General features: G+C 36.2%; 46 protein-coding genes (2 of these 46 only partly in view). 28 read left to right on the top strand and 18 right to left on the bottom strand.

What is annotated here, in order from left to right:
* From QOX35_RS07960 to QOX35_RS08000, 9 genes are all read left to right on the top strand, one after another.
* Positions 1–1,311 carry the 3' portion of a DUF3943 domain-containing protein gene (locus QOX35_RS07960; protein WP_135104035.1) on the top strand. It extends 168 nt beyond the left edge of the window, so the window shows 1,311 of its 1,479 coding nt (coding positions 169–1,479); its start codon lies beyond the left edge, outside the window; its stop codon occupies positions 1,309–1,311.
* Between the two features lie 4 nt (positions 1,312–1,315).
* Positions 1,316–1,735, top strand: coding sequence for a GNAT family N-acetyltransferase (locus QOX35_RS07965; RefSeq protein WP_283686487.1), 420 nt, complete (start codon positions 1,316–1,318; stop codon positions 1,733–1,735).
* Positions 1,736–2,118: 383 nt separating this feature from the next.
* The gene (locus tag QOX35_RS07970; RefSeq protein WP_283686488.1) at positions 2,119–3,627 is read left to right on the top strand and encodes a hypothetical protein; all 1,509 of its coding nucleotides are present in this window, start codon (positions 2,119–2,121) and stop codon (positions 3,625–3,627) included.
* Between the two features lie 176 nt (positions 3,628–3,803).
* Positions 3,804–5,423: an OmpP1/FadL family transporter gene (locus QOX35_RS07975; protein ID WP_283686489.1), complete on the top strand. Its 1,620-nt coding sequence runs from the start codon at positions 3,804–3,806 to the stop codon at positions 5,421–5,423.
* A gap of 237 nt (positions 5,424–5,660) precedes the next feature.
* On the top strand, positions 5,661–6,128 hold the full coding sequence (locus tag QOX35_RS07980; RefSeq protein ID WP_283686490.1) for an SMI1/KNR4 family protein: 468 nt from the start codon (positions 5,661–5,663) through the stop codon (positions 6,126–6,128).
* A gap of 890 nt (positions 6,129–7,018) precedes the next feature.
* The gene (locus QOX35_RS07985) at positions 7,019–7,903 is read left to right on the top strand and encodes a helix-turn-helix domain-containing protein (protein WP_283686491.1); all 885 of its coding nucleotides are present in this window, start codon (positions 7,019–7,021) and stop codon (positions 7,901–7,903) included.
* Positions 7,904–8,281: 378 nt separating this feature from the next.
* On the top strand, positions 8,282–9,568 hold the full coding sequence (locus QOX35_RS07990) for a DUF6080 domain-containing protein (RefSeq protein WP_283686492.1): 1,287 nt from the start codon (positions 8,282–8,284) through the stop codon (positions 9,566–9,568).
* Positions 9,569–9,575: 7 nt separating this feature from the next.
* Positions 9,576–10,460, top strand: a complete 885-nt coding sequence (locus tag QOX35_RS07995; protein WP_283686493.1) for a decaprenyl-phosphate phosphoribosyltransferase — start codon at positions 9,576–9,578, stop codon at positions 10,458–10,460.
* On the top strand, positions 10,460–11,065 hold the full coding sequence (locus QOX35_RS08000) for an HAD family hydrolase (protein ID WP_283686494.1): 606 nt from the start codon (positions 10,460–10,462) through the stop codon (positions 11,063–11,065). Before QOX35_RS07995 ends, QOX35_RS08000 begins: the two co-directional genes overlap by 1 nt.
* Positions 11,066–11,120: 55 nt before the next feature.
* Here QOX35_RS08000 and QOX35_RS08005 read toward each other — a convergent pair whose 3' ends face one another.
* Genes QOX35_RS08005 through QOX35_RS08015 form a run of 3 tightly spaced genes read right to left on the bottom strand, consistent with a single transcriptional unit; the run spans position 11,121 to position 13,295 of the window.
* The gene (locus tag QOX35_RS08005; RefSeq protein WP_135104043.1) at positions 11,121–11,969 is read right to left on the bottom strand and encodes a M48 family metallopeptidase; all 849 of its coding nucleotides are present in this window, start codon (positions 11,967–11,969) and stop codon (positions 11,121–11,123) included.
* 40 nt (positions 11,970–12,009) lie between these two features.
* Positions 12,010–12,420, bottom strand: coding sequence for a large-conductance mechanosensitive channel protein MscL (gene mscL / locus QOX35_RS08010; protein ID WP_283686495.1), 411 nt, complete (start codon positions 12,418–12,420; stop codon positions 12,010–12,012).
* 50 nt (positions 12,421–12,470) lie between these two features.
* Entirely contained in the window at positions 12,471–13,295 is an 825-nt protein-coding gene (locus QOX35_RS08015; protein WP_283686496.1) for a hypothetical protein, read from the bottom strand.
* A gap of 33 nt (positions 13,296–13,328) precedes the next feature.
* Here QOX35_RS08015 and gldG point away from each other — a divergent pair, with 33 nt between their 5' ends.
* From gldG to dapA, 5 genes are all read left to right on the top strand, one after another.
* Positions 13,329–15,725: a gliding motility-associated ABC transporter substrate-binding protein GldG gene (gldG, locus tag QOX35_RS08020; protein ID WP_283686497.1), complete on the top strand. Its 2,397-nt coding sequence runs from the start codon at positions 13,329–13,331 to the stop codon at positions 15,723–15,725.
* Positions 15,726–15,844: 119 nt separating this feature from the next.
* Positions 15,845–17,842, top strand: a complete 1,998-nt coding sequence (gene ligA / locus QOX35_RS08025) for an NAD-dependent DNA ligase LigA (protein ID WP_283686498.1) — start codon at positions 15,845–15,847, stop codon at positions 17,840–17,842.
* Positions 17,843–17,877: 35 nt separating this feature from the next.
* On the top strand, positions 17,878–19,020 hold the full coding sequence (galK, locus tag QOX35_RS08030) for a galactokinase (RefSeq protein ID WP_135104048.1): 1,143 nt from the start codon (positions 17,878–17,880) through the stop codon (positions 19,018–19,020).
* Between the two features lie 90 nt (positions 19,021–19,110).
* A complete protein-coding gene (locus QOX35_RS08035) occupies positions 19,111–19,623 on the top strand; it encodes a DUF6913 domain-containing protein (protein WP_374043259.1) in 513 nt (170 codons plus the stop codon).
* Positions 19,624–19,696: 73 nt separating this feature from the next.
* Positions 19,697–20,590, top strand: a complete 894-nt coding sequence (gene dapA / locus QOX35_RS08040; protein WP_283686500.1) for a 4-hydroxy-tetrahydrodipicolinate synthase — start codon at positions 19,697–19,699, stop codon at positions 20,588–20,590.
* 1 nt (position 20,591) lies between these two features.
* On the opposite strand, the gene QOX35_RS08045 is transcribed toward dapA, so the two are convergent.
* Positions 20,592–21,356 carry a DeoR/GlpR family DNA-binding transcription regulator gene (locus QOX35_RS08045; protein WP_006842690.1) on the bottom strand — a complete coding sequence of 255 codons (765 nt, stop codon included), beginning with the start codon at positions 21,354–21,356 and terminating at the stop codon, positions 20,592–20,594.
* A 241-nt stretch (positions 21,357–21,597) separates the two neighbouring features.
* Between QOX35_RS08045 and QOX35_RS08050 the strand changes: the two genes are divergently transcribed.
* From QOX35_RS08050 to QOX35_RS08105, 12 genes are all read left to right on the top strand, one after another.
* Positions 21,598–23,193 (top strand): glycerol-3-phosphate dehydrogenase/oxidase, encoded by a 1,596-nt coding sequence (locus tag QOX35_RS08050; protein ID WP_283686501.1) that lies wholly within the window; start codon positions 21,598–21,600, stop codon positions 23,191–23,193.
* A 45-nt stretch (positions 23,194–23,238) separates the two neighbouring features.
* Positions 23,239–24,729, top strand: a complete 1,491-nt coding sequence (glpK, locus tag QOX35_RS08055; protein ID WP_283686502.1) for a glycerol kinase GlpK — start codon at positions 23,239–23,241, stop codon at positions 24,727–24,729.
* Positions 24,730–24,747: 18 nt separating this feature from the next.
* Entirely contained in the window at positions 24,748–25,443 is a 696-nt protein-coding gene (locus tag QOX35_RS08060) for an MIP/aquaporin family protein (protein ID WP_283686503.1), read from the top strand.
* A gap of 55 nt (positions 25,444–25,498) precedes the next feature.
* The gene (locus QOX35_RS08065; protein ID WP_135104054.1) at positions 25,499–26,452 is read left to right on the top strand and encodes an HAD family hydrolase; all 954 of its coding nucleotides are present in this window, start codon (positions 25,499–25,501) and stop codon (positions 26,450–26,452) included.
* A 2-nt stretch (positions 26,453–26,454) separates the two neighbouring features.
* Positions 26,455–27,627 carry an OprO/OprP family phosphate-selective porin gene (locus QOX35_RS08070; protein ID WP_283686504.1) on the top strand — a complete coding sequence of 391 codons (1,173 nt, stop codon included), beginning with the start codon at positions 26,455–26,457 and terminating at the stop codon, positions 27,625–27,627.
* A 146-nt stretch (positions 27,628–27,773) separates the two neighbouring features.
* Positions 27,774–29,390: an anaerobic glycerol-3-phosphate dehydrogenase subunit A gene (gene glpA / locus QOX35_RS08075; RefSeq protein ID WP_283686505.1), complete on the top strand. Its 1,617-nt coding sequence runs from the start codon at positions 27,774–27,776 to the stop codon at positions 29,388–29,390.
* A gap of 7 nt (positions 29,391–29,397) precedes the next feature.
* Positions 29,398–30,675 (top strand): glycerol-3-phosphate dehydrogenase subunit GlpB, encoded by a 1,278-nt coding sequence (gene glpB, locus QOX35_RS08080; RefSeq protein ID WP_283686506.1) that lies wholly within the window; start codon positions 29,398–29,400, stop codon positions 30,673–30,675.
* Positions 30,656–31,870 (top strand): anaerobic glycerol-3-phosphate dehydrogenase subunit GlpC, encoded by a 1,215-nt coding sequence (gene glpC / locus QOX35_RS08085; RefSeq protein WP_283686507.1) that lies wholly within the window; start codon positions 30,656–30,658, stop codon positions 31,868–31,870. Before glpB ends, glpC begins: the two co-directional genes overlap by 20 nt.
* Before the next feature lie 384 nt (positions 31,871–32,254).
* Entirely contained in the window at positions 32,255–32,428 is a 174-nt protein-coding gene (locus tag QOX35_RS08090) for a hypothetical protein (protein WP_167755419.1), read from the top strand.
* 378 nt (positions 32,429–32,806) lie between these two features.
* Positions 32,807–33,376, top strand: a complete 570-nt coding sequence (locus QOX35_RS08095) for a helix-turn-helix domain-containing protein (RefSeq protein ID WP_283686508.1) — start codon at positions 32,807–32,809, stop codon at positions 33,374–33,376.
* An 80-nt stretch (positions 33,377–33,456) separates the two neighbouring features.
* Positions 33,457–35,670: a heavy metal translocating P-type ATPase gene (locus QOX35_RS08100; protein ID WP_283686509.1), complete on the top strand. Its 2,214-nt coding sequence runs from the start codon at positions 33,457–33,459 to the stop codon at positions 35,668–35,670.
* Positions 35,671–35,690: 20 nt separating this feature from the next.
* Complete coding sequence (locus QOX35_RS08105) at positions 35,691–35,909, top strand: heavy-metal-associated domain-containing protein (protein ID WP_283686510.1); 219 nt, start codon at positions 35,691–35,693, stop codon at positions 35,907–35,909.
* 173 nt (positions 35,910–36,082) lie between these two features.
* Here the strand turns inward: QOX35_RS08105 and QOX35_RS08110 are convergent, their stop codons facing one another.
* The 3 genes from QOX35_RS08110 to dpp5 all read right to left on the bottom strand — a co-directional run bounded on the left by QOX35_RS08110 (position 36,083) and on the right by dpp5 (position 40,613).
* Positions 36,083–36,463: a DUF3244 domain-containing protein gene (locus QOX35_RS08110; RefSeq protein ID WP_283686511.1), complete on the bottom strand. Its 381-nt coding sequence runs from the start codon at positions 36,461–36,463 to the stop codon at positions 36,083–36,085.
* Between the two features lie 167 nt (positions 36,464–36,630).
* Positions 36,631–38,337 carry a tetratricopeptide repeat protein gene (locus QOX35_RS08115; protein ID WP_283686512.1) on the bottom strand — a complete coding sequence of 569 codons (1,707 nt, stop codon included), beginning with the start codon at positions 38,335–38,337 and terminating at the stop codon, positions 36,631–36,633.
* A gap of 197 nt (positions 38,338–38,534) precedes the next feature.
* Positions 38,535–40,613 carry a dipeptidyl-peptidase Dpp5 gene (gene dpp5, locus QOX35_RS08120; RefSeq protein ID WP_283686513.1) on the bottom strand — a complete coding sequence of 693 codons (2,079 nt, stop codon included), beginning with the start codon at positions 40,611–40,613 and terminating at the stop codon, positions 38,535–38,537.
* A 402-nt stretch (positions 40,614–41,015) separates the two neighbouring features.
* Between dpp5 and QOX35_RS08125 the strand changes: the two genes are divergently transcribed.
* Complete coding sequence (locus tag QOX35_RS08125; RefSeq protein ID WP_283686514.1) at positions 41,016–42,047, top strand: M57 family metalloprotease; 1,032 nt, start codon at positions 41,016–41,018, stop codon at positions 42,045–42,047.
* A 164-nt stretch (positions 42,048–42,211) separates the two neighbouring features.
* Here the strand turns inward: QOX35_RS08125 and QOX35_RS08130 are convergent, their stop codons facing one another.
* From QOX35_RS08130 to QOX35_RS08180, 11 genes are all read right to left on the bottom strand, one after another.
* The gene (locus tag QOX35_RS08130; RefSeq protein ID WP_283686515.1) at positions 42,212–43,504 is read right to left on the bottom strand and encodes a 3-keto-disaccharide hydrolase; all 1,293 of its coding nucleotides are present in this window, start codon (positions 43,502–43,504) and stop codon (positions 42,212–42,214) included.
* Between the two features lie 193 nt (positions 43,505–43,697).
* The gene (murQ, locus tag QOX35_RS08135; protein WP_135104066.1) at positions 43,698–44,519 is read right to left on the bottom strand and encodes an N-acetylmuramic acid 6-phosphate etherase; all 822 of its coding nucleotides are present in this window, start codon (positions 44,517–44,519) and stop codon (positions 43,698–43,700) included.
* Between the two features lie 6 nt (positions 44,520–44,525).
* Entirely contained in the window at positions 44,526–45,383 is an 858-nt protein-coding gene (locus tag QOX35_RS08140) for a BadF/BadG/BcrA/BcrD ATPase family protein (protein ID WP_135104067.1), read from the bottom strand.
* Entirely contained in the window at positions 45,380–46,549 is a 1,170-nt protein-coding gene (locus QOX35_RS08145) for an acyltransferase family protein (RefSeq protein WP_135104068.1), read from the bottom strand. The genes QOX35_RS08140 and QOX35_RS08145 overlap by 4 nt, the downstream gene beginning before the upstream one ends.
* Positions 46,550–46,677: 128 nt before the next feature.
* Positions 46,678–47,913: an exo-beta-N-acetylmuramidase NamZ family protein gene (locus tag QOX35_RS08150; RefSeq protein WP_283686516.1), complete on the bottom strand. Its 1,236-nt coding sequence runs from the start codon at positions 47,911–47,913 to the stop codon at positions 46,678–46,680.
* Between the two features lie 22 nt (positions 47,914–47,935).
* Positions 47,936–49,786 (bottom strand): MFS transporter, encoded by a 1,851-nt coding sequence (locus QOX35_RS08155; RefSeq protein ID WP_135104070.1) that lies wholly within the window; start codon positions 49,784–49,786, stop codon positions 47,936–47,938.
* Positions 49,787–49,811: 25 nt separating this feature from the next.
* A complete protein-coding gene (locus QOX35_RS08160) occupies positions 49,812–51,107 on the bottom strand; it encodes a SpoIID/LytB domain-containing protein (RefSeq protein ID WP_283686517.1) in 1,296 nt (431 codons plus the stop codon).
* Positions 51,092–52,045: a DUF4922 domain-containing protein gene (locus QOX35_RS08165; RefSeq protein WP_283686518.1), complete on the bottom strand. Its 954-nt coding sequence runs from the start codon at positions 52,043–52,045 to the stop codon at positions 51,092–51,094. Before QOX35_RS08165 ends, QOX35_RS08160 begins: the two co-directional genes overlap by 16 nt.
* An 85-nt stretch (positions 52,046–52,130) precedes the next feature.
* Positions 52,131–53,591: a glycosyltransferase family 2 protein gene (locus QOX35_RS08170; protein WP_283686519.1), complete on the bottom strand. Its 1,461-nt coding sequence runs from the start codon at positions 53,589–53,591 to the stop codon at positions 52,131–52,133.
* Positions 53,592–53,598: 7 nt separating this feature from the next.
* A complete protein-coding gene (locus QOX35_RS08175) occupies positions 53,599–55,077 on the bottom strand; it encodes a sodium:solute symporter (protein WP_283686520.1) in 1,479 nt (492 codons plus the stop codon).
* Between the two features lie 12 nt (positions 55,078–55,089).
* Positions 55,090–56,253, bottom strand: coding sequence for an exo-beta-N-acetylmuramidase NamZ family protein (locus QOX35_RS08180; RefSeq protein ID WP_283686521.1), 1,164 nt, complete (start codon positions 56,251–56,253; stop codon positions 55,090–55,092).
* Between the two features lie 557 nt (positions 56,254–56,810).
* Between QOX35_RS08180 and QOX35_RS08185 the strand changes: the two genes are divergently transcribed.
* Positions 56,811–57,671: the start of an outer membrane protein assembly factor BamB family protein gene (locus QOX35_RS08185; protein ID WP_283686522.1), read on the top strand. The gene runs 996 nt beyond the window's last position; only the first 861 of its 1,857 coding nucleotides appear in the window; the start codon lies at positions 56,811–56,813; the stop codon falls past the right edge of the window.

Genomic DNA, 57,671 nt, shown 5'->3' on the forward strand with positions numbered 1-57,671 from the left:
CTGAATATGGCTATCTGGGGATTTGATCGGTTTGTAATGAAGGAAGATTTTGCATATATAAATATGCATACTATAAAAAAAAATCTAAAGGGTGGTTTTGTTTGGGATAATGATCAGATGGGAACAAATATGTTTCTGCACCCTTATCATGGTAATCTATATTACAACTCGGCTCGTTCCAGAGGCTTTAATTATTGGGAGTCGGGGCTTTTTGCTCTCGGTGGTAGTGCCATGTGGGAATTGTTTATGGAAAATGAGTATCCATCAATAAATGATATAATAGCAACGCCTATTGGTGGTCTATCGCTTGGAGAGGTGCTTTATCGGACGTCCGATCTAGTGTTGGATGATCGCCGCGAAGGAAGCCATCGCTTTGGACGCGAATTAGCAGCCTTTGTAATAGCTCCAACCAGAGGGCTGACAAGAATACTGAATGGAGATGCTTGGCGTAGACGTTCTACTACTGGCAAACAGTTTGGAGTGCCCGATGTAAGTGTAGAGGTATCTGCCGGAGTTAGAGTTTTGGAGCTGAAAGGTGAGATTCTCGACAAGGGGGTAGGGGCTGCAATGGATGTAAACATCGAATATGGTGATCGATTTTCAGATGAGAATGAAAAACCCTATGATTATTTCACCTTTAAGAGTAATCTCAATATACACAGTTCGCAGCCAATGCTTAGCCAACTAAATATTATTGGTCGACTGTATGTAACAGAATTGGTAGATACAAAAAATGATTTTCTAAGTTTAGGATTCTATCAACATTTCGATTATTATGATTCGGATACAATATCAGATGTTTCGGGTAAAATTCCATACAAGTTTTGTACTCCTGCATCATTCGGGGCGGGGTTCATCTATCAAAGTAAACGTATACAGAATGTAGGATTTAATGCATTTATGCATACAAATCTGGTGTTGCTTGGTGGAGCACTTAGCGATCATTATGTGGTAGATATGCGTAATTATAACCTTGCCAGTGGTTTCAGTACAAAGTTAGGTTTTAATCTGACGTATAAGGATTGGATCAGTATGTCGGGTAATTATGAGGTCTATCGTATGTTTACTTGGAAGGGGTATCCCAAAGATATAGATTGGGATAATATTGATGTCCATGAGTTTAATTATCAGGGGGATCGATCGCAAGCAATTCTACATGCGATCAGTCTTCGTACAGATATAAAATTAAGAAGCCATTTGTTCTTAACGGGTATATATTACAACTATATGCGCGACACAAATTATAGATATTTTGATGATGTATTTTCTAAAACATCAGAAGGTCGATTAATGCTAACATATAAATTTTAATAAAATGATTATTTCCGAAGCCCCATATGAAGATGTTTTGGGCTTGCGCAGGCAAGTGATGTATCCGGATAAAGATATTGAGTTCGTAAAATTGCCTGACGATGACAGAGGTTTGCATATTGGTGTATACGAAAATGATGACTTAGTGTCTGTTATGTCTATATTTCTGCATGGTAGAGATGTTCAGTTCCGAAAACTAGCAACTCGCAGCGAAATGCAAGGTAAAGGATATGCTACAGCTCTAATGGAGTGGCTTATATCTTATGCAAACGATTTAAAGCTAGATCGTCTATGGTGTAATGCTCGCAGTGGTGCAACTGATTTTTATAAAAAATTTGGATATAGTGAAACCGATGAATTTTTCTCTAAAAATGGCTATGATTATATTGTAATGGAGAGAAAATTCAATCATGAATTCGCTTAATGTGGCTTTTTATAAAAATACGCTTTTTCTTTTACCACACCACGTCCTCTATAATTCGAAGAATAAACGTAGCTAAAAGTAGCTTCTAAACCAAGAAGCATCTTTTTTATTGGTATAAACGAGGTTAAGTGAAGAAATAACCTAAGGATAACTATTTTTAACACAATAGGGAGCAACATAGGTTTGTTTCTTCGCATCTTTAGTATATATAATATTGAATTGAAAAATAAAAGTCGTACATTTGTTTTATATACCATAAGATCTTACTGTAAGTTTTAAACCTTTTGACGATTGTTTAGTCTAAGATATATACATAAAAGTATATTGTACAGTAAGTGAATACAAAACTAAATTAGTAAATAATAATTATAGGAGAGCAGATTATGAAAGCTAAAAAAATGTTTCTAATGATTCTCGTGTCAGCTATACCGTTCTTGGCTTTTGCTCAGGAATGGGATGACATATATGCTACTTCTAAATCGAAAGAATCGAAACAGAAAGAAGTAAAAGTAAAGACTACTGCTCCCCAAAAGCAAGTAGACCAAACTCAGGTTTTGGTAGTGAAAGACAATGGGGATATAACATTAGAGCGAACAGGGAATGTGAATATCGATGTAGATGCTTATAACCGTAGAGGTAATGTAAGCGTATACGATTCCGAGCAAACACAGATGCCTGACGACTCTATTGTAAACGCAGATGGATATAATGATTATGAATATACCGATCGTATAGTAAGATTCCACGATCCCGCTAATAGTGTTAAAATTTCTAGTGATAACGAGATTAATGTATATGTTGTAAATGACACATATAGCAACTATTATCGTAATCGAGGTTGGAATTTTAACGTAAACTTCGGCTGGGGCTGGGGAGGATATGGATATTATCCTTGGTACGATTCATGGTATTCCCCTTCTTATGCATGGGGATGGTATGATCCTTGGTACTATGGCTCTTGGGGCTGGGGTTGGAGCAGACCTTGGTATGGAGGCTCTTGGGGTTGGGGATGGAATAGTCCTTGGTATGGTGGCTGGTATTCCGGCTGGTACGGCGGCGGAGGCTGGTATGGCGGTGGACATTATCATCGTTCAAACTATTCGTATTCGGGACGTCCACGATATAGCTCAAGCGGCAGATACTCGGCTTACAATAATTCAGGACGCTATAATTCCGGATATAATAACTCCGGCAGATATTCTTCATATAGTGGAGGACGTGGTTCTTCTTCTAGTGTAAGTACTCGACCATCATATAGTTCGGGTAGAGGATCAAGTAACGTAAGTACTCGTCCATCATATAGTACTGGTAGAGGGTCGTCAAGTGGTGTGAGCACCCGTCCGGCTACTCGTCCAAGCTACAATAGCGGAACATCTACAGGTAGAGGATCGTCAAGCGGTATTAGTACACGACCTACTACTCGTCCAAGTTACAATAGCGGAACATCTTCGGGAAGAGGTTCTTCATCCGATGTAAGTACTCGTCCGAGCACACGCCCAAGTTATGACAGCGGTTCATCAAATAGTAGCCGTCCAAGTTACAATAGTGGTTCGTCCAACAGTACACGCCCAAGTTATAATAGTGGATCGTCCGGTAGTTTCTCAAGACCAAGCTATAACAGTAGTAGCCCATCAAGGAGCTCTTCTAGTAGCAGCCGTCCAAGTTACAACAGTGGCAGTTCTTCTAGTAGCTCTTCTAGTAGCCGTCCAAGCTATAATAGCAGCAGTTCATCTTCTTCAAGTTCACGCCCAAGTTATAGTAGTAGTTCTTCTAGTAGCTCTTCTTCAAGAAGCTCAGGATCTTACAGCTCCGGTAGTTCTTCTTCGGGACGTTCTTCCGGTGGAGGATCATACAGTGGCGGCGGTGGTAGAAGTAGTAGCGGACGCAGATAATACGATCGTATCATAATAAAAATATAAAAGCTGTTTCAACAAACGTGGTTATTGGAACAGCTTTTTATGGAAAATATAAGAAAATAGAACATTTAATATACTCTGAAATGTGTATGTTTCGTTTCGAAAGAGTTTAAACATGCAAATTTCATCTGTTAGATAAAAAATATTGAAATATGAAAAAATTATCATTATTAATGCTTGCTGTTGCCTTTTCGGTAGGAATGGTTTATGCTCAAAATGAAATGGATGCATACAGATTTTCCAAGAACGATTTAACCGGTACGGCAAGATCTGTGGCTATGGGGGGTGCATTTGGTGCACTGGGAGGTGATATCTCCGGTATCGCAATAAATCCTGCCGGTATAGGAGTTTATCAAAAGTCTGAAATTGTGACTACAATGAATTTTCAGAATACAAAGTCACAAGGTCAGTTGAATATAGGTAAGCAAAATGAAAATAAATTTACTTTTGCTTTTGATAATTTAGCCTTTGTGGGAACTTTTCCTTTATATGATGATGTAGTTCCTTTTCTTAATTTTGGATTTTCTTATAACCGTTTAAAAAGCTTTGACAGGAAATATGCCGTAATGGGCGATAATACTCGATCTCTTACGGGTTATATGGCTGGTAGAGCGAATTTTAATGAAGTTCCAGCTTCACGCCTATCTCTAAAAGATAATGACTTTTGGGGAGTGTGGGACAGTCAGGATTGGTTGACGGTATTAGGCTACAATTCTTTTTTGATAAATGAAGGTTCTAACGGCGGTAGCTATAGTCCGGCAATATCAAACAACGTTTCTAATGATTTGTTTGTGGAAGAGAAAGGTTATATTAGTTCATATGATTTCAATATCGGAACTTCTTTCTCTGATATTGTGAGCGTTGGTGCTACAATTTCTATGACAGATATAAACTATCGTCTCTATTCTCAATATACAGAGTATATGCCTGATGGAAATGGCGCATTGGCAGATAATCGCAGATTTGATTTGTATAATTGGAATAGAACGGATGGAACAGGTTGGCAAGTAAAAGCGGGAGTGATAATAAAACCGGTTCAAGAATTCCGTATAGGTATTGCTTACCACTCGCCAACATGGTATAAAATGACAGATCATTTTGCTGCCGATTTGAGTCATAATTTATCAGGAGTATCGAGCTCTAGTCTTGATCCCGATTATGTAGCAGGAACAGTAAAAAGCTACGATGGGCGGGAAGATGCTGTCTTTGATTATAAATTACGTACACCCGATAAATGGACATTTAGTATGGCGGGAGTTATAGGGACAAAGGCTATCATAAGTGCAGACTATGAATTGACAAACTATAAGAATAATATGAAGCTGTTTAATCGTAACAGTAAAGCATTTACCCCGGATCCGAATGAATATATTAAAAACGATTTCAAAATGGCATCAGCCTTACGTGTTGGTATTGAATATCGTTTTACCAGCAAATTTTCAGGTCGTGTAGGTTATTCATGGGTGCAAAGTCCTTTTGACTCAAAAATAAAGAATAATGGAAATGAGGTTACTACAGATCCTCGTCCTGTTACACAATATGCATTCGATGCCGATACTCACTATATCACTTATGGATTAGGATATCAATTTATTCCTGAAAGAAGAGGTAAATCCGATTGGTCGAATGGTTATTTTTACACAGATGTTGCCTTTGTAATGAAATCTCAGAAGGCAGATTTGTATTCTTTTGCAGGAGCAGATAAAGCTTCTTTGAAGACAAACTCATTCCAAGGACTATTGACTTTAGGGTATAAGTTTAGTATGAATTAGATCATTCTTGAAAACAAAATAAAATGGAAAAGGTATGCTTTGAGCATGCCTTTTCTGTTTTATAGCAGAATGTTTCTGATCTCGAAAGTTTTATTTTGCTACTGACAAGTAAGGTCGTATTTGATTTTGAATTGTATCTTTGTAAATATATTTACGTCGAATTATTAGTTTAATTGACCATTTGTTAACTTTTAAGCTAAATGTATTCTGTATCTCAAACCATTAAAATTAGTATAGATGACCCCCGCATATCATAAGTTCCTTGAGTTATTCAGAGCTAATGAATATAAAATAAAACACGGAAAGAAGGGTGTAGTAAAGCAAGAGTGGATTGACTACACGGAGCAAGAATTAGGATTTCCTTTACCTGACTCTTATAAGTGGTGGTCGCAGGAGTTTGAGTACTTCAAAGTAGAAGATGAATATGTTAAATATGTGTCTCCTCCCGAAAACTATAATATTGCAGATGTAGATAGCCTTTTATATTTATATAAGTCTCAGATAATAAGTAATGCTACATCTCAGAATGAATTGACTATTTTGGAAGAAGGAGAGGGGGATGCTTTGTATTATTTCTTAATTGAGCCCGGGCTAAAAGGCAATGAGTATAGAGTCTTTTGTCGTGATTATATGAATGAAGATGATGATTTTTATGCGGATGATTTTTTTAAGTTTTTGGAAATGAAAATACATCAAATGAAATAATACACAGGCTGAATATAAGAGTAAATTACAATCAAAGAGATATATGATGCTATAAGGTAAAAGTTATAGCATTTTTTTACTCCTTAAAAAGTCATATTTTAATGTTTTAAGAAAGGGGGTAATCTCTTTATCTGTAGAATCTTATGCGTTTTGTGCTGTGCCAAAAAGTTGTATCCTATTGTTATTGAAGCGAGTCTTTGCTAACTATGCATTATAATTATAAAATAATCAGAATCTTGAAATAGAATAATATATCCATTCTTACACTGATGATAATCTAGCAAGGCATATAAATATTGATAATAATTTTTAGTGAAACATTTGTCTATATGACAAAGCCTTGTTATAAGGTAGTTATAAAGTTCCCGAAAATGAGGATTGCTTTGGTTGTCCTCTCACCGTCCTGAGATTGCCCGTCTCAGGACGGTTTTTTATGAGTTATTTAATCGATTGGTATCATTCAAAAGATTAACAAAACAAATAGAAACACTACGATGATATTCGTGTAAACGAGATTTTCTAAATATATATCCAGGTTCTGCTGGGAGTTTATCTTCAAAAAAAATAACTATTTATCAAAATAATGAGTTTAAAGATTAGTAGACTTATAGTTTAATACAACTGAGAGTAATTATATCTTTCTTCTTATATTAATGCTCTGTTATTGAATATTTTATTAAAACGATCAATGAATGAAGAAAAAGGATCGAAAATAACAGAAAATCTCTATCTGTAAAAGAAGTGAAGAGTAAAGGTTTAAATAATTATAAATATTATACTAAAAGTCCATTTATTTTCGCTATTAAGAAATTAAATTCTATATTTGCACCGTGAAATATTAAGAGCAATATTTCATGATAAATAACACATAACAAAACTAAACAAAAGTCATGCTAGAAAAGGAAAGTAACGAGCTTGGATATTCGTTAGAGAACGAATTTAAATTATATAAGAATGCTCACTCTTTACCAGTTCCTCATTCAGCATTTTGTGCGACTTTTGGTATAGTTGGTGTTTGTTATGAAGGAGCTATTACTATCGAAGTCCATCAGCGTCAGGAAGAGCATCGTTTTGTAGAAGGAGAGATGATCGTTTTATTGCCAAATCAGACTATATCGGTAAAAGATAAAAGCGACAACTTTAAAATTGATTATTTTTTACTTTCCCAAACAATAACAGATGATATTCTAGGTGGTATTTCACGCTTTTCGCCACTATTCTTCATATATATGAGGCAAAAGCACTTTTACAAACTGACTAAGAATGAGATGTCTCGGTATTCTGAATACTATAATCTTGTTAATGAAAGATTTCTTACGTCAGACTGTATGTTTCAGAGGGAATATATAGTAAGTTTAATAAGACTTTTTTATTTGGATGTTTATTATAGTTTTAAGAATAGCTTATTGTCTGCGAATGCTACTCCTTGTTCAAGGAAAGAGAACTTGGCATATCAATTTTTTCTTTTAATACTAAAGCATTACCACGAAAATAAAGAAATGTCTTTTTATGCGAAGCAATTGGGTATAACACCCAAGTATCTTTCTAAGGTGATAAAGGATGTAAGTGGTCGATCTGCCAAAGACTGGATTGTAGAATATACTTTGTTGGAAATAAAATCGTTGTTAAATAATACAGCGTTAAATATTCAGGAAATAACATTGGATACACATTTTTCGAGTCAAGCTTCTTTAGGTAGATTTTTCAAAAAGCATACAGGGCAGTCTCCGTCGGAATATAGGGCGAGGCTCGACGCTCAGATAGGTATGTTTTAGAATATTGATCAGAGGTAAATAAATGCTTCGTAAAGGATAGAAAAATAAATAAAAATATATTGTGTAGTTTTGTAAAGTTTGTGTTAAGGTTGGGGTCCTGCAAGTCGTGAGATTAGCAGGATTCTTTTTGAAGCAACTTCATCACGAAACTCCATTATTTTATAAACAAAACAAGATACTATACTTCTTATTCCAACAAAGATCAGATTTTAATAATAAATTTTTGACACAGTTTGTACAGTCTAATTCTTTAATTTTCAATTATTATCTGTGTGATTTAAAAATAATTAATGTAATTTTGGCTTTTATTTTTTGAGTTTGCCTATCAAACTTAATAAAGATCGGTGTATCCCAGACTAACACTTACTTACATAAAATATGAATAAAAGTATTCGTTTTAAAATTACTGATTTTAAATTTTTATCGAAAGCCCTTTTGCCCCAGAAAAAAGAAGAGAAGTTGCTATTCTTTATACTGCTATTAATTTATTTATCCTATTCGATATATATAGCATTAAGTACATCTGTGATAGATAATATGTCGTATGAAACAGATATTTATTTTTCTTATGATAACCCCTTAATCTTAAAGTTGGGACGAACACAGATAAGCGGGCATCCTCTCCTGATGTTATTTTATTACCCTTTTGTTCTTATTGGCAACGGACTTGCATATTTAGTTACATTCAAAGCTAAAACTCTCCTTTTTGTTTTATTATCCTCCTCGATGATCAGTATGTCCTCTGTTTATATTTTTCGATATCTGAGAGAGATCATTGAAATAAAAAGGTCTGTAGCTTATTTGATAACATTATTTTTCGCATTTTTTTCTACAAACCTACTCTTGAGCTTTACACCTGAAAGCTTTACGCTATCTGCTATATTTTTGGCATTTAATGTTTATTATAATTCATCTTATATAAAGAAACAAAAATCACCCCCATTTCTTTCAAATATAGTTTTAGCAGATTTTATTTTAGGGGGAATTACACTTACTAATGTTGCAAAAGGTATTGTCCCTGTGTTATTTTTTAAAGAAAAGAAAATAAGTATATTAAAGAAGGTCGTTTTGCTGGGAGTAATATTTCTTGCAATATTATCTATTGTTCAGGTTATTAGTATAGTTTTTCTTTCGAAGAATTTTTTTGAGTCGATTTTCATACACAGAGAATCTTTTACCAATAGCGCTTTGGGAGGCTCCTCTTTATTCCAGATGGTTTTTACTCATTTTTTTGGCTCTCCAATCTTCTTTCCTCCAATGATGAATTATACAGCTTACAATTCAACGATGCAGTATATAATCGAAGGAAATTATTTTTATTGGTGGCAATATACCTTCGTTGCTTTAATACTGGCAACCGTTGTAGCTTCTCTGGTAAAGAATTATAAGAGCCCTTTTGTGCAAATGATTTTCTTGCTATTCCTTATCGATATTATTATACACTGTGTAATGAAATTTGGTATCAATCAGCCTTTTATCTACGGTGCACACTGGGTGTATTGTATTCCTTTATTAATCGGATGGCTATATAATAAGTTGAAAGAAAAACAAGCAAAGGCCTTTGTCGTATTCTTGATATGCATGTTTGTCGGTTTGATTATAAACAATCTGTATCATCTCACGGATTTTATTAATATGGCACAATCTTTATATCCAACAGAATAAACAAATAATGAATAAAGTAAAACACTATTTACAATTGATGCGAATACATCAGTGGGTAAAGAATTTTTTCATCTTTTTACCTCTATTCTTTTCTTTTAAAATGGATCATATTCCATTGTTGATTGCCGATTTATGGGCTTTTGTCGGCTTTTGTTTAATAGCTAGTTCTATATACATTATCAACGACTGGAACGATATTGCAACAGACCGGTTTCATCCCGAAAAACGAAATAGACCTTTGGCTTCGGGAGCTATAAATAAAAAAGAGGCATTGTTGATGATTCTTAGTTTAGTGGCAGTCGGTGTGTCTGTGTATATATTTGTTTTAGGAAACTATATTGCATTCGCATTATTGGTGTCTTATTTTATTCTAAACATATTTTACTCGCTAATTTTAAAACATATACCGGTTATTGATATTAGTATTGTGGCTATAGGATTTGTTATCCGTATATTTATAGGTGGGGTTGTTACAGATACGCCTCTTTCTCGATGGATTGTCGTTATGACTTTCTTGTTGGCTATATTCTTGGCTTTGGGTAAACGTCGTGATGATGTAGTAATTTATGAGGAAACAGGTGATAAAGTACGTAAAAATGTGGATGGCTATAATATTCCATTTCTGAATGTGGCGATTGTGGTTGTAGCGGCGGTAATGATGGTTGCTTATATTATGTACACTATTTCGCCGGAAGTAACAGAACGTAATGGAGATAATCTTTATCTGACCTCCTTTTTTGTGTTTGTAGGGTTGTTCCGATATTTACAAATCATATTTGTGGAAGATAGGAGTGGTAATCCAACATTGATATTCCTCAAAGATAATTTTATCCGTATCATTATAATCTTATGGATTATATCTTTCTTTGTTATAACAAAATTCTTTAGGTAATGATAGATGTAAATTCATCGAAGGTAATAGCTGTTTTCGACTTTGACGGAACCATAACGACCGTAGATACCTTATTCGATTTTATTCGCTTTTATTATGGATTTCCAAGGTTGATTTGGGGGTTGTTTGCTCTCTCTCCTGTTCTGATCTTATTTAAACTAGGGTTTATCCAAAATGATAAGGCAAAGGAACGGCTGTTTTCTTATTTCTTTAAAGGAAAGACATTATCGGAGTTTAATACTCTTTGCAAAGAATACAAGAATCGAATAAATCAGACGTTAAGATCACAAGCGATCGATAAGATCAGATTTCATCAACAGGAAGGGCATATAGTGCTCATTAATAGCGCATCTATTTGCAACTGGATTTTGCCTTGGGCTCAATCAGTCGATATTGAGAACGTTATCGGTACGGAGATTGAAGTTAAAGAAGGCGTAATAACAGGGAAGTTCAAAGGTGAAAATTGCTACGGAGTAGAGAAGGTCAAACGTTTCCTGGAACTTTATCCTTATAGAGATACTTATCAGTTATATGTATACGGCGACAGTAGCGGGGATAAACCGTTGTTAGACATTGCAGATTTTCCGTTTTATAAGGAATTCTAAAATAAAAGAGACTATCTTACACGAGATAGCCTCTTCTGTTTTATGTTTTATTCAATTAGAACTTCCATTTGTTAGATGTTTTTGACGAATTTGTATTCGTTGCTCCTGTTCCACCTTTATAGTATTTCATAGCTTCAGGCAAATCTTTTTCTATCTGTTGGATGCGTGTGTTGTCTGAAGGGTGAGTACTCATAAATTCAGGAGTGCTACTTCCTTGCTGCGACATGCGAGTCCAAAATGCAGCAGCCTGACTCGGGTTGTATCCTGCCATTGCCATAAATATCAGACCAAGTTTATCAGCTTCTAATTCTTGTTTGCGTGAATAAGGTAATAAAATTCCATATTGAGAACCGAGCCCAATTGCTGCGGCAGCGGCTTGTTGTACTCCGGTTGATGTCCCGCCAAGTGCTGTACCTATTGCAGCTGTACCATATTCAGTCATCATTTGTTGGCTCATACGTTCATTTGCGTGTTTTGCAACAGCATGTGCGACTTCATGTCCTAAGACAACAGCCAGACCAGTTTCGTCCTGAGTGTAAGGCAGTATTCCTTCATATACGACAATTTTCCCGCCGGGCATGCAAAAAGCATTTACATCAGCACTCTTCACGAGGTTGAATTCCCATGCATACGATGCTAATTCATCTGCATAACCATTGTTTTTCAGATAAGTTTCAACAGCATTCGCTATATTTCTACCAACTTTCTGTACCAATGCCGTATTCTTCTTATCGGTTGATATTGGCGCAGATTTTATAAATTGTTGATATTGCTGTAAACTCAACGAAAGAACCTCTTGGTTCGAAACCAGATTCAATTGTTTACGTCCGGTTACAGGTACGCTGCCACAACTGGAGAACAATAGTGACATCGCTATAAATAAAATAGGGAAATACTTTACCATAATGCTTGTTTGTTAAGTTCAATTTATAAAAGGTATATATTTAATTTTTATTTTGTTCCTTCAATAAATCTCTGATTTCTGTTAGTAACGTTTCCTCTTTAGTTGGAGCCGGAGGGGCAGCAGGGGCTTCTTCTTTTTTCTTTTGTAGCATATTGATACCCTTGATAGCAAAAAATATAGCACTGGCTATGATAACAAAATCAAAAACGGTTTGTACAAAAGAGCCATAATTGATTGTTACAGCTGCTGCGTCACCTACTGCTTCTTTTAGTGTTACCTTCAGGTCCGAAAAATTGACACCGCCAAGCACAACTCCGATTGGAGGCATGATAATATCGCTTACAAGCGATGATACAATCTTGCCGAATGCTCCACCTACAATGACACCGACAGCCATATCAACTACGTTGCCACGCATCATAAACTCCTTTAATTCTTTTAATACCGACATAATTATTTTATTAAATTGATAAATTGTAATATATTTTTATAAACACGAATTTAAAACTTTTTGTTTAGAAATATTTTTACGCTTACCGGTTTGCTGCCATTTTGTATGTTTATGCTATCGATGCAAATTCTATCGGGCAAATCCATTAATAAAGGGATTGTTGCGTAATCGAATGCTATCGAGTCATTTGCTGCCTTCTCTTTGTTTTCTAGTATATAGCCGATTAGTTGTATTGAGCTGTTATAAGGAACATAATTAAGAGCCAACGTTTTGTCCTGCACTTTTGTGAAAATACAGACAGGTGTGCTATTTCGAATTTTGGTTATAAGCTCGATATTATTTTCGTCCGAGAAGAACGTGTTTTCCGAGTCAGAATCAATAAATATTTCAATAGGTCTGAGATGGTTGCTGATGGCAAGCATTCCCTTGTAAAAAGAGCAAACGAGAAATTTATCATCCGGCAGAGTAAAATACCATACGATTGCATCTTTATATTCTCTTTTGTGAGGAGGAAAGTCCGATGCTATCTGATTTCTTATATAATCTGCTATCTCCGATTCTTTCTCTTGTTTTATTTTTGTTATTAAAATACTACTATTGTCTTTATACTTTGAAATAATCGTAGGAAAAGATAAATTTTCTCCGAGTACACCCGTTAAGCTGCGAAGTGAAGGATCATACTGGTATAGCATATCCAGATTATACTCTCTATTGATATTTATTACAGCCACTGCCTGAGGAGATATATATTCATAAATATCAACAGAGAAAGATTGTTTGTTCTTTTCAAGTTTGTTATATAATCGCCACCCTCCGATAAGGACTGCAATTATCAGAACAAATAAAATAACTATCTTTATCTCTCGTTTAGCCATTGTGTAATTAAACATCAATTTATACAAAGATATATGAAAGCTTTAGTATTTAAAGAACTTAAGTCTGTTTTTTGCTCTTCTTTCGGAGCGTTCTTTTCTTTAGCTTTTCTTCTCATTATAGGAAGTTTACTGTGGTTCTTCTCCGGAAAATACAATCTGGTGGATACCGGTTACGCTGATCTGAGCGGCTTTTTCGCTTTGTCTCCCATACTACTTTTGGTATTGATTCCGGCTCTTACCATGCGCTCTTTTTCAGAAGAACGAAAGGGAAAAACTTTAGATATTCTAATGACGAGACCTGTTAGTATCTTCCATATCTATCTAAGTAAATATCTGGCTGCACTTATCTTCGTATCTATTACCTTACTGCCTACATGTATTTATGTTTATTCTTTATCACAACTAGCCAATCCGGTAGGAAATATTGACCTTAATGCTATTTTTGCCTCGTATTTTTCTTTGCTATTATTGGTTATCGTTTTTGTATCTATCAGTCTATTTGGGTCGGCTTTGTCTAAGAATCAGGTTGTAGCACTTATAGCTTCAGTAATTTTAAGTGTTTTTGTTTACTATGGCTTCGATTTGCTCTCCGGCTTATTTCTTACCGGAAAAACACAGGCTGCCGTGTCATCTCTGAGACTGCTTCATCATTACGAATTGATGCAAAAGGGGGTTATACGATTTAAGGACTTGCTTGTTGTTGTTAATTATTTGGTTTTGTTTGTAATTCTTGCTCTTGTAGTATTAAGTGGGAGCAAATTAAGAGTTTTAGTAAGGGGGGGAGTTTTGTTTGTTATCTTTAATGTTGGATTGTACTTTATACCTAATTATAGAATTGATTTTACATCCGATAAACGTTATACACTAAGTGATTATACAATAAACCTCTTGAAGGGTACGAAAAATGAGATTCCTCTTAATATAAATATATATTTGAGTGGAGATCTCAACTATGGATTCCAGCGTTTGCAGGATGCAACCGTTAATCTATTAAATGATTATAACCGATATGTGAATAGCAGTCTCGAAATAAGACAAACGAATATATATCAGTCCGAAAGTTCTGCCTCCGAGATATATGAGGCGATGGCACAAAGAGGTATGCCTGGTATTATTCTTAACGAGATCGATAGAGAAGGGAAAGCCAGCAAAAAAATAATATATCCATACGCTCAGATATCAAACGGAAAAGATACTCTGGTTGTTCCTTTGCTCAAAAATATTGCAGGGTACACTGCGGAAGAAAACATAAATGCATCTATTGAGAGTCTGGAGTTTGAATTTACAGACGCTATTCGCTTGCTAAGTCAGGAAGCATCTAAGTCTATTGCCTTTATTGAAGGTCATAATGAGATTTCACGTACGTATGTATATGATGCCGAGGAAGTATTATCTAAATACTACACAGTGAATAGGGGGCAGATTGGTAACGAAATTAATATATTGGACAACTTTGACGCTGTGATTATTGCCGGGCCTTTATCAAAATATAGCGAAACGGATAAGTATATCCTCGATCAGTATATAATGTCCGGAGGTAAGGTATTGTGGCTTATCGATGGAGCTTTTTACTCTCATCAGGATCTCGCTCAATTAGGTCATTCTGCAAGTATGAAAAATGATGTCAATCTCGATGATATGCTTTTTTCATACGGTATACGCATAAATTCAAACCTTATTCAGGATAGCCAGTGTGTTTCTACATATTTAATGAGTGATGCAGGAGGGCAGTCGGCTTCGGTTGTGCCAAGTTATTTTCAGCCACTGTTGATCCCGTCTCAGGATTTTCCCATTACAAAGAATATAAGGGACGTAAAAGCCGGGTTTGCCAGTTCTATCGATATTGTAAACAATTCTACTAATGTGACAAAGCATATATTATTGACTACTTCAGCTAGCACGCATTTAGTAAAAGTGCCTGATGCGATTGATTTTGATATTGCAAAAATACAAAATAATAAAGACTATTTCGATCAGCAATTTGTTCCTGTGGCGGTAAGTCTCGAAGGTGTATTTACTTCTGTGTTCCAAAATAGGATGATGCCTGATAGCATTAAAGCTGATAGTCATAAAACTAAGAATATAAGTGAAAGAACAAAGATGATCGTTGTTTCATCTTCCGATATCATAACAAATGAGATTCAGGGGCATGGACAAAGCTCACAAGTATTACCTATGGGTTATGATAGAGTTTCGCAACAGCAATTTGGCAACCGTGATTTTATTGTGAATGCCGTAAATTGGCTGACAGGAGATGATGGACTGATGCAGTTGAGGACAAAGCAACAAAAGCTATATATCCTGAACAAAAAAGAGGCTTATGAGAACAGAAATCAATATGCTATACTAAATATTGCTTTTCCTGTATTTTTTATTGCTTTGGTCATGGGTTCGATTTCTCTGTATAGAAAAAGAAAATATGAGAAGTAACTTGATATTCCGTTAGCTGAAGATAAGTCAATGTGTAAATAGATTTCTGAAAAATATCTAATTTTGCACATTTTCAACCTATTTCTTTTTATATTTGTATTTACGATTTTAACGAAATAATGGATCATATAAAGCACCAAATTGATACTCTTCGGGAAGAGTTGAACAAACATAATTACGACTATTACGTACTTTCAGCACCAACTATTTCAGATTTTGAATTTGATAAGAAATTAAAAGAATTGACCGATTTGGAAACTCAATATCCTGAGTATTTCGATCCTAATTCTCCGAGTCAACGTGTTGGCAGCGATATTAATAAATCATTCAAACAAGTCCCTCATAAATATCCCATGTTATCGTTGGGAAATACATATACAGAGGCAGAAATTACAGATTTTTACAATCGGGTAAAGAAAGGGTTGAATGATGATTTCGAAATTGTATGTGAATTAAAGTACGATGGAACATCTATTTCTCTTACATATATCAACGGTCAGTTAACTCAGGCCGTTACACGTGGCGATGGTGTGCAGGGTGATGATGTGACAGCTAATGTGCGTACTATTCGTAGTATTCCTTTGCGATTGCATGGAACAGATTATCCTGCCGAGTTTGAAATCAGAGGAGAGATTCTGATGCCGTGGTCTGTGTTTGATCAAATAAATAAGGAAAGAGCCGAACAGGAAGAAGCCCTTTTTGCTAATCCGCGTAATGCCGGATCAGGAACACTTAAGCAGCAAGACCCTAAAATAGTGGCTTCACGTAAGCTTGACTCTTATCTCTACTATTTGTTAGGAGAAGAATTGCCTACTGACGGACATTACGAAAATCTGATGAAAGCGAAGGAATGGGGCTTTAAAATTTCGGATGCAACCAAGAAGTGTAAGACTTTAGACGAAATATTCGCATATATACACTATTGGGATAAGGAGCGTAAAAACCTGCCTGTAGCTACAGATGGAATAGTCCTTAAAGTAAATTCGCTGACACAGCAAAAGAATCTAGGCTTTACCTCTAAGTTTCCTCGTTGGGCTATTGCCTTCAAGTTTCAGGCAGAGCAGGCTGTTACAACGCTAGAGTCTGTCTCATATCAGGTGGGGCGAACAGGAGCTGTTACACCTGTGGCCAACCTTAGACCGGTAAAGCTGTCAGGAACTACCGTTAAGCGAGCGTCACTTTATAACGAAGATTATATTAACTCTCTTGATTTACATATCAATGATCAGGTTTATGTAGAAAAAGGAGGAGAAATAATACCTAAGATCACCGGGGTAGATGTTGCCCAAAGAAATATATTTGATGCTAAAGTCGAGTTTATAAAAGATTGTCCCGAATGTGGTACACCTCTTGTCAAAGATGAAGGAGAGGCTATATATTATTGCCCCAACGACGTGTCATGCCCACCTCAGATAAAAGGGCGTATCGAACACTTTCTGACCCGAAAAGCGATGAATATTGCCGGAGGAACAGAGACTGTAGAACATCTCTACAATGCCGGATATATTCGAAATATTGCAGACCTATATACACTAAAGTGGCAGGATGTCTCTCGTCTTGAGCGTTGGGCTGAGAAGAGTGCCAAGAATCTAATAGATAGCATTCATGCATCGGTATCCGTACCTTACGAAAGAGTGCTTTTTGCTTTGGGTATCCGTTATGTCGGCGAAACCGTAGCGAAAAAACTAGCATTGGCTTTTCCTGATATCGACTTGTTACAAGCCGCTACAATAGAAGACTTGACACAGGTTGATGAAATTGGTGATCGGATAGCTCAAAGCATCGTTAAATATTTTAGTAATCCTAACAATCTTGAAGTCATAAATAAACTTCGTACATTTGGATTGCAATTTGAGCTTAGTGAATCTATTATTGCCCAGAGAACAGAAAAACTGAAAGACTTGTCAATCGTAATTAGCGGGACTTTCGAAAAATATTCCCGCGATGAATACAAGAGTATGATAGAACAGAATGGAGGTAAGAACAGCGGTTCTATATCTTCAAAAACTAATTATGTCTTAGCCGGTGACAATATGGGGCCTGCTAAACTCGAGAAAGCGAAAAGTCTGGGTATTCCTATTATTAATGAAGATGATTTTCTCAAAATGTTGGAATAATTTTTTGTATAAACCCTAAATAATTAAAATCGACCATGGAGCTAAATTTATTAAAAGAAAAATTTAAATCGCTATTCGGAACTGAAGGTACAATGTATACATCGCCGGGGCGTATCAATCTTATTGGTGAACATACAGATTACAATGGCGGATTTGTGTTGCCGGGAGCAATCGACAAAGCCATGTATTGTGTGATCAAGCCCAATGGAACACCCGACCGTATTAAAGCATACGCTATGGATTTGTCTGAAATGGATGAGTTCGGACTAGACGATATTCCGATCAAACAATGGGGGAAATATATCTTCGGCGTATGTCACGAAATAATGAAGCTAGGAAAACAAGTTCAAGGTTTTGACTGCGTGTTTGCCGGTGATGTGCCTCTCGGAGCAGGAATGTCTTCGTCAGCAGCTTTGGAAAGTTGTTTCGGATTTGCGATCAATGATATGTATAATCTTGGCTTAGACCGTTTTCAACTAGCCAAAATAGGACAAGCTACAGAGCACAATTATGTAGGAGTCAAATGTGGTATTATGGATCAGTTCGCGTCTTGCTTTGGTAAGGCCGGATCATTAATTCGCCTAGATTGTCGCTCTCTTGAATATAAATATATTCCGTTCAATCCGGAAGGATATCGCTTGGTATTGTTAAATACTTGCGTAGAACATGAGTTGGCTTCCTCAGCTTATAACAAACGTCGCGAATCGTGCGAAAATGCGGCATCATACATTCGTAAGTATCATCCTGAAGTGCAGTTATTGCGTGATGCTACAATCGACATGTTGAAAGAAGTGGCTAACGAAGTTAGTGCCGAAGATTACATGCGTGCCGAATTCGTTATCGAAGAAATTCAACGTATGAGCGAAGCGTGTGATGCTTTGGAAAGAGGCGATTACGAAACCGTTGGTAAGAAAATGTACGAAACGCATATCGGACTTAGCCGTAAGTATGAAGTTAGCTGCGAAGAACTTGACTTCCTGAATGATATCGCACGTCAGTGTGGCGTAACCGGATCTCGTGTAATGGGAGGCGGCTTTGGTGGTTGCACTATCAATCTTGTGAAAAATGAGCTTCATGATGATTTCATCAAACGTGCTACCGAAAGCTATGAGCAAAAGTTCAGAATCAAGCCGAAGGTATACGATGTGGTGATCAGTGATGGTGCCAGAAAATTATAAAAAGTAATAGAAGCAGAATTTATTTTTCCCGGTTGAAAACGAAATATACGACTGCTGGTTTATTATGATATCTAACACAACAAAATTATTATGTTTGATTTTTTAGTAAAATGGAAAATAAATTCTGCTTTCCGAGATAATAAAAGAAAACATGCTTTCCGAAATTTAGAGAGCATGAAAAGTGTACTTATTCTGTTCTCATATAACGATTGGCCGGCTATAGATGCTATATCAAAAGATTTAGCAGCAAATGGTAAAAAAGTTATTTTGTGGACGTATCAATCTACAAAGAAGGCTCCGGGGAATATAATATTTCCGGCGAATGTGAGAATTATTCATCCTCAGGAAATGTCTTTCCTTCAGATACTTGCTCCATCAGTCCTGAATGAGTTCAAAGCGTTGGAATATGATACGCTTATTGACTTGACTACGACTGAGAGTAAGGTTTATGAATATCTGCTGTCCAATAATTCTTCTGAGTTCAGTATTGGTATTGCAAAGCCGGATCAGCCTTACTATGACTTTCTGGTGCTCAAAACTGATGAAATGAATCTACAGGAAACTTATCAGCAAATAAAAAATTACCTGAGCAAAGTGCTATAGGGTGTAAATTAATTCTTAATTTTGCACAAACTGAAAAGAGATATACACTTTTCTAAAGATAAAGATTGACTTTATGTCCAGGATAAATCTGAGAGGAATGGGAGTTGCTTTAATTACTCCTTTTAAAGAAGATGAGAGTGTCGATTATGATGCCCTGCTTCGGCTTGTTGATTATCAGTTGCAAAATGGAACTGATTATCTGGTTGTACTTGGTACAACAGCAGAAACCCCAACATTGACTGAAGGAGAAAAAAAACAGATTGTCGAATTGGTGGTAAATAAAGTCAACGGTCAAATTCCTGTTATTATAGGAGAAGGTGGAAATAATACGCGTGCCATTGTCGATAAGTTAAAGAAAAATGATTACGTCGGCATAGACGGTATTCTTTCGGTAGTTCCTTACTATAACAAACCATCACAGGAAGGTATATATCAGCATTATAAAGCTATCTCGGAAGCATCTTCCCTCCCTATTATAGCTTATAATGTTCCGGGGCGGACAGGTGTTAATATGACGGCTGATACAACGTTGCGTATTGCTAATGAGTTCAGAAATATTGTTGCGGTAAAAGAAGCCTCCGGAAATATGACTCAGATGGATGATATCATAAAGCGTAAGCCCGAACATTTTGATGTGATATCAGGTGATGATGGGGTTACTTTTCCTTTGATAACCCTCGGCGCTGTTGGTGTCATATCAGTGATTGGCAATGCATTCCCTCGCGAATTTAGTCGTATGACTCGTTTGGCACTTGAAGGTGATTATGCCAGTGCTTTGACTATCCATCATAGTTTCAACGAGCTATTCAACCTTCTTTTCGTGGATGGAAATCCTGCAGGAGTAAAATGTATGCTCAATATGATGGGTTATATTCAAAATAAGCTTCGTCTGCCTTTAGTTCCTACACGTATAACTACCTATGAGCAAATAAGAAACGTATTGCTCGAACTCAATATTAAATGTTAGTTTAGACAAGGGTTACTTCTATTTCTCTTTCTCTCATCATCTCAATTATATGGGCCGGTGCGTTTTTGTCTGTAATGATGTGATGTATTTTATTTAAATCACATATTTTACAAAACCCTCTTCTGCCAAATTTTGACGAGTCTGTAAGTACAATAATTTTTTGTGCGGCATCTATCATTTGCTGATTGATTCTAGCTTCGCTCATGTCGCTGGTTGTCAGTCCGTAATCGAGATCAATTCCGTCTACCCCCAAGAATAGCTTGTTGCAGGAGAGGCTTTCCAGTATGTTTTCAGCATAGTGTCCAATCACTGATACCGAGTTTTTTCTCATAATGCCTCCCAATTGAATGATCTCAATATTCGGGTTATAGCATAAGCTTAATGAAACTTTTACCGAAGATGTGATTACTGTAATACCTTCGCTGGCATTTATTTCGTTTGCGAAAGCGAGTAGGGTTGTTCCCGATGCTATTATAATTTTATCGTTTGGCTCCAATAATTTACTTGCTGCTTTTGCTATCGATGATTTTTCATCCATATTCAGCTTTTCTTTCACATCTATATGTTTGTCTGATATAATTGAACTGAGGCTACTGGCACTTCCATGATTACGATATAACATCTTTTTGCTTTCGAGAAACTTTAAATCTTTTCGTATCGTAACTTCCGAAACTCCCAGTTTTTCACTTAAGTCCAGAACTTTTACATATCCGTCTTCTTTAAGTTGCTCTAGTATATATTTATGTCGCTTCGCTATATTTCCCATATTATTTGCTAATTAGTTATTAGAAATTGCTGCAAAGGTATAAATATTTCTATTGTTTATGTAATATGCTTTGCATCTTTATTGTTAAGTTTTTTATTTTGTTATATGTATTTAATTTCGTAATCATATTTTTTTATTTCGAATTAACTGTAAATAACTCCGAATTATGATAAAAAAGTTTCGAATTTATTTGTTTATTTCAAACTCTTAATTAATTTTGTGTGTATATAGATGTGATACAATGAAACGAGATGATTATATAAAACAAATAGCAGATAAATCTCTAATATGGGATTTTGTTGTTGTCGGAGGCGGAGCAACCGGGCTTGGTGCTGCAGTTGATGCTGCTTCACGAGGGTTCAAGGTTGTGTTGTTGGAGCAGGCTGATTTTACAAAAGCCACTTCCAGTCGCAGTACAAAACTTGTGCATGGTGGTGTGCGTTATTTGGCACAAGGAGATGTGAGTTTGGTTGTTGAGGCTCTTCGCGAAAGAGGTCTGATGAAAAAGAATGCTCCACATCTTGTGAAAGATCAACGTTTTATCATCGGAAATTATAAGTGGTGGGAAAAGCCATTTTATACAATTGGCCTTACTGTTTATGACCTGCTGGCTGGGAAGAGAGGTTTGGGGCGTTCTTTGCCTATGACAAAGAAGGCTGTAGAATGTGAGATACCTCAAATAAATAAGACTCGATTAAGAGGAGGTGTTGTTTATCATGATGGTCAGTTTGATGACTCTCGTATGGGGATTAACTTGATGCAGACTGCAACTGAACAAGGTGCAGTTGTTATTAATTATGCTAAAGTGACCAATTTGATAAAGGATGATTCTGGCAAAATATCAGGAGTAAATGTTTATGATGAAATAGGTAAGCAGCCATATTCGCTAAAAGCAAAAGTTGTGGTGAATGCTACCGGAATATTTGTGGATGGCTTAATGAAGATGGATGCTCCGGAAAAAGACAATATAGTTCGTCCGAGTCAGGGTGTCCATCTTGTTGTAGATAAATCATTTTTAGGAGGAGATACAGCAATAATGATCCCAAAAACGAGTGATGGACGTGTTCTGTTTGGTGTGCCATGGCACGATAAGGTTGTTTTAGGTACAACAGACACTCCATTAAAAGAGTTTGTTCTTGAACCTCAGGCATTGGAAGAGGAGATAGAGTTTATTCTGAGAACTGCCGGAGAATATTTAGCGAAGAAGCCAACACGGGACGATGTCCTTTCTGTCTTTGCTGGTTTGAGACCTTTGGCTGCGCCTAAAAAGGAATCTGACGGTAAGAAAACAAAAGAAATATCAAGAAGCCACAAAATTGTAATATCAGATAGTGGACTCATTACTATTACAGGTGGTAAGTGGACTACCTATAGAGATATGGCTCAGGATGTTGTTGATAAAGGTATTACTATAGGGGGATTGCCTCGCAAAGAGTGTGTTACCAAAGATCTGCGAATACATGGATACAAGGAAAAGGTAGACAGATCCAACTTTAACTATGTTTACGGAAGTGATATTGATAAGATCGTTAAGCTTCAGAACCAATCTCTGAAATTTGCCGAAAAATTACATCCCGATTATGATTATACGGTGGCTGAGGTTCTGTGGGCTGTTCGAGAAGAAATGGCTTTGACTGTAGAAGATGTACTTGCAAGACGTTTTAGGATTTTGTTTTTAGATGCACGTGCAGCAATTGATATGGCTCCACAAGTTGCCTCGATTGTGGCTATAGAGATGAATAAAGATAAGGAGTGGGAGGCGATACAAGTTCGTGAATTTGTGGAACTGGCTCAGCATTATTTATTAGTAGACTATAAGCCGAATTATATACCTTAGCATATGGAATGATAGCAGAAAAACTAATCATATAACTAATATACCATGGAACAGAAATACATTTTATCATTTGATGCCGGTACTACCAGCTCAAGGGCTATCGTCTTCAATCGCAAGGGGGAGATATGCTCTGTAGCCCAGAAGGAGTTTCCGCAGATTTTTCCACAGAGCGGTTGGGTAGAACATGACCCTCTCGAAATATGGGCTTCGCAAGCTGCCGTAGCTGCTGAAGCTATTACAAAAATTGGAATCAATGGTACGAATATCGCAGGAATCGGAATTACCAATCAGCGGGAAACGACCATTGTCTGGGATCGTGAAACAGGAGAGCCCGTATACAATGCTATTGTATGGCAAGACCGAAGAACATCCGAGTATTGCGATGCACTGAAAAATGAAGGGTTACTTCCTGTTATCAAAGAAAAAACAGGCCTGATTGTTGATGCATACTTCAGTGCTACAAAAGTAAAATGGATACTGGATAATGTTCAGGGGGCGAGAGAAAAAGCAGAAAAAGGAAAATTGGTGTTCGGTACAGTTGATACTTGGATTGTATGGCAATTAACAAGGGGTTCGGTACATGTAACCGATGTTTCGAATGCTTCACGTACAATGTTGTTTAATATTCATACTTTGCAATGGGATAATGATCTTCTCGAGTTGTTTAACATACCGGTGAGCATGATGCCTAAGGTATGTGCTTCCAGTGAGGTGTATGGACATACGAGAACTACAATTTTTGCTTCCAAAGTTCCTATTTCGGGTATTGCCGGTGATCAGCAAGCCGCACTATTTGGGCAAATGTGCCTTGAACAAGGAATGGTGAAGAATACATACGGAACAGGATGTTTCATCTTGATGAATACAGGGGATAAACCCGTTGTTTCAAAAAATAATTTAATATCTACGATAGCATGGCAGTTGGATGGAAAAACAACTTATGCTCTCGAAGGAAGTATTTTCGTTGGTGGAGCAATCGTACAATGGCTCAGGGATGGCCTTAAAATTATAAACTCTTCTTCCGAAATAGAGGAATTGGCTACACAGGTTAAAGACAATGGAGATGTATATTTCGTGCCTTCTTTAACTGGCTTGGGGGCTCCTTATTGGGATCAATATGCACGGGGTACAATTGTTGGAATATCGCGAGGAACTACTTCTGCACATATTGCTCGTGCTGCACTTGAAGGTATTGCTTATCAGACTATGGATGTAATCAATGCAATGATCTTGGATGCAGGCGTAGGGCTTAAAGAGCTCAGAGTAGATGGTGGCGCTGCTAAGAATAATTTACTGATGCAATTTCAGGCTAATGTACTTGGGCAAACAGTGATTCGTCCTCAAACTACCGAAACCACCGCTCTGGGGGCTGCTTACCTTGCCGGGCTTGCTGTTGGCTATTGGGAAAATGTAGAAGAGATAAAGAAACAATGGCATATTGATACCAAATTCGAGCCTGATCTTAAGATTGATATGCATTTGGCTAAGAAAAAATGGTCTGAAGCTGTTTACCGTGCCCAATCGTGGGTGAGATAATATTCTAATCTATATACCATGGGACAAGATATTTTATTCGAATTTATAGGCACAGCTATACTCATTTTATTGGGTGCAGGTGTTTGTGCAAATGTTAATCTCAAGAAGACATTGGGTAACAGTTCCGGTTGGGTTGTGATTTCTTTCGGTTGGGGCTTGGCTGTTTTTGTTGCAGCGTTTATTTCTGCTCCATATTCGGGGGCTCATCTTAATCCGGCTCTTACTATAGGCTTGGCAATTGCAGGCAGTTTCAAAGGGAGTGTAATCGGGTATATAGTAGCGCAAATGTTGGGGGCTATACTTGGTGCATCTTTAGTTTTTCTGATGTATAAGCCTCATTTTGATGCCGAAGAAAATCCAAATGCTAAAAAAGGAGTTTTCTGTACGGGGCCTGCAATAAAGGCCTATACCTATAATCTTATCAGTGAAGTAATCGGAACATTTGTCCTCATGTTTGGGGTGCTGATGGTAGGCGGTGCGCAAATAGATGGACCACTTCCGGTATCATTGGTTATAGTATCTATAGGTATGTCATTAGGGGGAACTACCGGATATGCTATTAATCCGGCTCGTGACCTTGGACCACGTATAGCACATGCAATACTACCTATAAAAAATAAAAGAGATAGCGACTGGGGCTACTCTTGGATACCTGTTCTCGGGCCGATAGTTGGTGCTGCTCTAGCTTCGGGACTATATTTATTAATCAAGTAGAAACTATGTCTAATACCAAAATCTAGTTGTTAAAACCTTTTTAAATTACTAAGTTATGAAAAAGATTAATTTTATGCGTAAGGCATTATGTCTTGCGGTAGTGATGATTTTGACTTCTTCGTTCGCTTTAACGGCTCAAACATACCGTTATATAAAAGGCTGGCCGAAAGAAGCTAATGACCGTATCGAGAGCTTTTTGAACTCTACGATTCCTATGAAAGAACGCAAAGTAGCCATATTTGACTGCGATGGTACACTGTTTGGTCAGGTCCCTTATTATCTGGCGGACGAAGCTCTTTTCGGTTTTGCACAAAAAACTTATGGAAACAGAACAGACAAAGAAGCAAAAGAAAAAATGGCAATTGTAGATGATATGCTTCATGGAAAAGATAACGTGGGAATCGCTTATGTGCAAAAGCGTGTGAGATTTTTTGCTGGATTATCTCCAGACGAAATATCTACAATAGGGAATGATTGCTATCACGAAAAATTTCAAGGAAAGTTCTATCCTGAGATGAAAGAGTTCTTGGCAAATCTACAAGAGTATGGAATCGAAATATGGGTATTGACTGCATCTCCCGAGTTTTTATATCAACGCTTTGTTCACGAACAGCTAGGTATTCCTGTAGACCGTATTATCGGAGTGAAATCTGCTGTAAGAAATGGAAAGACAACAGACGAATTAGTATTGCCAACACCTCAGGATTGGGGTAAAGCTGAAACTATTCACACGTTTATAAAAGCTCGTCCGATTATCGTTGGTGGTAATAGCCGTGGTGATATGGAAATGATGGATGAGTCCGTAGGATTGAAGTTAATGGTTAACCCTGATAATGTGAAGATAGAAAAAGAACATGCCGGAAATATGGAAGGTATGACAGTAAAACAATATTGGGATAAAGATCCTAATTGTGTTATTGTTTATTGTAACGATGTTCCCGAAGGAAACTATAAATATACTACTCAGGAATGGGGCGTGAAAGTTAATAAAACCAATAAGAAACAATAGCCATGTCTAGTTGTAGATTAACTATATTGGCTGCTCTTTCTCTGTTTGCATTCTCTTCGTTGTTTGCCCAATCTGTGGATGTGAAAATCGCAGACGAGACCGTGAAAATAACTCCAATGGGTCGTTTTTATTTTGACGGAGCAACTTATATAGAAGACGGAACAGACCTAAGTAATGGGGTAGCTATGTCAGATGTCCGGTTAGGACTGAAAGCGAAATATAAAAGTTTCGATATGAAAGTTGATCTCGGATTTGCCGGAGGGAAAGTAGGTTATAAGGATATTTTCTTGCAGTATAATCTGAATAAAACATCTTATGTTAGAGGTGGACATTTTGCCGAACCATTTGGTATCGATCATATGGAGAGTTCTGCTAACATCAAGTTTATTACAGCCAATGCTACATCGTTTGCTTTCTCTCCGGGAAGAAAACTGGGAGTTGAGTATATCGGTTGGAATAAATATGCATGGGTAGGCATAGGAGCATTTGCAGATGGAGACTCTATGACTAATTCCATTGAAGGAGATGATGGATATTCGGCAACAGGTCGTGTTGTCTTTAATCCGTTGCAGCAAGATGGTAAAATATTCCATATCGGCTTAGCCGGTTCTTACCGTAAGGCAGATGCTAATGGATTTGATGCTAACGGTATACAGAAGCCCAAAGTAATCAGCTATGGAAGTTCGTTGATCACAAATGTAGAAAAGCGTAAATTTATTCAGGCGAGTATATCAAATGCCGATTATCAGGCTAAATATGCTGTGGAACTCATCGGAGCATACGGACCTTTGTATCTTCAAGCTGAATATTTTCATAGTAATGTGGAAAGGAAAGATGATCTGCCTGCATATAAAGCCAGTGGGGCTTATGCTCAAATCGGTTTCTTGGCTATTGGTGGCAATTATACTTATTCATCTTCTTGGGCGAGAATGGGTACTCCAAAACCGAAGTCTTTAGAGTTTGCTTTGAGGTACAATTATACCGATCTTGACAATAAAAACTCAGGGGTAAAAGGAGGTAGAATGAGTGATTGGACGTTTGCCGCAAATTATTATTTAAATAAATATATAATGTTAAGATTAGACTATTCTAATATTTCTTTAGGTAATACAAATCCTTTGGCTGCAGGAGAAACTATTAATGCTATTCAAGGCAGGCTTCAAGTTGTTTTTTAATTATATATAGTTTTATATATTGACATACGGATAAGAGGGTAGATTTAATTTCTATCCTCTTATTTTATTTATAAAATGTTTCGATGTATTTCTTTTGTGTTTCGAATAGTTTCGTATATTTGTGAATCATCATAAAAGTTATTCTTATGAAATATTCTTCAGATGTTTTTGATGTTGTAGTCATCGGTGGCGGAATTACCGGAGCAGGTGTTGCTAGAGATTGCTCCCGTAGGGGATTGAATGCTGTTTTGCTCGAGCGTTACGATATATCTACAGGTGCTACAGGACGTAATCATGGATTGTTGCATAGTGGTGCGCGTTATGCTGTAACAGATAGAGAGTCTGCTGAAGAATGCATCAAAGAAAATATGATATTGAAACGAATAGCCAGCCATTGTATAGAAGAAACCAATGGTTTGTTTCTAACACTTCCGGAAGATGATATAAACTATCAGGCAAAATTTGTAGAGGCTTGTAATCTTGCAGGGATAAGAGCTGATATAATAGATCCAAAAGAAGCGCTCTTACTCGAGCCCTCTGCCAATCCGTCGATAGTAGGAGCTGTAAAAGTTCCGGATGGATCAGTAGATCCGTTTCGTCTGACGGCATCCAACATGATAGATGCAAGAGATCATGGTGCAAAAATATTGACATACCATGAAGTAATAGGGATGTTGAGAGAACAGGATCGCATAATTGGAGTAGAGGTATTTGATCATAAAGAGAAAGAAACAAAAAAGATATACGCATCGATTGTTGTAAATGCCGGAGGGATTTGGGGACAGCATATCTCTATGCTTGCAGGTGTTACAGTGAAAATGTTACCCGCCAAAGGTTCTCTATTGATTTTTGGTCACCGTGTTAATAATGTGGTGCTTAATCGATGCCGAAAACCTGCCGATTCGGATATCTTGGTTCCGGGAGATACTATTTCTCTGATCGGTACAACTTCAATGAATATTCCATACGATGAAATTGATAACATGACTGTGACTCCCCAAGAAGTTGATATTCTGATAAGGGAAGGAGAAAAGCTTGCCCCACGATTGGCGCAAACTCGCATCTTGAGAGCTTATGCCGGAGTCAGACCGTTAGTTGCATCTGATAATGATCCTACGGGACGAAATGTTAGTCGTGGTATCATACTGCTAGACCATGCCGAACGTGATGGACTTCAAGGTTATATAACGATAACGGGAGGTAAGCTGATGACTTATCGTTTGATGGCAGAATGGGTAACAGACCTTGTGTGTAAGAAGTTGAATGTTTCGTCGCCATGCACTACGGCCGAAGAGAGATTACCGGGATCTCGAGAAAATATAGAAGAAATAAATAAAAAAATAGTTTCGTTGCCCGCTACGCAACGAAAAGCTGCGATATATCGCCATGGAGACTTGGCTGAAAAGCTCATAGACAATACACAATTAGATAATAGTCTGGTTTGTGAGTGTGAGGGCGTATCGGTAGGTGAAGTAAAATATGCTTTGGATGAATTGAATGTGAAAAGTCTTGTCGATCTAAGACGAAGAACACGTATTGGAATGGGGACTTGCCAAGGAGAGCTTTGTGCTTGTCGGGCATCCGGTGTAATGCGAAGTACTGAACGGTTTTGTACCAAGAGAGCAAAAGATGATTTGTCATCTTTCTTGACTGAACGTTGGAAGGGTATCTATCCTATAGCATGGGGCGATACTTTGCGTGAAAGCGAATATACTGCTTGGGTTTATCAGGGTGTGTGCGGGTTAGATTCAGTTGAAAAATAATAATATTATGAAGTTTGATACGATTATAATAGGAGGTGGATTGTCGGGGCTTGTTTGTGGTATCAAATTGGCTCAACAGGGGGAACGTTGTGTTATTGTTTCTTCCGGGCAAAGTGCTTTACATTTTTCTTCCGGTTCGTACGATCTATTGAATGCATTACCTGATGGAACAGCGGTGGATAATCCTTTATCCGCTTTGCCTGATTTAATAAAGCAAATGCCCAACCATCCTTATGCAAAACTGGGAGTAGACCGATTTCGACGTTTGGTTTCTGATACAGAAAGTTTTTTTACAAATGTTGGGCTTCCAATGTTTGGGAGTGGTGATGCGAATCACTACAGAATTACTCCAATGGGGACACTAAGGCCAACATGGTTGACCTCTTTTGGCTTTGCGACAAGCGAACAAATTGATAGCCTAAGATGGAAAAAGGTCTCAATATTCAATCCTGTAGGCTTTCTTGATTTTTATCCGCAGTTTATAGCTGATGAGTTCTTCAAGCTAGGCACAGAGAGCGAGATTCATTTGTTTGATATTCCCGATTTAGATTATCTCAGGCGTAATCCGACCGAAATGAGATCAACCAATATTGCTAGGGTTTTGGATCGAAATATAAGTCTTGTGGCTAAAATATTAAATGACAAAAGTGCAGATGGTGAGGCTATTATTTTACCTGCATGTATAGGGCTTAATGCAACAGCCTTTCAAGATTTACAAAAAGAAGTAAATAAACCAATCTTACTGATTCCCACGATGCCGCCTTCTATTGTTGGGATTTATACACAACAATACCTTCATGATTATTTTTTGAAGCTGGGGGGAGTTTATATGCTTGGTGATAGTATCAAAAAAGCAGAAATTGAGAATAATACGATAAAGAGGGTTTATTCATTCAATCATGGAGACATTCCTTTTGTGGGTAAAAACTATATTTTGGCTACCGGAAGCTATTTCAGTCAAGGGCTGATTGCCACATCGGATCGGATATATGAGCCGATTTTTAACCTGGATGTCGCATATTCAGATAACAGGCAAAAATGGTATAGCTCAAAAATGTTTGATACACAAGGTTATCAGCAGTTTGGTGTTAAAACCGATAATAATTTCAGAGGACTTTTGAACGGAACTGCATTGGATAATCTATATGTTTCAGGAGCTATCCTCGAAGGATTCAATCCTATAAAAGAAGGCTGTGGAGCCGGTGTGTCTATTCTGAGTGCACTAAGTATAGCCGAAAGCATAATAAAAATAAACAGGGAGAATTATGAATTTGCAACAACATAATATAAGTGAAAACAACTTTGAACAATGTATAAAATGCACTGTTTGTACTGTTTACTGTCCTGTAGCTGCCGTTAATCCCGATTATCCGGGACCTAAGCAAGCCGGGCCGGATGGTGAACGCTTGCGTTTGAAAGAAGCTGATTTTTATGATGAGGCTTTGAAGTATTGTATCAATTGTAAAAGATGTGAGGTTGCTTGCCCGTCGAATGTTAAGATTGGCGATATAATACAATCTGCCAGAATTAAATATAGTAAAAAGAAACCCAAGGTTCGGGATTTTATTTTAGCAAATACGGATCTGGTTGGTAGCTTTGCTACTCCATTTGCTCCAATTGTGAATGCAACACTCGGCTTGAACCCTGTAAAGTCTGTACTTGATTCTGTATTTAAGATAGATCATCGCAGAACTTTTCCTAAGTATTCGTTGGGTACATTTGAGGGTTGGTATAAGAAACATGCTGATGAACAAAAGGTATTTCCGAAGCAAGTGAGTTATTTTCATGGCTGCTACGCAAATTATAATAATCCGCAGTTGGGGAAAGATTTGGTTAAGGTTTTCAACTCATTGGGAATAGGTGTACAGTTGCTAAAGAAAGAAAAGTGTTGCGGAGTCGCATTGATCTCTAATGGTTTTATTGATCAAGCCCAAAAACAGGCTAGGACAAATATTGCATCTATCCGCGAATCTATATTGGAGAAAAATATTCCAGTGGTTGCAACATCATCTACCTGTACTTTCACGATAAGAGATGAATATTCGCACTTATTGGGGATCGATACCAAGGATGTCAGAGAGCATGTTGAGCTTGCTACACGTTATATCTACAGGCTATTGAGTACATCTGATACAAATCTGAAGTTGGGAGATAAAAGAATAAAGGTCGCATATCATACACCATGTCACATGGAGAAGCTGGGTTGGTCATATTATTCGATAGAGCTGTTGAAATTAATTCCGAATATCGAGCTCAAAGTATTAGACTCTCAATGTTGTGGTATAGCCGGTACCTATGGTTTTAAGAAAGAGAATTATAAAACATCGCAAGATATAGGAGACTCTCTTTTTAGGCAAATTGAAGCAGAGGATTATGATTATATAGTGACGGATTGCGAAACCTGTAAGTGGCAGATAGAAATGTCGACTACAAAACGTTGTGAACATCCAGTTTCTATATTGGCAGAAGCTTTGGCTTAGAGATAGAGATGATAAATTAAGTAGAGTATAACGTGGTTTCGAATAGGGTTTCGATGATTTTGGTGTTTTATAGGATAGGGAAAGGTATCTTATCTTATATTTTTTCAGATAGAGCTGATGATTTACTTTTTTAATTTGTGTATCGTATCTTATAGCGTTTTCAAAGTATTGGTATTGATTGCTTTATAGGTGTAGGTGTTGGTTTGTTTCGAATCGAAACTTTTCGAAGCTTTTTCTTGTCCTAAAATTAGTGAAAAAAGTATATTATTCGTATATTTGTTATAGAGTATAGTAGTAGAACTATTTATAATTTCAGATCGAGTTATTTTGTTGTTTTGCTATTATTACAGATGGGATTATAAACTTTATAAAATATAAAATATTATGTCAAAAGTCTACAGTATAAAAACAACTCAGAATATGAACGTGAATGATTATAATATCTTTGATAATTATGAAGCTATAAATAATTTATCACCAACATATATGGAGATACTGAAAATATTTAAAGAAATATTCAAGCATGTTGATATTTCTAAAATAATTAATGATAAGTAGTTAATTGTTTTATTTCAGCCCTTCCTTTCTTCGATAAACTCCTATAAGAAGTTTTTATAGCTTCTAGCTGTTCTTTACACACTATTCTTTTCTTTATTTTTATATTTGGTCTTATTAATCCTATCGGTTGTTTATATTGGATAATTATAATTATCTAATATAGAGTAATTTTTATGTAATTAAGAGGTAATTAATAAAGTGACATTAAAAAACATATTGTAATCTGTCACTTTTGTCACCTTTTGATTGTATTGTTTTGTTTATTAGTGTGTTATATTTTTCTGCTTTGTCACCTTTTCTAATAGAAGACAAGCATTGATAATTGCATTATTTGGTGCTATTTTTGTATATAAATAGTTAGTAAACTAGGAGGCGGATATGTTAGAAGAAAAATTATATATAAAGAATATGGTTTGCAATCGTTGCATAATGGTTGTGAAATCCGAACTTGAAAAACTCGGAATTAGCCCTGCATCTATTATATTAGGTGAAGTAACCTTGTCGGGAGGTTTAAGTCCTGAACAGAAAGATGCGTTGAGTAAAAAACTTGAATACTTGGGTTTTGCTCTAATAGACGATAAAAGAGCACGCCTGATAGAGCAAATCAAGAATGCAATTATAGAACTGGTGCATTATAATAATAATGATCTGAAGGTGAATCTATCTGATTATATAAGTGAAAAGCTTCATCACGATTATAATTATATCAGTAACCTCTTTTCGGAAATAGAAGGCACAACAATTGAAAAATACTTTATAGCACAAAAGATAGAGAGGGTAAAAGAGCTACTCGTATATGATGAACTGACGTTGAACGAGATTGCGTTTAAATTAAACTATTCGAGTGTGGCACACTTAAGTTCCCAGTTCAAAAAAGTAACAGGACTGACGCCTAGCCATTTTAAACAAATTAAAACCAATAAGCGCAAACCTTTAGATGAGGTGTAAATCTCATAAATTTTTCGAGGAATAATATAACAGCCTTCTAGGCTATTGTTTCCATATTTGTATCACAAAAGAATACAATTATGAAAACTGATAATAGAGTAAAAAAAACATTTCCTGTATTGCAAATGAGTTGTGCTTCGTGTGCTATTAGTGCCGAAAGTATAGTAAAAGGGCTGAATGGTGTAAACAATGCTTCAGTCAATTTTGCTACGGCAACTCTAAGCGTAGAATACCAACCAGAAATAATTACCCCTGAGCAAATACGAACAGCCGTTCAAGATGGAGGATATGACTTGTTAATAGAGGATGACAAGGATGCTGCGGCTGATGTATTAGAAGATATGCATATCAAAAAGTTTAATGTCTTAAAAAAGAAGACAATTTTTGCAGTTATCTTCTCACTGCCTGTTGTTATTATCGGCATGTTCTTTATGGATATTCCGTATGCCAATGAAATAATGTGGATGCTTTCCACTCCTGTTATATTCTGGCTCGGAAGGGATTTTTTTATCAACGCATGGAAGCAGGCGAAGCATCGTTCGGCTAATATGGATACATTGGTTGCTCTGAGTACAAGTGTCGCATATCTGTTTAGTGTCTTCAATACCTTATTTCCTCAATTTTGGCTAGATAGGGGAGTCCATCCTCATGTTTATTTCGAGGCAGCCTGTGTTATTATAGCATTTATCTTGCTTGGACGATTATTAGAGGAAAAAGCCAAAGGGAATACATCTTCATCGATAAAAAAACTGATCGGGCTCCAACCTAAAACAGTTACAGTTTCCGAAAATGGGAATTATACAGAGCTTCCCATAGAGCAGGTAAATATTGGCAATATAATAGTTGTGAAACCCGGTGAAAAAGTCGCTGTTGATGGAGTGGTGATAGAAGGTTCATCTTATGTTGATGAAAGTATGCTTAGTGGTGAACCGATACCTGTATTAAAGAAAGAAGGGGAGAAGGTTTATGCCGGAACAATAAATCAGAAAGGGGCTTTTTTGTTTCAGGCAGAAAAAGTAGGAGCGGATACAATACTCGCTCAAATTATCAGGATGGTACAAGAAGCTCAGGGAAGTAAAGCCCCTGTACAAAAGTTGGTAGATAAAATTGCAGGTATATTTGTTCCCATCGTGATGTCTATTGCCCTCCTTTCTCTTGCTGTTTGGTTTATATATGGAGGCTCTGATGGGATTACTCATGGTATCTTAGCATTGGTTGCCGTGTTAATCATTGCCTGTCCTTGTGCTTTGGGATTGGCTACACCTACAGCTATTATGGTTGGAATAGGAAAAGGTGCCGAAAAAGGGATATTGATAAAGGATGCCGAAAGTCTTGAGTTAGCAAAAAAAGTAGATGTCGTAGTGTTAGATAAAACCGGAACCATAACAGAAGGTAAACCAGTTGTTACTGATATTTATTGGCTGAATGGCGATGATAATAAAAAAGATGTTTTGTATAGCCTAGAAAAACAATCTGAACATCCTTTGGCTGATGCTGTAACAAATTATTTGGCTGGTATTGTTTCAGTGCCTATTTGGGAATTTGAGAGTATTACAGGAAAGGGTGTGATTGGGCTTGTTGATGGAGAAAAATATTTTGTTGGAAATGAGAAATTCCTCGATGAAAACGGCGTAATTGTCGACAAGGTGCTACTTGAAAAGATGGAAAATTCAAGCCATTCTTTAAAAACTATGATATGGTTTTCTGACAGTAAAAAGGCCATTGCTTTAATAGCTATTACAGATGAAATAAAGACCACATCTTTATCAGCAATACAACAGCTTCAATCTTCAGGTATAGAAGTGTATATGCTAACAGGTGATAATTATGCCACGGCAAAAGAAATAGCTTCAAAAGTAGGTGTAAATCATTTTCATGCAGAAGTTTTGCCTCAGGATAAAGCTGAGTTTGTGGAGCAGTTACAATCAGAGGGTAAAGTTGTGGCTATGGTTGGAGATGGTATAAATGATAGTACTGCATTAGCGCAGGCGGATTTGAGTATTGCGATGGGAAAGGGGAGTGATATCGCCATAGATGTGGCTAAAATGACCATTATCTCTTCAGATCTGACAAAGATATCTGAAGCTATAAAATTATCAAAACAAACAGTCGCCACTATTCGCCAAAATCTATTTTGGGCGTTTGTATACAACCTGATTGGCATTCCTTTGGCTGCAGGAGTTCTTTATCCAATAAATGGATTCTTATTAAATCCTATGATAGCCGGTGCAGCAATGGCTTTAAGTAGTGTGAGTGTTGTAAGTAATAGTTTGAGATTAAAATGGACTAAATAGTTAATTTATATATTAAAGTTATGGAAAATAATATTTTGAAATTCAAAACAAGCATTAATTGTGGAGGGTGTATAGCTAAAGTGACTCCTTATCTAGATTCTGTGAAAGGTATATCTAAGTGGGAAGTAGATACAGCTGATAAAAATAAAGTATTGTCTGTCATATCTGATGAGGTTGTGGAATCAGATATTGTCAATGCTGTTCAGCAAGCAGGATTTAAAATAGAAAAGATCAATTAAATAAAAAAATAAAAGTCTGTCATTACCACAACGATAGACTTTTACAATAATTTAATTGAATGAAAATAAGTAACCGTAGTGCAAGCTGTAAATAAGAAGTATTGAAAAGCAAAATAATTGCCGCACTACGGTAATGAAAATCAGAAAAACCACTCTATATTTTTATGCTAACTTTATAAGATAAAATTAGCTGTTGCAGACTTTTTATAGGTAACGTTATTTAATACAATTTTATAAGATCCTGAAGCCCAGGTTGCCATGTCAATTGATAATACTTTACCTCCGTATTTAACAACAGTTTTAGTATATACTAATGTATTTGCAGCATTGTATACTTCTATCTTAAACTCACTCTTCGTATAAAAATACAAATCTAGATTAGTCCCTTCGATGTACATATCGATAGGCTCTACACCCGAAGTCTTAGTTGTACCTTCATCGGCTATATCACCTTTTATTTGTATTTTGTTATCGTTGATGGCAGTTGTGTCAGCATTTATAGTCGCCGGCAGTAAAAGAAAAATAAATGATAGAAGGTAAAGATATTTTTTCATAACATGCATTAATTTAATGTTTGTAATTCCAGACACTAAATTACTCAAGATATGCTATGCTTGTGCTATATATATAGGTGGATATGACTTTTTTTGACTATCCGTTTTTGATAAGTCTTTTTGTTACAGTTGTTTATTTCTATTCGAGAGGAACCGAAATATGACTTTTATTTTGACTTAGTCGGTGTTGAAAATGTCTCGTTTTGGTTCTTTGCAACATTACTATCCAAATAATCGACTATATTTCCATAATCTTTTACCCCAATTTTCTTTCTAATCGAAGATCTTTTCGAAGTAATTGTATTAATGCTTTGTTCCATGATAATGCTTATTTCAGCATTCGTAAAATCTGAATATATAAGACAACATATTCTAAATTCAGATTCATCTAGCTGAGGAAAGGCTTCTCTCAGCGAATCAAAGAATCCATCGTGTAGTTCATTCATTGTTTGATATAGCAAATCCCAATCAAGACTAGCTTGATTATATACAATTTCATTAAACTTCTTTAGTAGTTTTTCTCCATGCTTCTTTTCATCTTCGCGTAAAAAACCTTCCAGCAGAGCTGACTTCTTTAGGATATCGAAGTGGTGTAGTAGTTTATTTCTGAACGAATCTTCTTTTTTATCGTAACTTTTAGCCATTTGGTTCAATTGGCTTATTTTTTGTTCGGCTTCTAATAATTCTCTACCATTTTTCTGTGTTTTATAATAAAAGAAGAACCCTATAATAAGCGTAGTAAGTCCAAGTCCTAATAATATGATAAACAAAAATTGCCTTTGAATTAACAGTCGGTTATTCGTGTTTTTTACCAGCTCATAATCATACTTTTTCTGTATATCCAGAATAGCTTGATTTTCATTGTTTTCATAAATATTATAAAGATTATTAATACAATCTTTATTATAGTCTAATGCTCGTCTATAATTGTTTTTTTCTTCTTCTATCATAGATAAAGATTCATATATTCTAGATGTTAGAAATGGATCATTACTCTCTTTCAAAAATTTCAGAGATTTCTCAAAATAGAAAATAGCTGAATCACTTTTATTTTCACTATAAAGTACTTGCGCCAAAGATGAGTATATCTTAGCTCTGGTAATGCTACTGTTAGCGAAAGGGATCGCTTTATTCAGATATTCTTTTGATTTAGCAAAATTCCCTTCTTTTTTAAATATGAGTCCTAGATTATGCCTTATGTTTGATTGACAAATCGAGTCTTTTGTAATATCGGCAATTTCAAGCCCTTTTTGATAATAATAGAACGCACTGTCATTTTCTTTTTTCAACAAAAAACTGTTTCCTATATCTCTGAGCGAAAATGCTTCATTTTTATAGTTGCCTGCTTTTTCAAAATAGCTGGCAGCTCTCTTAAAACGAATAAGAGATTCATCTTGTAAGAGTTCATTATAATACAAATATCCTATATGTGATTGAATTAACCCTTTAATATTGAAATTGTTTATTGTTTGGTCTGCATAGGTCTCGGCATCCAAGTAAGCACTCATAGCCTCTTTGTTCTTTTTTTGATCTTTCAGAACCCTGCCGGAGTAAAAGCTAGCGAGAGTTCCGTTAACCATATCATTGTGTTTTATATAATAGTCTTTTACATTGAAGATTATAGTATCCTTCGAAATGTCTTTGTTGCTTTTATCTCTAGCCTGAATTCTTAAGAGATTGTATTTGTTGAATTTTTCTTTATTCAGATTTTCGGGATATAAAATAGAATCTAATAGAGCAAGAGCACTGTCGGGCTTGTTGTCTATAAGTGATTCTGCTTCAAAAATATACCTTTCAGCATTTTCTGATCCGGGGTTACATGCAAAACACGTAAAGGCTAAGATTAGAATAACAAATAATCTTATATATCTCATAATTCGTAAACTTCAATGTGAAAACTGTATACTTCTCTATATACAAAGTTACTTTTTATATTTTTTAATCTAACAAATGTTTGTTCTAAAATAGTTAAATTTTCGTTGTGTAGATTAATAATAATAGAATTAAATAGAGCAAACAAAAAAGGTTATTACCAATTAAGATAATAACCTTTTATATGAGTGCTAAATTTTTATTTTAGGTATGCATCAAACCAACGGAAGAACTCTCTCTGGAACAGAATTCCGTTTTGAGGTTGAGATATCCAGTGGTTCTCGTTTGGATAAATCAGCATTCGAGCTGGAATGCCTTTAAGTTTTGCAGCATTGAATGCCATCATACCTTGAGATGCAAGAATTCGGTAGTCAAGTTCGCCATGAGTGATCATAATAGGAGTATCCCACTTGTCTATAAACTTATGAGGAGAGTTAGCATAGGAGCGTTGAGCAATAGAATTGCTTCTATCCCAGAAAGAACCGCCTAAGTCCCAATTTGCAAACCACATTTCTTCAGTTTCAAGATATTGGGCTTCCAAATTGAAGATTCCTGCATGCGCAAGGAATGCCTTAAACCGTTTGTTATGATTTCCGGCTAACCAATATACCGAGAACCCGCCATAACTAGCGCCTGTGCATCCTAATTTGTCTGCATTTACATAAGGCTCTTTTGCTAAAGCATCAATTGCAGAAAGATAATCCTTCATATTCTGACCGCCATAATCTTTACTGATTTGCTCCAGCCATTCTTGACCAAAGCCGGGTAAACCTCTACGGTTAGGGGCTACAATGATATATCCGTTAGCTGCCATCATTTGTAAATTCCAACGATAAGACCAAAACTGGCTCACAGTACTTTGAGGTCCTCCCTGGCAGTATAATATTGCAGGGTATTTCTTATTCGGGTCAAAGTTTGGAGGATAAACAACCCATGTAAGCATTTTCTTGCCATCGGTAGTCGGTATCAAGCGTTCCTCTACTTTACCCATCGTTAATTGGCTGAGTATATCTTTGTTTTCGAAACTTAGTTCAGTCGCTTCTCCTGTAGAAATATTTACAGAGTATATTTCATTCGGCTTAGATAATGAATGACGAAGTGCTATAAGTTTGTCTCCGGCTATCTCAAATGATTCATAATCATGATCGCCTTTGGTGATTTGTTTTATCTCTTTTGTGTGAATATAAGCCTGGAACAATTGAGTTTTAGCTTCAACACAAGAAACAAAATAAATACTCTGATTATCATCACTCCATAAAAGGAAATCGGTATTATAATCGAATGCTTCGGTCACATATGTCTTTTCTTTTGTCGCTAGATTCATGACAAACATTCTGTTTTTGTCTGACTCGTAGCCTTCACGTTCCATACTTTGCCAAGCTATATATTTGCCATCGGGAGAGAATACAGGGTTTATATCATATCCCATCATACCCTCTGTGAGGTTTTCGGTCTGCTTATTTTCTATATTGAATAGATAAATATCTGAATTGGTAGACAAAGCGTATTCCAATCCTTTTTTCTTGCGACATGTGTATGCGATGGACTTGCTATCAGGGCTCCAAGCCAACTGCTCGGTGCCTCCAAATGGAAGCATTGGACATTCGTATGGTTCATCGCCAAGAATATCAATTCCGTCTGATACTTTTTCTCCATCAAAATCAGCAACAAAAGTATGAGGGATTTCTTCAACCCACTCAGACCAATGTTTATACATCAGGTCATCAATAATTCGTCCCGACGCTTTAGGTAGATCTTTGTAACGGTCAGTAGTACGCTCTCCGAATTTTATGTTTTTGATGTACATAATTCTTTTCCCGTCAGGAGAATAAGAGAATCCATTAACATCACCTTCTATATTGCTTATTTGCTTACGGTCGCTACCATCTGGATTCATTTCCCATATTTGAGAAGATCCACTCTCGCTACTCAAGAAGGCAATCTTAGTACCAACTTTCACCCAGATAGCGTTGTTTTCGCTTTTAGGAGTCTGTGTTATTTGTTTTTTGTCAGAACCATCTACGTTCATCGTAAATAGTTCTTTGTTTGTTTTATTCTGCTCAATGCTTACATAAGTTACACCATACAATATCTTCGATTTGTCAGGTGAGACCTGAACATCAGATACACGTCCAAAACTATACAATACTTCGGGCGTCATTATTCCGTTTTCTACCTTTACGGAGGCTTTGCCTATGATGGGCTCATCTTTTTCTGTATTTGCCTTCTTGTCGGCAGAATTACATGCGGCCAAGACTGCACCTAAAACTAATGCCATAATGGATTTATATTTCATATACTTATTTATTTTATGGCTTCAAAGGTATTGGTTTTTTGTAATACATACAACTTTAATTATAATTGTGAGGACAATATATTTTACATCTTTTTTATCCTTTTTATCTAGGATTACAGAATGATGCTTTGAGTATTTTTTTCAGAATACATGTTATAGCTTGAGACTAAATATCTATATGTAAATATTTTATACATCCAATAAAAAGTCATATATTAAGAAATTTATATTCTGTTAATTATTTGTATATCAATTGTTTGTATGGTTTGTGCTGAAGTAAAAAGTCACATTCAAAATAAAATTTTAAATATATGCATATATTTAATTTAAATTTATCTCTACATAGCAATATTGCTAAAGAACAGACCTTAGCTATCAATTATTATGAAAAAATTAACCTTTTCCTTATTATTCCTACTTACAATAGGATTTTTAAGTTGTCAGAACGATGATGTAGTTGATGAAAGTATATTTATTAACGTTTTAGAATTAGAGAATGATAAGTCTATAATTAAAGAATTAGGCTTTGATGTATCAACTCTAGTTGACAGAGGAGATTATTATTTGGTCGAGGGGGATATTGGTTTAATAAAAAAGAACTTAAAGCAACATCTCGCAGAATTTAAAGGAGAGTCTTATAAGAGTTCCAAAACTAAACAAGGATACTTTAGTGGAAGATTAGTATCTCTTGATAATGCAAAATCTATGTCAGTCAGGATAGATGCATCTGTTCCTGTTTCTGGTACAGGCTCTGATTGGAGAACAGCCGTGCAGACTGCTATAAATGCATGGAATAATATTTCCGGAAGTTGTATTTATTTCTATTTTACAACAAGTTCAACAGCAGATATTACAGTGAGGCGTGAATATAGTTCAGGTGGTGAATATGCTAGAGTCTCTGATTTTCCTCTAAATCAGAAACCATCAAAAGAAATTGTTGTAAACTCGATGCATGACAATGGGTATGCTTATAAGGCAAACACCTTAATACATGAAATGGGACATACTATTGGTTTCTTGCATACACATTACACTCCTGCTCAACAAGGTGGTGTGCTAGTTCCTAATACTCCCACAATAGATGACAATTCTATAATGTCTTATAATCGCGATCGCTCATTGATACCCGGATTTAGTTCTAATGATATTGCAGCAACTAAATTTTTATATCCGGTTTTACCTACTGATTATATTCCGATTCATGTAGGATATGTAAAAGTTGGTGATACATTCTCAATTCCATTAAATGGTAAAACCGTACAAGGATATGCTGCTTCTTTTTTACATCTTGGCGGTGGTCAATTTAGGGTAGAATATATTTCTAATGCTGTCGAAAGACAAGTTTTTGGTGAAATAGCGACATGGGATTCTTTCCAAAGAAAACAATTTGTATACAGGATCTTTTATGGTAATTGATATCTGTTAAATGAAGACAATATTAGAATCGCCAAGGTTTTTCAATCGCTATATTTTAGTTACACTATAATAAAAAGAAGATTCTATTAAAAAAAGTAGTGACGGTAGGAATTCATTCCTACCGTCACTATATTAAATTAAGTCTATATGAATTACCTTTTCTATTACAGTGTTTTTAGCTTTAAATTACGCCATAGAACTTTTATGCCGCCGCCATCATGTATTTGAAGCGCTATACGTCCTTGTCCTGCACCGATTTTCTCATCATCAAAGTTGACCATCTCTTGTCCATTAAGCCATGTCGTTACTTTGTTACCCTGAACGAGTATACGCATAGTATTCCAGTCGCCAACCTTAAGAAACTCTTCTTTCTCTTTAGGTATTTGAATCAACCATCCTCTGCCGTACGATTCGTAGATGCCACCTGTTCCATGACCTTTAGGCGCTACTTCTACTTGCCAGCCATTCACTTTTACATCTTCTTCGATAAACGAACGGATAAATACTCCCGAATTCCCATCTGCTTCTTGTTTAAATTCAACAGTCAGGTCAAAATTATCATAATATTCGCGCGTAGCTAGATACCCATATTGTTTGTCAGGACCGCTTTCGCAGACCAAAAGTCCATCTTGTACGTACCATTTTTCTGTTCCATAAACGTCCCAGCCTTTCAGGTCAGTCCCGTTGAACAGATTTACTTCTTTCGATTTCGTTGGTAGTTCTTTAATCTTTATATTGCGGAACGATGCCGGATATCCATGATCCTGAAGACATAATACACCTTTTTTCGCCAGTCCGTATTCTGGAGCATCTTTCCATTTTCCACTATTCTTTCGTTCGAACCAATCATCAGTCCATGCTTCGAACTCTAATATTTTTACACCATTCAACCAGTGTTCTACATGTCCATTGTCAAATACAATTTTAGAATTGTTCCATTCTCCCTGAGGATTGACTTTCATTTTTGTTGTATCAGGAATATGCATAGCATAATCTGCACCCAGATCTTGCCAGGCTTCAAGTTTTTCCGCGAAATTAGGGGTGTCTATCAATTGGTATTCAGGTCCTGTAACATACGGAACTTTATATTGGGGTCTTTCCACTACATGATATAGCATACCACTATTCCCACCTTTCGATAATTTCCAATCCCAAGATAGCTCGAAATTTTCATACTTTTTTTCTGTAACAATGTATCCACTGGCATCGCTACCATCACCTTTAGCCTGAATGCAGCCATCTACAACATGCCAAGGCTCTGTGAGTGATGTGCCATTGTAGTCGCGCCATCCATTAAGTGTTTCTCCATCAAATAAAAGTTGCCAACCTTCTTGCTTCTCTTTTTCGGTCAGAGTGTTGGGTTTTTCTCCACCGATGCAGGCTGTAAAAGATACTGCCACAATGGAGCATAGTGTCAGTAGGATTTTAGGAGTCTGTTTTTTAATTGTAAACATCATATTTGATTTTGGTTTATAAATAGGTTAAACTTATCGGTAAAGATAATGAATTATGTATAAAACACTTACTGCTCAGCAGCAACACTTTGTATAAATCTACTTTTTGGGACGAATGACCCAATAATGCTGACGTATCGAATAAGTGTATAATCTTCTGTATAGTAGTGATCTATATGTTTACTATTTAGAGTGATTATTTATTGTCAGTTCTGTATGCATCCACAGCTTTTTTAACCGAACCATGTAGTAATAGTAAATGCTTTGCTTGTTCATAATCCAAGCCTAACTCTTCGGATACCATGCGTGTTCCCCTGTCTACAAGTTTTGCATTCGATAATTGCATGTTGACCATTCGGTTACCTTTCACCCGTCCTAATTTTATCATGGTAGCCGTAGTGATCATATTCAATATCATTTTTTGACCTGTGCCGGATTTCATGCGCGAACTACCTGTGACATATTCAGGGCCAACTATCATTTCTATTGCTATTTCTGCTTCCTGAGCAATAGGCGAATCGGGATTGCTAGAGATGGATGCTGTAAGAATTCCATGTTTGCGAGCTTCACGTAAAGCTCCTACAACGTATGGCGTTGTACCTGATGCAGCAATCCCAATTACTGTATCTTTATCATTTATGTTGTGAGCTTGTAATTCCGTCCAGCCCGATTCCATATTGTCTTCGGCTTTTTCTACCGGGTTGCGCAATGCTGTATCGCCTCCTGCAATGAGCCCGATAACGAATGTTTTTGGCATGCCAAATGTTGGTGGAATTTCGGAAGCGTCCAATACACCAAGACGTCCGCTAGTACCTGCTCCCATATAGAAAATACGCCCTCCTTGTTGCATCCGGGGTACTATTTGCGAAACAAGTTTTTCTATTTGTGGTATTGCCTTTTCTACAGCTAAAGCTACTTTTTTATCTTCATTGTTTATGTCTGTCAAGAGTCCAAGTACAGACTTGTTCTCAAGATTGTCATATAGCGACGGTTGCTCTGTTATCTTTACAAAAGCCATGTTGAATTAATTATGTATTGTTTGACATTCGCCTGCATAGTATTTTATGAGACCCTCCATCGGAGACTGAGAGATGATACCTACTTTAATATTTAAGTCAGCACCAACTTTGCGTACCAAATCTTTATAATAGTATGCTACCGACCCGGTGAAATGCACATCATTATTTTTGTAGTCATATTGCATCACATTTTTTACAAAAAAGTCTTTGAAAGCATTGTATACTAGATCATAAACCGTTTTATCGTGTATATTCTCTACCAAAAACGGTGATAAACTTGCCAAAAAACGATTTGCAAGAGGTTGTCTATATACCATATCCAGAATAGCTGCTGGGGTGAGATCAAATTCTTTCAGGAATTTTTCTTTCAACCCTTTTGTTAATTGGTTTTTCAGGCATGCTCCTAAGAATAAGCGTCCAAGTACAGCACCGCTTCCTTCGTCACCTAATACATAGCCAAGAGGTGAAACGTTCTCAACAATCTCTTCTCCGTCATAAAAACAAGAGTTTGATCCTGTGCCAAGTATGCAAGCGATACCTTTTTTTGTTCCACATAATCCTTTTGCCGCTGCAACCAAATCACTATTTACTTCAATGTGAGATGTCTTTATGTTATCTGCTATCGCATCTCTTACAATTTTATTCTTTTCGGGTGATGCACATCCTGCACCAAAAAAATGGACAGAATCTATTGTGTGTCCATTGAGGACGGGGTTAATAACTTTCTTTATTTCTTCACTAATATCTTCTCGAGACCGAAAAAACGGATTTGCTCCTTTGGTAGAAATCTGTTTGATCTCTTTAGTACCTTCTACTAAACGCCAATCGACCTTTGTAGAGCCGCCATCTGCTAATAATATCATATTTTAATATAGATTTTCTTTTTATACAATATGTTTCCTATTATCCAATTAAATCCTACAAACAAAAGGGCATATACAAGCGAACCGAGGTAATTACCCAGATAAGGTTGTAGGCAGATTTGATATATGAAATTTTTTAAATTAATTATATTTCCGTCATATGTAAAAATTATGTTTCCGAGCAAAATAGAGAAAATACCTGCTGCAACATATATAAATAAAGGATTTACACCGAATGATTCAAAAAATACACTCCATTTTTTATGCCCTTTTATATCAATGATCCATATCAGAAGAGCAAGCAACGTTGATGCTAACCCACATGTTGCCAAAACAAATGTAGGAGACCATATTTTTTTGTTAATCGGACAACCGTAACTAAGTAAAAAGCCCAAGAATGTCATTACCGCTCCGATTATAAATAAACGTTGTATTCGCTCGTTATTGTCTTTGGTTGTTAGGAGAATTTCTCCGCAACAGAATCCAATTAGTACGTGGCAGATTGCAGGAATTGTACTTAATAGCCCTTCAGGGTCAATTGCCAAACCGCTATCTTTATACATGTGATTTGTACCCAAAACAGCTCTGTCAAAGACTGAGATAATATTATCCTCGCTAAAGTCGAATCCGTTGCCAAATAAGAGCAGTAAAAAATATCCAATGAGTGTAACAACTATGATATAAGGGATATACTTATGTTTTACAAATATAGCTATCAGAGCTGTAGCACCGTATGTAAGTGCCAGTCGTTGCATAACACCGAGTATTCGGATATGCTCGAAGTTTGTAATAGCTGTTATAAATCTTTCAAAAAAGCCAATATCTTCACTCGATAGACTATTAAATGTTCTGAATGACAATGAGAGCCAGCCCAATCCAATCCCGATGAGGAATATAACTACCGTTCTTTTTAGTATTTTGAAGAGTGTAGGCTTGCTGAACTCAAAATTGAATTTTCTTAACGAGACGTAAGTTGATATTCCCATAATAAACATGAAAAATGGGAAAACCAAGTCGGTAGGAGTTAGTCCATGCCACGCTGCATGTCCCAGAGGCGAATATATATAGCTCCACGAACCCGGGTTATTTACCATTATCATTCCGGCAATGGTTATTCCCCGCAGTATGTCGAGAGATAGGAGTCTGCTACTTGGTTTTTGAGTCATTTGTTACTTTTTTTATATTGCTTATAATCAAGTATTATGGTGCTAAAAGGTGACAAAAGTGACACTTTTTCGGTATGTTTATATTGTAACCTTTTGCTTTGTAATTTTCAAATTGGTATCTCAAATAACTATTTATATAGATAATATTTTTTTGATGTCTTTTTAAACGGTTCTGTTTCTTTATACCAAAAATCTTTTATATCATCGAATCTATTATTCTTAGCAAATGTAAGTCTTACATAGTCACTTCCCGAAACCTGGTCAAACATTCTATAGCGTTTATCATTCGCATTGTCAAAAATAGCTTTGTCAGGATACAATCTAGCTATTTCCTGCATCACATAAAACTGTATTTCGGATAAACGAGCTTTTTCATAATTCATTATATGTACTTGTACACCTTCCAGTTGCTCTCCTTGTCCTACAGAATAGAACGGTTTCAGATATATTGGTCTGAAATGTATCCCCGGCAAGTGTAATTTGTTAAGATTATCAGCCAGATCGCTGACTTTGATCCATTGGGCAGCAAACATCTGGAATGGAATTGTATAACCTACACCGATAGACATATAGCCTAATTCACCTAAGATTCCGGATACGGGATACATAACTGCTGAAATTGGTTGTGGAATATGAGGTGAAGATGGAATCCATTGCAATCCTGTTTGCTCGTACGTCATTTTACGCTTCCAGCTTTTCATTTTTACTACGTGCAGTTTACACTGTCTGCTTAGCATATTCTCTCCGTTTAGCAGCAATGCTAATTCACCGCAAGTCAACCCATATACATAAGGTATTTTGAACTGGCTTACAAAAGAAATAAATTTGTCGTCAACCAATCCGCCTTCAACTTTTAAACCTCCTAGAGGATTTGGTCTGTCGAGAACTACGAACTCCACATTGTTTTCCGCAGCAGCCTGCATTGCTAGTCCCATTGTACTAATGTAAGTGAACGAACGGCAACCTATGTCTTGTATATCATATACCAGCACATCAATGTTTTTAAGCATCTCGGTAGAAGGAAAACGTGTTTTTCCATGTAATGAATATACGGGTAATCCTGTTTTCGGGTCTGTTACATTATCTACATGATCTCCTGCGTGCGCATCGCCTCTTACTCCATGTTCGGGAGCAAAAAGAGCAACTAACTGTACATTCTTTGCTTCATGAAGAATATCGATGGTAGATTTCATATTATTGTCTACCCCTGTAGGATTTGTTATAAGTCCCACACGCTTTCCTTCTAGTATTTTAAAGTTTTGTTCTTTTAAAACTTCGATTCCTGTCTTAATCTTTATCTTCTGTGCGAAGGTTGTGAAAGAGAACAAGAATAATAGTGATAATATTATCGATACTTTTTTCATTGTTGATTACTTTTTATTGTTTTTAAGATTCTTTATCCGTTGCTTTACCATAGCTTGGATTTATCTTCAGTAAAGAAACAGCAATGATCGGAATAATGCTACAGATCATTACCCAAATGAAGAAGTGATTGTATCCTAATTGTTCTTGAAGCCATCCTGCAAACATACCCGGAATCATAAGGCCTAGAGCCATAAAGGCGGTACAAAAAGCATAATGGGATGTTTTATGTTCCCCCTCAGAGAAATACATTAGATATAACATATATGCAGTAAAACCAAATCCGTAACCAAATTGCTCAATAAATACACAAATATTTATTATTAATAGATTATCCGTTTGGCTAAAACTTAAATAAAGGAATGTTGCAATGGTAAGTAACATACTTAATGTCATTGGCCATAACCATTTCTTTAATCCACCTTTTGCGGCTACCAATCCACCTATAATACCTCCCAGTGTAAGCCCGATAATACCGATTGTACCGTATACTAATCCAACCTCACCTGTCGTTAGTCCTAAACCACCTACATCTTTTGAATCTAATAGAAACGGATTAATAAGCTTCAGTAGTTGAGCTTCAGAAAAACGATAAGTGAGCATGAAAAATATAGCAATACCTATTTGTGGTTTCTTAAAGAATGTAACAATCGTTGTTCCAAACTCTCGTAAGATAGATTTAGTTGTAATGTGCGCATGCGGTATATCCGAATCCGGTTTAGGTAATGCAACTCTGTGGTAGAAGCTGAAAAATATAAATAATCCGGCTAATACAAAAAAGGTGACAGACCATGCAAAAGGGATATTCCCTGATAGACCTTTGTATTCAGCAGAACTAGCAGTCGTTAATTTAGGATCTATCTGAAAAATAAGATATGCGGGTTTATTCCAGTTATTCTGGTTAAAAGATAGCCGTTCCCCATGTAGCAAAGAAATACTATTATCTCCTCGATTCATGGTTGTGTTTAAGATCATTTCTTTTCCTTCTTCTGGTTTCTTCGACAACCATATTGCTTGGATAGCAATATTTCCAGTATGATCGGCTTCTGTAACGTAACGTTTTTCTCCGAAGTTATTTTTTATCCAATTCCCAAAAGGGTTTGAAATGTTTTTTTTCCACCAACCGTCTTCCTTTTTTTTATCTTCCTTTTCTTTTAATATAAAGCCATTTTTTATGTTTGATTCTGAAACCTTTGTCAGGATAACTGTCAAACTATCTTTATTCACTTTGTGTGTCCCTATTTGTATAATATTTTTATCTGTAATGAAATGTATATCTCCATCTTGCTCAGTAATATTTTGCACTTTCGGTACAAATAAAGTAGATTGGGAGTATTGAGGGGATGCATCAATATTTACTGTAACAGGTTCACATCCCGATGTACTTTCCAGAAAGCCTGCAAGAATAATGAGTACTCCTTGGCCCATAATGATTGCGATACGGAAAAACGTACTTCTGATTCCTACGTATTTAGCTTGATCGTTAGAGTTAAGCCCTAACATATAAAATCCATCCGCAGCGATGTCATGTGTTGCAGAACTAAAGGATAATAATGCAAAAAATGCTAATGTAGCTTGAAAAAAGAATGGAACAGGTATAGTAAAAGCAATTCCTGCAAATCCGGCTCCAATTAGTAATTGCATCGTTATTATCCACCAACGTTTGGTTTTCAATAAATCGACAAAGGGACTCCATAAGAATTTAAGAACCCATGGTAGGTACAACCAACTCGTATAAAGCGTTATATCTGCATTTGATATGCCCATCCGCTTATACATAATAACAGAAATTGTAACTACAGCAACATTCGGTAGACCTTCAGCTAGATAAAGCGATGGAATCCATGCCCACGGTGATTTTTTCTTTTCTTTCATGGTTTTATCCTTCGTATAAATTTATTTAATATAACTTTTCAATAGTTGCATCGAGATAATAATGCAACAATATTTGATTGTATTGATAGCCTTTTTCACCCATCACTGCAGCACCTATCTGGCAAAGGCCGACACCATGTCCCCAGCCGGCTCCTGTTAAGATGAATTGATCATCTTTTTTGTCGACAGTAAAAGCAGAACTATACAAGTGAGATTCTGACAAAGTACGCCTGATTTCCAATTCTTTGCCGATGGTCATGGTTTTCTTAGATCCTACTATTTTCAGCTTGATTAATCGTCCTGATGTTCCTCTTTCTATAGCGATTAGTTCTTGAATTGTTCCGAAATCTATACCTGAACGCCTGTATGCCAATTCGGATAATTCTGTTTGGGTGTATACTACTTGCCAACGATAAAAGTCGGTTGTTTCCTGATCATAATTATTCAGAACCTGACTTAATATCTTTTTATCTTGCGTATTGCAAAATGCAGAAGGACGAGTATGTATCCATTTTATGGATTCCTGTTCTTGTGTCAGGTCAGGTATATCCTTTGTACTGTCATCATCTCTTAGTTTTACTAGGTAGGGGAATTTTGTATCTTCCCAGCAGTTTTGAAACTCTTCGACAATTCCTCCGCAACATTTAGAGAAACGAGCATCGCATATTTTGTTCTCAGACTTTAGTACTTGACCTTTGGTTTCTTCTATAGCTTGTTTAACGATATCAATATTTGAGTTGGCTCTTGTTATGCCCTGATAACGCTGACAATGATCGTCTGCGCATACGTCAAAATTGACGTGGTCTTCTCTATCGTACCAACGAATTCTTTCATCTTCAGTTTCGATGAAAGTGGTATATTTTTCTTCTTGTGCAATAATCTCGCGATTTTTTTCTATTTGGGCTAAGAGCCAACTACGAGATATCACTGCGTGAGCTTTTAGTAATTCGAGAGAAGCAGTGGCACTCATCTCGGAAGATATAACACTTGTCAGGTAATCTTCTACACTGATAATATTGATTGCAGTGATCGTATCATTCTCTACTATTAGTTTCAATGCTCCTTGAAATTCTTGATCTTCCTTCCGTTCCCAGTGGAAGTTGATGCCAATTACGACATCTTTAATAGTGAATGATGCATCTTTATGTTTTGGTTCGAAATATAATTCATCATAGGCACTTCCATTCCATACGATTTTTCCATCGATGAAAGAAACGGTGTTTTCTCCAGAGGCTTCTTGTCCTTGGTATAAATAGGCATCATTGAGAATAAAAGTTATTTTTTTATTCCATAAAATGCCGACACTTACTTTTGGTTCCATACGCTTTGTTTTATCTTATCGGTAATAGACTGCATTTGTTGAATGTCGATACATATCTCTTTTAATATGAGAGAAATGTCTTCTTTCGTAATCTTTTCAAAATCTTTTTCAAGAGGAGTGATAAATACACCTCCCAAATCTACAGAGGCAGGGCTGATTAGCAAGTTTTCTTCACCTTCGGCAAAGAAGCAAGCCGGACGGTGCTTTTCTCGAGGAAAGATGCAACTGTACCATATATCATTGTTGTACCAAGTGATGATATTCACCATTGGCTCCTGATCGCCTTCTTTTACTTCAAGGAGGTTATATAACAGCTTAAAAAAACGGATGGCTTCTTCTCTATCTTTTGTCTCAATCAAAAAACAATTTCTTTGATAGCTTTTTAATGCAGAAACCCCTGTTGATTCGGTTGTATATATCGTTTCTTTTGGTAGGGACTCTATGTCATTTTCTATTGGCAAGAATCCTTTTATCCCCGCCTGAAAGTGCGCGTGGTCGGGTGCCGAAGCTCCACATTTAGGTCCATTGTAAAATATAGTATATTCACACAGGCTTTTTGCCAAGTCGAGCATATCACTATATCTGTTGAAGATAAGTTGATCGGTATGCTCGTATGTTGGTATTGTAAAGTGTTCAGGAAAAATAGGAAATGGATTTACAAGTATCTGATAGTTTTTGGCAAAGTCAATTCCTCTTTGTTCTTTTGGTAGATTATTTGGACAAAGGAAGCATTTTCTTTCCTGTATGGATTTCGCATCTACTTTTGCAGCAGATGATTGAATGCGTGCAGGATTGAATTGAACCCTTATTTTAAATCCATCAAAATGAAACTCTTTTGTTTTTACACGGTTAAGAGCTTCAAAATTTATTCTTGCCAAATCCCATTCTTTCAACTGAGATTGTAATAGCTCTTTTGCTTCTTTAGATGTACGATCCATATCTTTTTATTTGGCATCAAAAAATGAGGGCTTTTTCATGAGTAGTAAATCCAACCCTCATTTTTTCAAACTTTTTTAATTACAATTACCTATTGCTTTTGTTAAGAGCAATACGAGCTTCAACTTCCCATGTGCGAATTCTATCCTTATATGTATTGTGTGCATTCATCTTCACTATGTCTAATGATGCATCAGAGTTGTCATCCCAACGGCGGCAGAGGTATAAGACATCATATATACGTCCTATTTGGTAGTTGCGCGAAAAATGTAGGCCTAACGCATAATCTTCTCCGTAACTGGTATTAGGTACTTTGATTTCTCTCAGAACAGGCGTGTAAAATGCACGTGGAGCACCCAAGCCGTTTATACGCAAAGCATTGTTTCGTCCATTGTCTGGTGTCCATTCTTTATGATCAATAATACCCGGAGGTATCATTTTCATATCGAAGTCGGTAAGCATATATGTTCCTACTACCATGGCGCAGTTTTGTTCGTAGAATGCATCTACTATTTTTTGCAAGGTATTTTCATCAGAATATACATCATCACTATCCAATTGGACTGCAAATTTTCCACACTTCGGGTGGTGTACACCGGCATTCCAACAACCTCCTATTCCCAGTTCTTTATTTTCGGGAATAACGTGGATAAGGCGTTCGTCTGTAAATTTGTCAATAGCTTCGGTGGTGCCATCGGTAGAATAGTTATCTACGATAATAAGATTGAACTTAAAGTTTGTTTTCTGGCTTAGTACAGATTTTATCGCATCAGAAATTGTTTTGATACGGTTTCTGACAGGAATTATTACCGAAGCCTCGTACTCAAAGTTTACCTGATCAAATTCTACTTTTCGGAAGTTAGGAGCTAAGTATGCACCAATTTTCTTCAAGTGTTCTGTACATGCTTTTTCCATCTCAATTTGCACTTCCCGATTTTTAGGATCTACGTAGTCAAAAACTTTTTCGCCGCTTTTACGGGTATCGTTTTCTATTTCTGTATATAAATATTCGTTTATATGTACAATCTCGGATTCTTGAGATACTTTTAATCGAAGATCATATATGCCTGCAAACTTATACTCTGCCTCCATATCGGCTACAGCTTTCTTTAATCTGTCGGACTTGTATATTAATACAGACCCGAAATTGAAATCGTCCCGCAAACTCCCTTTCTGGTATGTGATCACAGGACTGTTTTTCTTTTCGTTATTTGCTATTTGATAATGATCGGCATACACCATTCCTGCACCTGAGTCAGCTGCTATTTGCAACATACGGTCTAAGGCAAACATGCCAAGGCGTAGACTTGCAGACTTGGTGTAGATCAGCGTATATTCAGCGTCGGCTTTAGATGCTATTTTCTTTATTGTTGCTGTTGAGCGTAGCGTATCTATATCTAATATGTCGCAACCTTCAATGGTTTCTTGATTATCGTTTTCTTTTAGCAGATATATTTTATTTACTAGCTCAGATTCCTTAAGAGATAATATAGTCTCTTTTACTTGACTTACGCTTTGAAAAGGTATAAAACAATTGATCTTCATCATTTTCAGTTTATTTCGTTTGATAATATTCTACTGTTGATTTATTTTTGGTTGTAAGAATAAACAATCCTATGAATGTTAATATAGCATTTATAATTAATATTTCGTAGCTAAACCTATATCCGTTGAACCATATTTCGGAGTTTTTATCCAGAATAAAACAGATTATAGGTGCTATAATTGTAACTAATGGTATATATCTGTCTTTGACTGCCTTTTTCGTAAAAATACCAAAGGCAAATAAGCCTAATATAGGACCGTACGTATAGCTGGCCAGAATATATACGGCATCAATAACGGAAGTATTGTTAAGTAGGTCTATTATGATGATTGTCACTCCCATCGTTATAGCCATGCCTATGTGAACTTTTTTCCGTATCTGTGCTACCTCTTTTTCTGATTTTTTCTTTGTGCTTTCCAGTATGTCTACCGTAAAAGATGTAGTCAGAGCTGTCAATGCGGATCCGGCAGCAGCATAGGCAGCAGATATCAAACCGATAATAAACAATACGCCGACTATGGTAGGGAAGTATCCGCCCGTGGCTAGTAGGGGAAATATTTCATCGCTTTTTCCGGGAGTAGATATATTGTTCTGAAATACATAGATATATAATAAAACCCCGAGCATTAAGAACAATAGATTAATTATTAATTGCATTGAACCACTGATAATAATATTTTTTTGAGAATCGCTGGAATTCCTACAGCTCATATTTTTCTGCATCATATCTTGATCTAGTCCTGTTGTGGCTATCACAGTAAATATGCCGGCAAGAAACTGTTTGAAAAAGAAGCGTCTGTCATTTATATCATCAAAGAAAAAAGTTTTAGAGAAATCATGTTCGTTAATGCTTGATAACATACTCGAAAAATTAAGACCTAAGTCTGATGCAATATAATAGATACATAATCCTACGGAAACAATTAAGCAGAATGTTTTTAAAGAATCTGTCCATATTAATGATTTTACTCCACCCTTGTATGTATAAAGCCATACCAACCCGACTGTAAATACCACATTCAAAATAAAAGGAAGCTTAAGTGGTGCAAAAACTAATAGTTGCAATACGATACACACTAAAAATAATCGAACAGCAGCTCCCAACATCTTAGATATGAAAAAGAGCCAAGCACCTGTTTTATATGATGCAATACCAAAGCGGTTTTCTAAATATTCATATATGGATGTCAGGTTCATCTTGTAAAATAAAGGAACCAGAACAAATGCAATAATAAATTGTCCTAGGACAAACCCCATCACCATCTGCATATACGAAAATCCACTGGTGGCAACCATACCCGGGACAGATACAAAAGTTACCCCAGATATAGCAGATCCAATCATAGCAAAGGCAACGACATACCATGGCGATTTACGGTTTCCGGTAAAGAATCCCTGATTGTCTGCTTTGCGTCCTGTTATATATGATATGGCAAAGAGTATGCTAAAATAAAATGCTATAGTTAATAGTACTAATATAGGACTCATTCAACTGTTTTTTTATTCTTCGTATAATAGATAAGGCTTCCGCTGATTCTTGAAATTTTCAACGTCATCTTTCCACATTTCTTTAATCTCTGAGGCCGATTTTCCTTGTTTGATCATATCTCGTACATAACTTACTCCAATGAGTTTTTCAAAAAAAGGAGTAAAGAACTTGTCTCCCATGTTTAAATTTTTATATGCATCTATAATATACGAGAGATCAATTCCTTTCTTGTATATATCTTCGTCGGATATGTTTCTTAAATCTACTCCATAGCATTTTTGATTTAAAAGAGGCGGATTCTTTGCTCCGGGTATGCTTTTGGGTGTAAAAGAGAATGTATATCCTTTCATTTGAGGATGACCGTATACCTGAAATGGATAAGTTGTACCTCGTCCCAAACTCACAGGTGTCCCTTCGAATAAGCATGTTGATGGATACAGATATATTGATTTCATATTCGGTAAATTAGGAGATGGAGCTATAGGCAATTCATAGAGGGTTTTATGGGTGTAATTTTTGCATTTAACCACTGTCAGGTCACAAGCCCGGTTTTCTGTAAGCCAATGTTCACCATTCACCATCAGAGCCAACTCTCCTAAAGTCATTCCATGTACTATGGGTATCGGGAGCCATCCTACGCCTGATTTATATTTCATGTCTAGTATAGGCCCATCTACATAATGTCCATTTGGATTAGGACGATCTAAGACGATAAATTTTTTGTTATATTCTGCACATACATCCATAAGTCTTACCATTGTAATATAATAGGTGTAGAATCGAAGACCAACATCCTGTATGTCGAATAGCATAACATCAAATGAATCCATCGCTTCTTTACTTGGCTTGCGACTGTTGCCGTCATATAAGGATCTTATAGGTATACCTGTTTTTTTGTCCACCGAATTCGAAACATGTTCTCCTGCGTCAGCATCACCTCTAAATCCATGTTCGGGAGAGAAGATAGATGTTACATTAACTTTCTCTTGTACTAATATATCTACTAAGTGTTTATTTCCAACCATGCCTGTATGGTTAGATAATACAGCTATACGCTTATCTTTTAATAATGGTATGTATTCTTCTGTTAATTCCGCAGCAACAATCGGGCTATTCTGTCCGTACATGTTTGCCATAAAAAGCAATAAAAGGGCTATATTCAAAAGTCTTTTCATAGTTTAATCCTTTGATTGTTAATTCTAATTCGAACTCCAAAGATAAGATATTAGAGATTATATAGTTCAGTGGCTTTAATTTTATTAGGATTACACAACAAATATAAGAGGATATCTTTAATTAGGCATCTTTATCATTATAATAAATTGTTAAATTAACAATAATTTAGTGTTATATACAGATATTTGCATTGTTGGCAATGCTGTTATATATTTATTTCTTTAAGTATCTTTGTTTAGTTCTTATTTTTGGTCTGTATTTTCTCTTTTTATAGTTATTTTTAGTATTTGGAGTGGTTTGATGATATTAATATATATTGTTTTCTGCTTATTTGGGTTCGTGTGCTTTTTCTCTTTTATATGTCTAACATATTATCTATTAGGTATATATTTTAATCTTGTGAATATTGTATTGTATAAAATTTATGTATAAAATATAATAAATATTAAAATTAATGAATGACTCAAAAAATGTATCTAAAAACCTTATATATTTGTATAGTTCAAGTCGGGAAGTGATCTTATTTATTCAGCTTATCTATACAAACCTTGTTTATATGAAGAACCTATCTTGCCGTTTACCTCTATTAATATCCTTATTGTTGCTTGCTGGAATAATAAAAGGGCAAAGTTTCAATTTTGCTCTAGTAACAGATACGCATGTAACGAAAGATTCTTTGGCTTATAATGATTTAAAACGTACTGTTGATCAGATCAATAAAACGCCCGATATTAGTTTTGTTTTGGTTACGGGTGATTTAACTGAAGAGGGAGATAGGGCATCTTTAGAAAAGGTAAAAAGTTTGTTGGATCAACTTAGTGTGAAATATTATCCGTTATCGGGCAATCATGAGACTAAATGGAGCGAATCCGGTGCTACTGATTTTGGCCATATTTTCGGCTCAGAACGATTTAAGTTCGAATATAATGGAATTACATTTCTAGGATTTGCTACAGGGCCAATAATTCGGATGATGGATGGGCATGTTGCACCCCAAGATGTAGCATGGTTGAGAAATGAATTTTCATCTGCTAAGCCAGGCACACCTTTTGTTCTTGTAACACACTATCCTTTGCAAGATGGAGATGTCGATAATTGGTATGAAGTAACAGATTTAGCAAGGAAATACAACGTTAAAGTAGTTTTAGGAGGTCATTATCATCGTAACCTATTGTTTTCTTATGATGATATACCCGGTATTTTGAATAGATCTAATTTGCGAGATAAATCGGATGGATTGGGAGGCTATTCCTTATATAGAGTAACACCAGACTCAATATTGGTTTATGAACATAAAATAGGACAAGAGCCTAAAAAATGGGGTGGGTATTCTTTATCTCAAAAATATTACACTGAAGATAATTCTATTTATAAGCGACCATCAGACTCTGTAAATCACATTTATCCTCAAGTAAAA

It is taken from the genome of Dysgonomonas sp. Marseille-Q5470 (assembly GCF_951230145.1).
In the GTDB taxonomy this organism is placed as follows: Bacteria; Bacteroidota; Bacteroidia; order Bacteroidales; family Dysgonomonadaceae; genus Dysgonomonas.

Coding starts and splice junctions, on each gene's coding strand:
- QOX35_RS08015 (WP_283686496.1), bottom strand. CDS start 13,295: ATGGCTAAACGAGAGATAAAGATAGTTATTTTATTTGTTCTGATAATT.
- QOX35_RS08095 (WP_283686508.1), top strand. CDS start 32,807: ATGTTAGAAGAAAAATTATATATAAAGAATATGGTTTGCAATCGTTGC.
- QOX35_RS08090 (WP_167755419.1), top strand. CDS start 32,255: ATGTCAAAAGTCTACAGTATAAAAACAACTCAGAATATGAACGTGAAT.
- QOX35_RS08125 (WP_283686514.1), top strand. CDS start 41,016: ATGAAAAAATTAACCTTTTCCTTATTATTCCTACTTACAATAGGATTT.
- glpK (WP_283686502.1), top strand. CDS start 23,239: ATGGAACAGAAATACATTTTATCATTTGATGCCGGTACTACCAGCTCA.
- dpp5 (WP_283686513.1), bottom strand. CDS start 40,613: ATGGCATTAGTTTTAGGTGCAGTCTTGGCCGCATGTAATTCTGCCGAC.
- QOX35_RS08130 (WP_283686515.1), bottom strand. CDS start 43,504: ATGATGTTTACAATTAAAAAACAGACTCCTAAAATCCTACTGACACTA.
- QOX35_RS08050 (WP_283686501.1), top strand. CDS start 21,598: ATGAAACGAGATGATTATATAAAACAAATAGCAGATAAATCTCTAATA.
- QOX35_RS07990 (WP_283686492.1), top strand. CDS start 8,282: ATGAATAAAAGTATTCGTTTTAAAATTACTGATTTTAAATTTTTATCG.
- QOX35_RS08110 (WP_283686511.1), bottom strand. CDS start 36,463: ATGAAAAAATATCTTTACCTTCTATCATTTATTTTTCTTTTACTGCCG.
- QOX35_RS07975 (WP_283686489.1), top strand. CDS start 3,804: ATGAAAAAATTATCATTATTAATGCTTGCTGTTGCCTTTTCGGTAGGA.
- QOX35_RS07985 (WP_283686491.1), top strand. CDS start 7,019: ATGCTAGAAAAGGAAAGTAACGAGCTTGGATATTCGTTAGAGAACGAA.
- QOX35_RS07980 (WP_283686490.1), top strand. CDS start 5,661: ATGACCCCCGCATATCATAAGTTCCTTGAGTTATTCAGAGCTAATGAA.
- QOX35_RS08165 (WP_283686518.1), bottom strand. CDS start 52,045: ATGGATCGTACATCTAAAGAAGCAAAAGAGCTATTACAATCTCAGTTG.
- QOX35_RS08100 (WP_283686509.1), top strand. CDS start 33,457: ATGAAAACTGATAATAGAGTAAAAAAAACATTTCCTGTATTGCAAATG.
- mscL (WP_283686495.1), bottom strand. CDS start 12,420: ATGTCGGTATTAAAAGAATTAAAGGAGTTTATGATGCGTGGCAACGTA.
- QOX35_RS08065 (WP_135104054.1), top strand. CDS start 25,499: ATGAAAAAGATTAATTTTATGCGTAAGGCATTATGTCTTGCGGTAGTG.
- QOX35_RS07970 (WP_283686488.1), top strand. CDS start 2,119: ATGAAAGCTAAAAAAATGTTTCTAATGATTCTCGTGTCAGCTATACCG.
- QOX35_RS08005 (WP_135104043.1), bottom strand. CDS start 11,969: ATGGTAAAGTATTTCCCTATTTTATTTATAGCGATGTCACTATTGTTC.
- QOX35_RS08170 (WP_283686519.1), bottom strand. CDS start 53,591: ATGATGAAGATCAATTGTTTTATACCTTTTCAAAGCGTAAGTCAAGTA.
- QOX35_RS08160 (WP_283686517.1), bottom strand. CDS start 51,107: ATGGAACCAAAAGTAAGTGTCGGCATTTTATGGAATAAAAAAATAACT.
- QOX35_RS08000 (WP_283686494.1), top strand. CDS start 10,460: ATGATAGATGTAAATTCATCGAAGGTAATAGCTGTTTTCGACTTTGAC.
- QOX35_RS08070 (WP_283686504.1), top strand. CDS start 26,455: ATGTCTAGTTGTAGATTAACTATATTGGCTGCTCTTTCTCTGTTTGCA.
- QOX35_RS08140 (WP_135104067.1), bottom strand. CDS start 45,383: ATGATATTATTAGCAGATGGCGGCTCTACAAAGGTCGATTGGCGTTTA.
- QOX35_RS08175 (WP_283686520.1), bottom strand. CDS start 55,077: ATGAGTCCTATATTAGTACTATTAACTATAGCATTTTATTTTAGCATA.
- QOX35_RS08115 (WP_283686512.1), bottom strand. CDS start 38,337: ATGAGATATATAAGATTATTTGTTATTCTAATCTTAGCCTTTACGTGT.
- QOX35_RS08180 (WP_283686521.1), bottom strand. CDS start 56,253: ATGAAAAGACTTTTGAATATAGCCCTTTTATTGCTTTTTATGGCAAAC.
- QOX35_RS08150 (WP_283686516.1), bottom strand. CDS start 47,913: ATGAAAAAAGTATCGATAATATTATCACTATTATTCTTGTTCTCTTTC.
- QOX35_RS08035 (WP_374043259.1), top strand. CDS start 19,111: ATGTTTGATTTTTTAGTAAAATGGAAAATAAATTCTGCTTTCCGAGAT.
- gldG (WP_283686497.1), top strand. CDS start 13,329: ATGAAAGCTTTAGTATTTAAAGAACTTAAGTCTGTTTTTTGCTCTTCT.
- glpA (WP_283686505.1), top strand. CDS start 27,774: ATGAAATATTCTTCAGATGTTTTTGATGTTGTAGTCATCGGTGGCGGA.
- dapA (WP_283686500.1), top strand. CDS start 19,697: ATGTCCAGGATAAATCTGAGAGGAATGGGAGTTGCTTTAATTACTCCT.
- galK (WP_135104048.1), top strand. CDS start 17,878: ATGGAGCTAAATTTATTAAAAGAAAAATTTAAATCGCTATTCGGAACT.
- glpC (WP_283686507.1), top strand. CDS start 30,656: ATGAATTTGCAACAACATAATATAAGTGAAAACAACTTTGAACAATGT.
- QOX35_RS08105 (WP_283686510.1), top strand. CDS start 35,691: ATGGAAAATAATATTTTGAAATTCAAAACAAGCATTAATTGTGGAGGG.
- ligA (WP_283686498.1), top strand. CDS start 15,845: ATGGATCATATAAAGCACCAAATTGATACTCTTCGGGAAGAGTTGAAC.
- QOX35_RS08155 (WP_135104070.1), bottom strand. CDS start 49,786: ATGAAAGAAAAGAAAAAATCACCGTGGGCATGGATTCCATCGCTTTAT.
- glpB (WP_283686506.1), top strand. CDS start 29,398: ATGAAGTTTGATACGATTATAATAGGAGGTGGATTGTCGGGGCTTGTT.
- QOX35_RS08060 (WP_283686503.1), top strand. CDS start 24,748: ATGGGACAAGATATTTTATTCGAATTTATAGGCACAGCTATACTCATT.
- QOX35_RS08145 (WP_135104068.1), bottom strand. CDS start 46,549: ATGACTCAAAAACCAAGTAGCAGACTCCTATCTCTCGACATACTGCGG.
- QOX35_RS08045 (WP_006842690.1), bottom strand. CDS start 21,356: ATGGGAAATATAGCGAAGCGACATAAATATATACTAGAGCAACTTAAA.
- QOX35_RS07995 (WP_283686493.1), top strand. CDS start 9,576: ATGAATAAAGTAAAACACTATTTACAATTGATGCGAATACATCAGTGG.
- QOX35_RS07965 (WP_283686487.1), top strand. CDS start 1,316: ATGATTATTTCCGAAGCCCCATATGAAGATGTTTTGGGCTTGCGCAGG.
- murQ (WP_135104066.1), bottom strand. CDS start 44,519: ATGGCTTTTGTAAAGATAACAGAGCAACCGTCGCTATATGACAATCTT.